45 protein-coding genes, 1 pseudogene and 1 riboswitch (2 of these 47 running past the window's edge) are annotated in these 57,671 nt (G+C 62.2%); of the genes and pseudogenes, 23 read left to right on the top strand and 23 right to left on the bottom strand.

Translation table 11 applies throughout. The features are described 5' to 3' along the window. The 6 genes from FHT70_RS21190 to FHT70_RS21165 all read right to left on the bottom strand — a co-directional run. Positions 1 to 360, bottom strand: the beginning of a protein-coding gene (locus FHT70_RS21190) for a serpin family protein (protein WP_183704628.1). 822 nt of this gene lie to the left of the window's left edge; the window shows 360 of its 1,182 coding nt (coding positions 1–360); its start codon is at positions 358 to 360; its stop codon lies beyond the left edge, outside the window. Positions 361 to 374: 14 nt separating this feature from the next. Continuing rightward, complete coding sequence (locus FHT70_RS21185; protein ID WP_183704626.1) at positions 375 to 2,921, bottom strand: trypsin-like serine protease; 2,547 nt, start codon at positions 2,919 to 2,921, stop codon at positions 375 to 377. Then, a complete protein-coding gene (locus tag FHT70_RS21180; protein ID WP_183704624.1) occupies positions 2,918 to 4,534 on the bottom strand; it encodes a caspase family protein in 1,617 nt (538 codons plus the stop codon). The genes FHT70_RS21185 and FHT70_RS21180 overlap by 4 nt, the downstream gene beginning before the upstream one ends. Before the next feature lie 22 nt (positions 4,535 to 4,556). Next, positions 4,557 to 6,518 carry a DUF4384 domain-containing protein gene (locus tag FHT70_RS21175; protein WP_183704622.1) on the bottom strand — a complete coding sequence of 654 codons (1,962 nt, stop codon included), beginning with the start codon at positions 6,516 to 6,518 and terminating at the stop codon, positions 4,557 to 4,559. 211 nt (positions 6,519 to 6,729) lie between these two features. Next, the gene (locus FHT70_RS21170) at positions 6,730 to 7,107 is read right to left on the bottom strand and encodes a hypothetical protein (RefSeq protein ID WP_183704620.1); all 378 of its coding nucleotides are present in this window, start codon (positions 7,105 to 7,107) and stop codon (positions 6,730 to 6,732) included. 123 nt (positions 7,108 to 7,230) lie between these two features. Beyond that, positions 7,231 to 7,821, bottom strand: a complete 591-nt coding sequence (locus FHT70_RS21165; protein ID WP_183704618.1) for a hypothetical protein — start codon at positions 7,819 to 7,821, stop codon at positions 7,231 to 7,233. A 248-nt stretch (positions 7,822 to 8,069) separates the two neighbouring features. On the opposite strand from FHT70_RS21165, the gene FHT70_RS21160 reads away from it, so the two are divergent. Next, positions 8,070 to 9,674 carry a hypothetical protein gene (locus FHT70_RS21160; protein ID WP_183704616.1) on the top strand — a complete coding sequence of 535 codons (1,605 nt, stop codon included), beginning with the start codon at positions 8,070 to 8,072 and terminating at the stop codon, positions 9,672 to 9,674. A 254-nt stretch (positions 9,675 to 9,928) separates the two neighbouring features. On the opposite strand, the gene FHT70_RS21155 is transcribed toward FHT70_RS21160, so the two are convergent. The 3 genes from FHT70_RS21155 to FHT70_RS21145 are packed head-to-tail and all read right to left on the bottom strand — an operon-like array spanning position 9,929 to position 14,466. Further along, positions 9,929 to 11,191 carry an isoprenylcysteine carboxylmethyltransferase family protein gene (locus tag FHT70_RS21155; protein WP_183704614.1) on the bottom strand — a complete coding sequence of 421 codons (1,263 nt, stop codon included), beginning with the start codon at positions 11,189 to 11,191 and terminating at the stop codon, positions 9,929 to 9,931. 17 nt (positions 11,192 to 11,208) lie between these two features. Next, on the bottom strand, positions 11,209 to 11,859 hold the full coding sequence (locus FHT70_RS21150) for a tail fiber domain-containing protein (RefSeq protein WP_183704612.1): 651 nt from the start codon (positions 11,857 to 11,859) through the stop codon (positions 11,209 to 11,211). Positions 11,860 to 11,883: 24 nt separating this feature from the next. After that, on the bottom strand, positions 11,884 to 14,466 hold the full coding sequence (locus FHT70_RS21145) for a caspase family protein (RefSeq protein WP_183704610.1): 2,583 nt from the start codon (positions 14,464 to 14,466) through the stop codon (positions 11,884 to 11,886). 320 nt (positions 14,467 to 14,786) lie between these two features. Next, a riboswitch (guanidine-I (ykkC/yxkD leader) is annotated at positions 14,787 to 14,898 on the top strand. 74 nt (positions 14,899 to 14,972) lie between these two features. Here FHT70_RS21145 and FHT70_RS21140 point away from each other — a divergent pair. Genes FHT70_RS21140 through atzF form a run of 7 tightly spaced genes read left to right on the top strand, consistent with a single transcriptional unit; the run spans position 14,973 to position 24,579 of the window. Then, positions 14,973 to 16,046 (top strand): putative urea ABC transporter substrate-binding protein, encoded by a 1,074-nt coding sequence (locus tag FHT70_RS21140; RefSeq protein ID WP_183704608.1) that lies wholly within the window; start codon positions 14,973 to 14,975, stop codon positions 16,044 to 16,046. Positions 16,047 to 16,103: 57 nt separating this feature from the next. Continuing rightward, positions 16,104 to 16,922 (top strand): ABC transporter permease subunit, encoded by an 819-nt coding sequence (locus FHT70_RS21135; RefSeq protein ID WP_183704607.1) that lies wholly within the window; start codon positions 16,104 to 16,106, stop codon positions 16,920 to 16,922. Continuing rightward, on the top strand, positions 16,919 to 17,743 hold the full coding sequence (locus tag FHT70_RS21130) for an ABC transporter ATP-binding protein (RefSeq protein ID WP_183704605.1): 825 nt from the start codon (positions 16,919 to 16,921) through the stop codon (positions 17,741 to 17,743). Before FHT70_RS21135 ends, FHT70_RS21130 begins: the two co-directional genes overlap by 4 nt. Beyond that, positions 17,740 to 18,561 carry an urea amidolyase associated protein UAAP1 gene (locus tag FHT70_RS21125; protein WP_183704603.1) on the top strand — a complete coding sequence of 274 codons (822 nt, stop codon included), beginning with the start codon at positions 17,740 to 17,742 and terminating at the stop codon, positions 18,559 to 18,561. The genes FHT70_RS21130 and FHT70_RS21125 overlap by 4 nt, the downstream gene beginning before the upstream one ends. Positions 18,562 to 18,571: 10 nt before the next feature. After that, the gene (locus tag FHT70_RS21120; protein ID WP_183704601.1) at positions 18,572 to 19,222 is read left to right on the top strand and encodes an urea amidolyase associated protein UAAP2; all 651 of its coding nucleotides are present in this window, start codon (positions 18,572 to 18,574) and stop codon (positions 19,220 to 19,222) included. A gap of 2 nt (positions 19,223 to 19,224) precedes the next feature. Then, positions 19,225 to 22,764 (top strand): urea carboxylase, encoded by a 3,540-nt coding sequence (gene uca / locus FHT70_RS21115; RefSeq protein WP_183704599.1) that lies wholly within the window; start codon positions 19,225 to 19,227, stop codon positions 22,762 to 22,764. Between the two features lie 3 nt (positions 22,765 to 22,767). After that, complete coding sequence (gene atzF, locus FHT70_RS21110) at positions 22,768 to 24,579, top strand: allophanate hydrolase (protein ID WP_183704597.1); 1,812 nt, start codon at positions 22,768 to 22,770, stop codon at positions 24,577 to 24,579. A 249-nt stretch (positions 24,580 to 24,828) separates the two neighbouring features. Here atzF and FHT70_RS21105 read toward each other — a convergent pair whose 3' ends face one another. Continuing rightward, positions 24,829 to 25,521, bottom strand: coding sequence for a GntR family transcriptional regulator (locus FHT70_RS21105; protein WP_183704595.1), 693 nt, complete (start codon positions 25,519 to 25,521; stop codon positions 24,829 to 24,831). A 338-nt stretch (positions 25,522 to 25,859) separates the two neighbouring features. Between FHT70_RS21105 and FHT70_RS21100 the strand changes: the two genes are divergently transcribed. The 7 genes from FHT70_RS21100 to FHT70_RS21070 all read left to right on the top strand — a co-directional run bounded on the left by FHT70_RS21100 (position 25,860) and on the right by FHT70_RS21070 (position 32,432). Next, positions 25,860 to 26,987, top strand: coding sequence for a BMP family ABC transporter substrate-binding protein (locus FHT70_RS21100; RefSeq protein ID WP_183704593.1), 1,128 nt, complete (start codon positions 25,860 to 25,862; stop codon positions 26,985 to 26,987). 21 nt (positions 26,988 to 27,008) lie between these two features. Then, positions 27,009 to 28,139: an ABC transporter permease gene (locus FHT70_RS21095; protein ID WP_183704591.1), complete on the top strand. Its 1,131-nt coding sequence runs from the start codon at positions 27,009 to 27,011 to the stop codon at positions 28,137 to 28,139. Continuing rightward, on the top strand, positions 28,139 to 29,065 hold the full coding sequence (locus FHT70_RS21090; RefSeq protein ID WP_097598876.1) for an ABC transporter permease: 927 nt from the start codon (positions 28,139 to 28,141) through the stop codon (positions 29,063 to 29,065). Before FHT70_RS21095 ends, FHT70_RS21090 begins: the two co-directional genes overlap by 1 nt. 104 nt (positions 29,066 to 29,169) lie before the next feature. Beyond that, on the top strand, positions 29,170 to 29,871 hold the full coding sequence (locus FHT70_RS21085; protein WP_088682443.1) for an isochorismatase family cysteine hydrolase: 702 nt from the start codon (positions 29,170 to 29,172) through the stop codon (positions 29,869 to 29,871). Next, entirely contained in the window at positions 29,868 to 31,418 is a 1,551-nt protein-coding gene (locus tag FHT70_RS21080; RefSeq protein WP_183704589.1) for an ABC transporter ATP-binding protein, read from the top strand. The genes FHT70_RS21085 and FHT70_RS21080 overlap by 4 nt, the downstream gene beginning before the upstream one ends. After that, on the top strand, positions 31,418 to 32,086 hold the full coding sequence (locus FHT70_RS21075) for a cysteine hydrolase (protein ID WP_183704587.1): 669 nt from the start codon (positions 31,418 to 31,420) through the stop codon (positions 32,084 to 32,086). The genes FHT70_RS21080 and FHT70_RS21075 overlap by 1 nt, the downstream gene beginning before the upstream one ends. Continuing rightward, positions 32,079 to 32,432: a cupin domain-containing protein gene (locus FHT70_RS21070; RefSeq protein ID WP_085780951.1), complete on the top strand. Its 354-nt coding sequence runs from the start codon at positions 32,079 to 32,081 to the stop codon at positions 32,430 to 32,432. Before FHT70_RS21075 ends, FHT70_RS21070 begins: the two co-directional genes overlap by 8 nt. A 185-nt stretch (positions 32,433 to 32,617) precedes the next feature. Here the strand turns inward: FHT70_RS21070 and FHT70_RS21065 are convergent, their stop codons facing one another. Next, positions 32,618 to 34,735: a carboxy terminal-processing peptidase gene (locus FHT70_RS21065; RefSeq protein ID WP_183704584.1), complete on the bottom strand. Its 2,118-nt coding sequence runs from the start codon at positions 34,733 to 34,735 to the stop codon at positions 32,618 to 32,620. A 232-nt stretch (positions 34,736 to 34,967) separates the two neighbouring features. Between FHT70_RS21065 and FHT70_RS21060 the strand changes: the two genes are divergently transcribed. Beyond that, the gene (locus FHT70_RS21060; RefSeq protein WP_183704582.1) at positions 34,968 to 35,267 is read left to right on the top strand and encodes a hypothetical protein; all 300 of its coding nucleotides are present in this window, start codon (positions 34,968 to 34,970) and stop codon (positions 35,265 to 35,267) included. Between the two features lie 141 nt (positions 35,268 to 35,408). Here the strand turns inward: FHT70_RS21060 and FHT70_RS21055 are convergent, their stop codons facing one another. From FHT70_RS21055 to FHT70_RS21025, 7 genes and pseudogenes are all read right to left on the bottom strand, one after another. After that, a complete protein-coding gene (locus FHT70_RS21055) occupies positions 35,409 to 36,731 on the bottom strand; it encodes a type II toxin-antitoxin system HipA family toxin (protein ID WP_183704580.1) in 1,323 nt (440 codons plus the stop codon). Then, on the bottom strand, positions 36,721 to 37,005 hold the full coding sequence (locus tag FHT70_RS21050) for a helix-turn-helix domain-containing protein (RefSeq protein WP_085781272.1): 285 nt from the start codon (positions 37,003 to 37,005) through the stop codon (positions 36,721 to 36,723). Before FHT70_RS21050 ends, FHT70_RS21055 begins: the two co-directional genes overlap by 11 nt. Positions 37,006 to 37,283: 278 nt before the next feature. Further along, positions 37,284 to 37,637 (bottom strand): annotated as a pseudogene (locus tag FHT70_RS21045) (alpha-glucosidase/alpha-galactosidase); the annotation flags it as partial. 35 nt (positions 37,638 to 37,672) lie between these two features. Continuing rightward, entirely contained in the window at positions 37,673 to 38,872 is a 1,200-nt protein-coding gene (locus FHT70_RS21040; RefSeq protein ID WP_183704578.1) for a mandelate racemase/muconate lactonizing enzyme family protein, read from the bottom strand. 15 nt (positions 38,873 to 38,887) lie between these two features. Beyond that, positions 38,888 to 40,249, bottom strand: a complete 1,362-nt coding sequence (locus FHT70_RS21035; RefSeq protein WP_183704576.1) for a mandelate racemase/muconate lactonizing enzyme family protein — start codon at positions 40,247 to 40,249, stop codon at positions 38,888 to 38,890. Between the two features lie 66 nt (positions 40,250 to 40,315). Then, the gene (locus tag FHT70_RS21030; RefSeq protein ID WP_183704574.1) at positions 40,316 to 41,482 is read right to left on the bottom strand and encodes a mandelate racemase/muconate lactonizing enzyme family protein; all 1,167 of its coding nucleotides are present in this window, start codon (positions 41,480 to 41,482) and stop codon (positions 40,316 to 40,318) included. A 38-nt stretch (positions 41,483 to 41,520) separates the two neighbouring features. Then, on the bottom strand, positions 41,521 to 42,231 hold the full coding sequence (locus FHT70_RS21025) for a GntR family transcriptional regulator (protein ID WP_097598867.1): 711 nt from the start codon (positions 42,229 to 42,231) through the stop codon (positions 41,521 to 41,523). Between the two features lie 206 nt (positions 42,232 to 42,437). Here FHT70_RS21025 and FHT70_RS21020 point away from each other — a divergent pair, with 206 nt between their 5' ends. The 7 genes from FHT70_RS21020 to FHT70_RS20990 all read left to right on the top strand — a co-directional run bounded on the left by FHT70_RS21020 (position 42,438) and on the right by FHT70_RS20990 (position 50,290). Then, complete coding sequence (locus FHT70_RS21020; RefSeq protein WP_183704572.1) at positions 42,438 to 43,916, top strand: sugar ABC transporter substrate-binding protein; 1,479 nt, start codon at positions 42,438 to 42,440, stop codon at positions 43,914 to 43,916. Between the two features lie 72 nt (positions 43,917 to 43,988). Next, the gene (locus FHT70_RS21015; RefSeq protein WP_183704570.1) at positions 43,989 to 44,948 is read left to right on the top strand and encodes a sugar ABC transporter permease; all 960 of its coding nucleotides are present in this window, start codon (positions 43,989 to 43,991) and stop codon (positions 44,946 to 44,948) included. Next, positions 44,945 to 45,835, top strand: coding sequence for a carbohydrate ABC transporter permease (locus FHT70_RS21010; protein ID WP_183704568.1), 891 nt, complete (start codon positions 44,945 to 44,947; stop codon positions 45,833 to 45,835). Before FHT70_RS21015 ends, FHT70_RS21010 begins: the two co-directional genes overlap by 4 nt. A 10-nt stretch (positions 45,836 to 45,845) precedes the next feature. Continuing rightward, entirely contained in the window at positions 45,846 to 46,943 is a 1,098-nt protein-coding gene (locus FHT70_RS21005) for an ABC transporter ATP-binding protein (protein WP_183704566.1), read from the top strand. A gap of 32 nt (positions 46,944 to 46,975) precedes the next feature. Then, positions 46,976 to 48,139: a mandelate racemase/muconate lactonizing enzyme family protein gene (locus tag FHT70_RS21000; protein WP_183704564.1), complete on the top strand. Its 1,164-nt coding sequence runs from the start codon at positions 46,976 to 46,978 to the stop codon at positions 48,137 to 48,139. A gap of 21 nt (positions 48,140 to 48,160) precedes the next feature. Continuing rightward, entirely contained in the window at positions 48,161 to 48,907 is a 747-nt protein-coding gene (locus tag FHT70_RS20995; protein WP_097598861.1) for a ribonuclease activity regulator RraA, read from the top strand. Between the two features lie 369 nt (positions 48,908 to 49,276). After that, positions 49,277 to 50,290 (top strand): methyltransferase, encoded by a 1,014-nt coding sequence (locus FHT70_RS20990; protein ID WP_183704562.1) that lies wholly within the window; start codon positions 49,277 to 49,279, stop codon positions 50,288 to 50,290. Between the two features lie 126 nt (positions 50,291 to 50,416). Here FHT70_RS20990 and FHT70_RS20985 read toward each other — a convergent pair whose 3' ends face one another. From FHT70_RS20985 to FHT70_RS20965, 5 genes are all read right to left on the bottom strand, one after another. Beyond that, positions 50,417 to 51,787: an alpha-glucosidase/alpha-galactosidase gene (locus FHT70_RS20985; protein WP_183704560.1), complete on the bottom strand. Its 1,371-nt coding sequence runs from the start codon at positions 51,785 to 51,787 to the stop codon at positions 50,417 to 50,419. A 22-nt stretch (positions 51,788 to 51,809) separates the two neighbouring features. Next, positions 51,810 to 53,477: an ABC transporter ATP-binding protein gene (locus FHT70_RS20980; protein ID WP_183704559.1), complete on the bottom strand. Its 1,668-nt coding sequence runs from the start codon at positions 53,475 to 53,477 to the stop codon at positions 51,810 to 51,812. A 10-nt stretch (positions 53,478 to 53,487) separates the two neighbouring features. Beyond that, the gene (locus FHT70_RS20975; RefSeq protein ID WP_183704557.1) at positions 53,488 to 54,624 is read right to left on the bottom strand and encodes an ABC transporter permease; all 1,137 of its coding nucleotides are present in this window, start codon (positions 54,622 to 54,624) and stop codon (positions 53,488 to 53,490) included. Position 54,625: 1 nt separating this feature from the next. Then, on the bottom strand, positions 54,626 to 55,633 hold the full coding sequence (locus FHT70_RS20970; protein ID WP_183704555.1) for an ABC transporter permease: 1,008 nt from the start codon (positions 55,631 to 55,633) through the stop codon (positions 54,626 to 54,628). Between the two features lie 158 nt (positions 55,634 to 55,791). After that, positions 55,792 to 57,671: the 3' portion of an ABC transporter substrate-binding protein gene (locus tag FHT70_RS20965; protein WP_183704553.1), read on the bottom strand. The gene runs 208 nt beyond the window's last position; the window shows 1,880 of its 2,088 coding nt (coding positions 209–2,088); the start codon falls outside the window, past its right edge; it ends in the stop codon at positions 55,792 to 55,794.

The raw sequence follows: 57,671 nt of genomic DNA, 5'->3' as shown, positions 1-57,671 counted from the left end.
GACGATCGCAACGCCTGAAGCCAACGGCGCATCGGCCGCCGGCGGCGTCTTCGGGTTCATCTCGTCGAGCACCTTCTCCGGCCCCTTTACCGCATCGCCGAAACCCAGGCCCCTGGCGATGGCCGCCTTGCCCGCGTCCGAGGCGCCGAGGCCTGCGAGACCGAGCGCGGCAGCAAGGCTTGCCGGCGACACCATGATGTTGGCCGCCCCTTCCTTGGCCAGCGTGCGGTCGATCAGATCGACGGCAAGCCCGGCCTGGGCGGCAAGCACCGCCCTGGTGTCAGTGGCGTCGCCCGCATGGGCGGGCGCCAGCGCCATCAGGGAAGCGGCAAGGCCGGCCAGCAGAATGGATTTCGACATCATTCGCTCCTCTTTCAGCGGATGCGATAGAATTTGGAATCGAACGACCATTTGCCCTGGACGCCGGTCTCGTCGTCGCCGACGATCCTGAGGCTGCGGGCAAGGTCGTAGACATAGTTGAAGGCAGCGCGCTGGCCGACGAGCGGTGTCGGCACGTCAGGCAGGTCGAGCACTTCGATCGGCTTGTCGCTGAGGATGGCGACGACCATGCCGACGCCGGCCGGCCCCTCCACCACATATTCAAAGCCGATATAGGGATTGCGGGCATCCGGCACGACCACCGGCCGTGCCGGATCGAGCCTGTTGTCGCCGCCCTTGGCCGTGGGTTTCAGGCCCATCGAGCGCTTGTTCGGATAGAGCTGCGTCAGCTTGCCGGCGGCGTCGATATCGACGAGGATCAGATAGCCTGATTTCTTGGTGGAGACGCGCATCGCCACCTTGTCGCCGATGCTGACCGAGGTGCCGGGCAGCACGTCGACGGCAACACCCGCCTCATTGTCGGTCTTCAACGTGTTTTCGACGGCGGCGACCGGCGTCTTTGCCTCCTCGCCGGTGATGACGTCGCGGCCAAGCGCATCCGGCAGGCCGTAGAATTGCGGCACCGGCGTGAAGCGGCAATCCTCGGAATGCGCCCGGCAATATTCGTCGGATTTGCGCCTGACATAATCGAGCAGGGCGGCGTTGCTGACGTCAGGCTTGTCGGAAGCGCGCGCCACCCCTTCCTGCACGCCTTCGATGAAGCGGCGGGTGAAGACCCCGAGCGGCGGGTTGGCCTCAGTATCGACCAGCGCCCATTGCCCTGCGTTGACGGCCGACCAGACCATCGCCGTTTCGCCGCCGAAGGAGAACTTGGCTTCCTTGCCGGAGCGGTTCGGCGGCTGCAGCGACGCCAAAGCCGGGCCGAGGCAGCGCACCGTGCCGCCGGCGGGTGCGGCCACCGCACTGCGGCTGCCGGGACCGACATGGCAGGCATCGATCAGCAGCGTGACACGGCGGTCCTTGAGGCTGTTCAGCCGGGCGGCGATTTCGGTCTCGCGGATCTGATTAGTGACGGTCACTTTGCCGCCGTCGCGCACCAGCTTGGCATCGGCGGCAACCAGCGTCGGGCTCGTCGTCGCCTCGGCGCCCATTTCCTCGGAGCCCTGGCCGCTGAAATAGAGGAAGACGCGGCTGCCGGCCTCAGACTGGCGCACCAGCCAGTCGTCGATTTCGGCAAGGATCGCCGCGCGGCTGGCCTTGCGGTTGGTGAGCGTATGGATCTGTTCGGGACGGTAGCCGACCGTCTTGACGAGGAAGAGCTGCATCGCCTTCACATCGTCGACCGAGCCCGTCAGCTTCGCCTCGCGCATTTCATAGTCGTCGATGCCGATCAGAAGCGCGCGGTCGCCGGGAGAACGCACGGCCATAGGCAGCTCGGCAGCCGGCGCTTGAACCTCTGGCTGGTTGCCCTCGGGCGAAGCGGCTGCCGGAGTCTCCGTCGTTACCGCAGGCGCCTTCGTGGCGTCGGGCGGCGTGGTGATCGTAAGGTTGGCCTCGATCTGTCCGGCCGGCGTCTTTTTCTGCGTCGTCCCGGCCGTCGGCTCGCTCGCTGCAGGCCGCCGCTTGATGTCGATCGCCGCCACCTGGTCGCCGGCGGAAGCGCCTGAGGCGTCGGGCGCATTCGGCACGTCGCCATCGGTCTTCTCGGCGATCCAGTCGCGGAAAGCGGCGACGCGGGTGTAGACGCCGTAATGTTCGGCCTCGGCGCAGCCTGCGCCCCAGCTGACGATCCCGAGCTGAATCCAGCGCTTGTCGGGGCGCTGCGCGACCAGCGGTCCGCCACTGTCACCCTGGCAGGCGTCCTTGCCGCCCTCGGCATAACCGGCGCAGACATTGCGCTCGTCGATCGGGTTCATGCGCATCGAGCTTTCGCGGTAGGCGGCGCGGCAATCCTCGCGCGAGACGAGCGGCAGCTCGACCTCCTGCAGTTCGGTCGGCAGGTATTTGTCATCCCAGCCGTGATCGGCCTTTGTGTACCCCCAGCCGGTGACGACGGCCGTGTGGCCGGGGGCTTCCACGGCCTCATCCGAAACCGAGGCAAGGATTGCCGGCTTCGAGACGGCAGGTTCGGCAAGCTTGATCAGGGCGATGTCGTTGGCGAAGACCTTGCGGTCGAAATCCTCGTGGATGATCACATCTGCGACGGACAGTCCCGGCTTATCAGGCCCGTCGACCGAGATCACCTTGTCGACCTTCTGCTTTCCCTCGACGATCAAGAGGTCGCGGGCGAAGAGATCCTGCTTGCCGGAACGGCCGCTGGTGACGCAATGGGCGGCGGTCAGGATCCAGCGCGAGGAGATCAGCGAGCCGCCGCAATGGCCGCCGAAGCGGCCGCGCTGCTCGGGATCGGGCGCCAGGATCTTCACCTGCCAGGGCCATTCGCCTTTCTTCGCCGCCTGGCCGCCGATCACCCGCCCGCCATCCTCGCCGGCGAAATCCGTGTCCTGCTGCGCCAGGGCGGGAGTGGTCAGAAGCAGAAGGACGGCCGCAATGTTGAGGACCCTGCTGATCGACGTGCTCATAGCCTGGCTCCGGCGGAGGTATAGAGGACCGTAAATCCGAGGCGCGCGCCCTCGGGCAGAAGCTCGCCGAGATGTCTGGCGATGTTGCCGGCGGTGCGGCGCCTGTCGTTCTGTTTCAGGAACTCGACCAAACCAGGCATCGGCTGATCGGCGGTGACGGCGACGAGCAGGTCGGTGCCGAAGGGGGCGACGACGGAAAGGTCGAGATCGAAGGTTGCGGACAAGTCGGCATCGGCTTCCCTGTCGCCGGGATAGAGGAACTGCACGGTGCCGTCGCCGGTGACGTCGAACAGCACAAGCTTGCGCCCGGCGAGATCGGAAACCGTGACGCCGACGCGCTCGCCGTCGCGATGGACCTTGTCGGAGGGTGTCACCCGCACGGTCTGCGGGTTGATCTCCGACAGCCGCTTCAGCGTGTCGAGCGCGGCCATCCGGTCGACGACGAAGGGCATGTCGCCGGCGCCGACTTCGGAGGCGACGACATCGCCGCCAGCGATCGCCTCATGCTTTTGCGAATCGAAGACGAGTTCGGCATGGGCGCTATCCGTCAAGTTGAACGGCGTGACGGCCGGATCGATACCCTGCAGTACCGGCTCGGAACCGAGGGCGCCGACGGTGATCGGGGCTGGCTCGGGCGGCGGTGGCGGCACGTTCAATGTCTGCGCTTCCGCCGGGCCTGCCGTGTCATAGGCATAGACGACGGCGTGGTCGAGATCCGCCCCGGGCGAGCTTTGCGTGAAGATGTTCTGCCGCTGGTCGGTGAACTGATAGACCGACTGGCGCACATATTCGAACAGCTCGCGGCGGGTCACGGCGCCATCGGCGTTGCGGTCGGCCGCCCCTTCGAAGGCGCGGGCGGTGGCATAGCTCAGCGCCCCGCGCTTCTCAGCAATACCGGGAATCGAGATCTCCGGCGATTTGGTGTTGTCGTCGACGGCGGCCAGGAAGGTCAGCCGCTTGTAATCGAAGCCGGTGGAGAGGGCATCTGATGTGGTCGAAATCGGCGCGAGGTCATCCTCCTCGATCGTATAGGACGGCGCCTGGCGCCAGGTGATCTCGGCGCCGCGCGGATCGACGTTGCGGGTCATGCCGCCGGCATGGCAGGTATCGGCGATGAACAGGACCTCGGCGCCTTTTTGCTCCAGCTTGTGGATCAGCACCTTGAATTCGTCGCCGAAGATGCGCTCGCGCGATCCGGGCAGCCTCGTATCGAAGCCGGCCAGCACATAGACCTCGTCGCGACCGCTCGGTTTCGAGCCTTTGACGCGCTCCGGCTCGCTCGATCCATGACCGGCAATGCCGAGCACGATGAGATCGCCCTCGCCTGCCCTTTCCGTGACGGCGCCGATCGCATCGAAGATGCCCTGGCGATCGGCGGCGCCGTTCTTCAAGAGCGTCACGTCATCAACGCCGAGCGAGCGCAGCGACAGGGAAAGATCCTCGGCATCGGCGACGGCGCCGTGCAGCGGCGGGACATTGCGATAGAGATCGATGCCGATCAGAACGGCTCTGACCGTGCCGCGCTCGGGAGCTTCGATCGTCCTGGCAAGGCCATCGGTGCCCGCCAGGGCAAGAAGGGCGAGTGCGGCGGCCATGGGAGCGAATGTGGACATGGCCGGTTCCCCCTCGCCCGCTCTATTCGCGGCGCCATTCGACGCGGCGGTTGAGCGCGTCGATGTCGTCTTCGGTGAGGTTGGCGGTGGCGGTCACGTCCACCGGCTCGGAGGCGCCGCGGCCTTCGGCATCGATCGTGGCGTCGATGCCGTGGTTTTTCAGGAAATCGGCAACGGCCTGGGCGCGGCGCTCGGAGAGCTTCTGATTATAATCGTCGCCGCCCTTGCGATCCGTATGGCCGATGAGGATGATGCGGCCGGGCTTCTGCTCCTTCAGCGCTTCCAGCAATTCCTCAGCGGCTTCGGTGCCTATCGAGGTGAAGGTCGACTTGTCGAAATCGAAGGTGATCGGCACCGGGATGGAGACCGGCACGATGCCGCGCACATTTTCCGAATAGATGCCGCCGAGCACGCCGCTGCGGTGATCCTTCTCGGCCGGCACGAAGCTGCCCTGCGGATTGTCACTGGTCGGGTTGGCGGCAAGAATCCGGGCCTGGGCGGCGCGCTGGATGAGATCGGAGATCGTATCGGCCGGCGGCGCCTTCGGCGTGCGGGTCTCGTTCTTGATGATTTCGATCGCCTGCTGGTAATCGGCGGCGGCATCGGCAAAGCGGCGGGCGGAGAAATAGATCTCGCCGAGCGTGGCGGAGGCCTGCCAGAGCACCTGCGGGCTGTCGGCGGCGACGAGCAGCGGCTCATATTCGGCGACCGGCTTGTCGGCCGCCATCATCTCCTGAGCGGCGGCAAGCCTCAGGGCTGCGACGCGGCGCTGGGCATTCACCTGAAACTGGCCGCATTCGGCGCTGACGGCGATGGCATCGGCCTCGGAAGCGGCAGCGGTGATGTCCTTGGCGGCAACGGCGGTGTTCAGCTTGTCGAGCAGGGCATTGCAGGCCGGCGTATCGGCATTGGCAACCTCGATCTCCTCTCCGGCCTGGCCGGGTTCGGCCGAACGGCCGAAGCTCAACGGCGGCATCTTGATGCTGAAACCGCCGGGAAGCTTGAATTGCGGCATCTTGATCTGCGGCATCGGCAGTTTCGGCATATTGGTCTGGGCAGACTGGGCCGGCTGCTTGTACGGCTGCTGATATTGGCTCGGTTGTTTATATTGGCTGGGGCGGGTGGAGGCGGTGGTGTCGGCGGGGCCGATCAGCTGCAGCTCGTCGGCGGCGAGCTCCTGGCCGGGCGCCAGATTGGTGACGATCTTGTATTTCTTCGGCGGCTGTGTGGTCGCCTGTTCGACGGGTTTGGGCGCCGGCTTCGGCTTTTCGATCACCTCAGGCTTTTTGGCGACATCGGGTTTGACGGCCGGTTTCGGTTTGGGAGCGGCCGGCGGTTTCGGTGCAACGGGCGGCTTTGCCGCCTGTTCGACCGGCGCGGGTTTTGCGGTGGGAACGGCGGCGACGGGGGGCACCGCGGAGGGCGGCAGGGCCGCCGTGCTGTCGACGGTGGTCAGCGTCAGCGTCTTGCTGCTGATCTTGGTGCCGAGGCTGCGGGCTTCTTCGAGGCTGCGGGAGACGGCATCCATGCCGCCGTCGATCGAGCGGAACATGCCGCTGCCGCTGCTGCCGAGATCGGCGAAGATCGTCAGCGGCTTGGAGGAATAGAAGACCTTGATCTGTTCCTGCCCGACCGGGCCGGACACCTGCAGCCTGGCGCCGCTTGCCGGATCCGGCACCTGCACGCGCTTGCCGGCGGCAACGAGGGCATCGGTCTGATACTTGTTCGGGAAGAGCTTGGTGACGGAGCCGTTCGGCGAGACGTTCAGCACCGTAACATAGGCGTTCTCAGTCGACTGGATGAAGAGGCCGACGACTTCGCCGATGGCATATTTCGCCTCGGCGCGGTCGAAGGTGATGCTGACGGGCCCGCTCTGAGCCGGCGCTTCCGTCAGCGTGCGTTCGTTCTGCGCCCCGACCTCGGCGATCGGCGAAAAAAGCGAAAGACACGTGGCTGCGGCTAGGATGGCTTTGCGGCTGAGCATCGGAACCTCCCCCTTCGAACAATCTCACACTGTGCTGAAGATGAGAATAGCACTGACCGGCGAAATTGGGATCGTTTTGGCTGTCTTGCTTCAGGGAGGGTTACAAATTATTTGGAGCCGCGAAGATTGCGCCAAGGCAGAGACGCGACAAGACTCGCGGCCGAAAATATCCGGCGTCCGTTTATAGTCGGACTGGACTGGAGGGAGGGCGTTAGTTCTTCGGCTTCTGGCCGGCGGATTTCAGAATCGAGATCAGGTCGCTCATTCCTTCCGGAGAGGAATTGTAGAGCCAGAGAATATCCGGATTGTCCGAAGTGAATTCCTTGCCGGAGCCCGAGCCCATGTCGCGGCCGGGCGAGGTCGTCTCCGGCAGCTTGCTCTGGCCGGGTGTGAGCCCCTCGGCGCGTTCATGGTCGGCGATGATAGCAACGGCGGAGGCAAAGGCCTTTTCATCGTGCTGGCGCAGCGCCGCAAGCGTCGGGTTTCGCGCCGCCAGCGCATCCTCGACCGGCCCGGCAAACCCGAGGCCTGGCGTCGCAAGCGTCAGAGCCATGCCGATCGACAAGCTTATGAGCCGGGATTTCTTCATCGTCGTCACATCCGTCCAAGGGGGCGCCATCGCGCGACTAAACAACAATAGGGAGAGGCCGGATGGAAGGCAACGGCGCTCGGCGCCAATCGATTGGGAGGGGTGAAATCGGCTGGAGAGAGGTCAGAGTATCTTCAGCTGCTGCAGGCTGAGCCGGAGATTGCGCAGCATCTCGCCGAAGATTTCCTCGATCCTGCCGGTCGACCAGACCACCATCGTGCCATAAGGCGAGCGCTTGCGCTGCATGAAGCCGGCTGTCTCGAAATCGATCAGCGTCTTGCGGCAGGTCTCGCTCGACATGACGGCGACCAGGAAACGGGCGAGATTGGACTGGTCGATGGCGCCTGATTTTTCCGCCCAGTTCTGGATCAGCCGCGGCTTGGTATCGGCGGTGAACATCGAGGCGAGCGCGCGCTCCTGCGAAAGGCCGAGGCGCTGCAGCTTGGCCGGATCGCGGGTGAGCGACACCACGTAATCATTGTGCAGATCGGCGAAGCGCTCGATATCGTCCGCCGTGTTGATGCCGAAGACCTTCATCGAATAGAGAAATTCGGCCATCAGATAGGTGGGCTCCGAGCGCAACTGCGCCAGATGTTTCTCATCCTTGCTGGCCGAGGCGGCGCAGACGCGATCGGAAAACCCGATCCTTGCCGCGCGCACCTGCTCCAGCAGGCTGACATCGAGCGCCAGTTCGTCACCGTTCCAGTCCAGCATAGGCTTCCCTGCCAGTAAAACTTCAAGACGATAAACTTGTACTATCGCCGACGCCGATCTCCAAATCGTTTGGAAAGCAACGCCTTGCTGATGAGCCGCTTCTATCCTAACATTTTAAGGACTTGGGGCATGATGCCGAAAGTTGTGAACGGTTTTCCGACGACATCATTCTCTCGCTCTCTAATTGTGAACAGGCTTCAGATTGAGGCCCCCATGGCTAAAATGATCCTGTTTCGGGGTTCACGGCAATGCGCAGTTTCAGCTCGCATATTCTGATGGCCGCAGCGGTCGCAATCGCCTGGCCTGTCCTCGCCAAAGACGCTGTGATGATCGAGCTTCCGGGCGGCGACGGCGCCCGTTCGGTCGGCATCATTTCCGCCAATGAGGAGGTCGAGGCGTCCGGACCGGCGGCGATCACCGTCGGGGACGACGGCACCGTCTACATCCTCGACCAGAACAATGGCCGCGTGCTCGCCGTCGACGGCGAACGCTCGCAGGCCGATCCCGAGATCCTGCCGCTGCCGGAGAATACGGCGCCGGAGGATCTCGCCGTCGTCCATAACGAACTCTACCTGTGGTCGGACGGTATCGTGCCGCTCGAGCGCGCCACCGGCGCCGATGGCCGCTCGCAGACCCTGCGCGCCATCGACGGCGGCGATGCCGACGACTACACCCGCTCGGTCTTCGCCTCGATGGGCTCGGTGCCGCCCGGGCCGCTCAACAGCATCATCGACGAGATCGGCCGCAGCACCAGCCGGCCGCCAGCCCGCCCGCCGGTGGTCCAATACGTGCCGAGCCGCGGGCTCGGCGATATCGTTGCAGAAGTCTCGGCGGCAAACGACAAGGCGGAGATCCTGCTGCGGCGCGCGAGCTCGGAGGAGAATTTCCTCTCGCTTCAGCTCACCGGGGAAAACCGCATCGGCACCGTCGAACTGCTCGACATCGACACCACGGGCAGACCCTATGCGCTGGTCGAGCTCGTGCCTGCCGACCGGCCGGAACGGACGGGCATGCTGGTGGTGCGCTTCACGCCGAACGGCGTGCTGGAGCGCGTCTACGATCTGCCGATCGAACCCGGCACGGTTTTTTCCAGGCGCTTCGTGGCGATCGGCCCGCGCGGCGACGTGCTGTTTCTGCGCTCTGGGGAAAGCCGGGCGCAGGTGCTGAAACTCGAGGGGCGCGAGCCGGGCCGCAAGCTTGCCGTCGCCAGGCCGGCCAAGCCGGCAATTGCGGCCAAACCCGGAAAGGGACCTAAGGTCGCCATCCTGCCGAAATCGCGCGGCGACGTCATCGAGCGGGCGATCGGCTTCGAGACGCTGAACTGGCTGGTGACGCCGGCGGCCTATGGCAAGGATCCGGGACCCGGTTGCGTCAACATGAACCGCCTGCGCCGGCCATTCTACCTGTTCGGCAAACGCGGCCAGACGGTGAAGGGCGTGCCCTATTGCTGGGGCTGCAAAACGCCGCTCGAGGATTTCACCAATGGTGTCATGGATGGCCAGACGGCCGGCAATGTCTGCACCAAGAGCGCGCCGCAAACCAATATTCTCGGCGTCGACTGCTCCGGCTTCGTCAGCGAAGCCTGGGGGCTGAAGATGCATGTCTCGACGCGGGCGATCCCGAGCATTACCAGGCGGCTTTCCGATCCCTGGTCGCTGCAGCCGGGCGACGCGCTGAACCGGCCGGGTTCGCATGTGATGCTGTTCATGCGCTTTACCGAGGACCGCAAGGTGGAGGTGATGGAGGCGACGCCGAATGCCTGCAAGGGCCGCGTCTGCCGCAACACCTATTCGCTGGGAATCCTGCTGCTGCGCGGCTACCAGCCGGTACGCTTCAAGGGGTTGGATGGCTGAACGCGGGAGCGTCACTGGCCGCACGTTACTATTTGATGGGGCGGACTTCATTCCTGACGCAGGTGTCCGCGCCGTGATTTGCCTCTTCCATCACTCCGTTCTCCGTCGTCCCAGGCCTTGAGCTGCCTTGAGCCGAGCATCCATACCGCACACCCCGGCAGCCGTGGCATGGGTCCTCGGCTCAAGGCCTGAGATGACGGAGATTAGGGATGCGTTCCGGTCGAATTCGCCTGGTCAAAGTCTTTGCGCGACTTTCAAACACGCGGCGCTGTCGGCGCCAGACGCCGCTTCGCCATCGCCAGAAGACCGTGCGCTGCGACGCGCTCGGCATAGTCCCGATAGGCTGGATCCAGGCTCAGCATGCGTTCTTCGGCGCGGGCGCGCATGATGTATATGAGAGTGACGATCGCCAGCATGCCGGCCCGGGCAAGTCCTTCCGCAAACCCGCTTGCGATAAAGCTCGGGGCCGCAAACAGCCACCAGGCGATGTTCTTCGAGATATAGGCCGGATGTTTGATGAAGCGATAGGGGCCTGAGGTGATGATGCCGCGATGGGTGAGGTTGGAGAAACGCGGCCCGAAGGCGATGGTCGCCCAGACATAGATCAGGGCGCAAAACAGCATCGCGGCACTCCAGAGGATGAAGACTGCCGACCCCTCCCGGATGGCGCTCTCCCAGCCCGGCCCGTCGCCATAAGGCACGAAGGCATGCGAGATCGCAGGAAAGAACGGCTCGTAACAGATGAGGCAGACGAGCCAGCCGAGTGCCGTCGTCTCCGTCGCCCTGACATGCCAGCCGAAAAGCTTGAAGGTGGCGATGTAGCCGCCGGCTGCAAGGATGACATCGAGGAGAAAGACAAGCCGCGTCCAGCCTTCGAACCAGCCCGCTGACAGTGGAGGAAAGGCCCAGGCCGGCTTGTCGGCCAGATCGGCAAGAGCGGCCATGCCGCTTGAAAACATCAGCACGAGAAAGAAGCATTTGATCGCGAGCAGGCGCAATGCGAAGAGCACGTCCTCTTCGCGAAAATCCTGCATCAGCACCGCCCTTCCGACCTGATGGAGATAATCATCGGGCTGCTTGGCGATCAGATCGGTGACCGCGACGTAGAGAATTGTGGCAATCGCCAGCACGATGGAAAGGGGAATGGTCGTATGGCTGGCTTCGACAACCCATCGGACCGCGGACGACTGCGTGAAAAACGGAAAGACCGAACAGGCAATGACGACCGCGCCGAGGAGCGCGGCGAGGCCGACGAGCTTGGTTCCGATGCGCCGCCAGAAGATGGCAGGAGCCTCGTTGCGTCTTTCCCGTGATGCCCAGGCTTGACGCGCGGCCGGTATGCCCTCGACAAGCACCCACGTCAGGAGAAGCCAGATGACGGCAAGCGCCATCGCCATGCCGGGCTCAAGCTGCAGATAGTCCGACAGCGCGATGCCGACGAGAACGCCGGCAAGGGTCGCAGCTTGGGTGACGAGAGGGCTGCCGGCCACGATATCCCTGTCCTGCGATATCGGCACGCGCTCAGCTTTCTCGATCAGATTGCAGGCTGAACGGAGACCGGAGAGCCTATCCGTGCCGCCCGCGCCGCAAGCGCCATTGCTGCTGCAGCCGTCAGGGACGGCATATCCTCCGGCAGCGAGATCATCGCAATATCGAGCTTGTCGTAGTCGACCATGTAGTGGCCCGACCTTGTCGCGGTCACAGCTTCAGGCCGGATCGCCAATAGATCCTGCGCCATCGTGCCGACGAAGAGCGGGCCGCCCCAGATATAGCGGAAGGCATAGATCGGGATGCCCTCAGCCGAAGTGCCGAGCCGACGGATATCGGTCTTCAGGCGGCGATCGGACCAGGAAGTGCCGCCGCTGGAGCTCGATGAACTGCTCGAACTGGACGAACTGGAAGAGCTGCTGGAACTGGAGCCGCCGCCCATGCCGCCACCGCCAGAGCTGGAATTGCCGCCGGAACGGTTCTCAGAGCGGGCGAAAGCCGATTGACTGGTATTTGCGACCACTCTTTTCTTAGCGGCGGGCGTGGTTTGCTTCGCAGGGGTGACGGCTCTCGCCGGCTCTTCACTGGCAAACAGCGTCCTGGCGCCAGGATCGAAGATACAGCTCTGCAGGATTGCGCCTGAACCGGCGAGGAAAGTCGAGCAAAGCAGAACACGGATGATGAGCTTTCTGGTCATGTGGGGCGCCCCCGGATCGCCGTTTCAGAAGAGATCGTACCTCGGATTTCGCTTGACCCATGTCGCCTTGGCGAGCTGAACGAGCCTGTCATCGAGCGACTTGGTTTTCGGAAGCGCCTTTTTCTCCTGAGCGGTCAGCTCGGCGGCAAGGGTCTCTTCCGCTTTCTTCTTTGCATCGTTGGGCAAGGTCTTGAGTGCCGCCTTTGCCTGGTTCTTCGGATCGCCGCTGCCCGGCATGTTGATGGCTGTGGCCAGCGCGAAATAACGCGCCGCAGTTTCAAGGCTGTCGTCGGTACCGTCTTCCCTGGCCAGTATCGCGCGGTCAAGCGCGCCCCAATAGTCGCCGCGTTCGGCGCCCATCTCCAGCCACTTCACCGCTTCGGTCTTGTCCGCGGCGACGCCGATGCCGTCCCGGTACATGCGCCCGAGATTGGTCGGAGCATAGGGCTGGCCGCCCTCCGACGCCCGGGTGAAAAGCTCGAGCGCTTTCGGCAGATCTTCCGGGGCGCCTTTTCCGAAACGGTAGACCAGCGCAAGATTGTTCAGCGAATAGATGTCGTTGCGCTGGACACCGGCCTCGTAGAAGCGGATGCCGCGCTCCGGATCGGCCGGAACGTTGACGCCGTTCAGAAAGATATAGCCGAGTTCATTCATTGCATAGGTATGGCCGAGATCGGCGGCCTGCAGCATCAGGCGCAAGCCAAGCTGCTGATCGGCCTTGGTGCCGCGGCCGTAGTAGAGCGCCTTGCCGTAGCTGTGCAGGGCAAAGGGATCGCCCTTGGCCGCTCCGTCCTTGGCGATCTGGCTTGCCTTGGCGGCGTCGCGCGGAACGGAGGCGCCGAACTCGTAAAGGCTCGACAGTTCGTAGATCGCCCGGATATGCCCGGCATCCATCGCCTTTTTGATCGTCGCGAAGGCCGTCTTGGTGTCGCGGTTGGCAAGCTGGGCGCGGCCGAGCTGGTAGACGAAACGCGCCACCTGAGGATAGGTCTTTATTGCGTCCGTGCAGGCAGGCAGCGCGACGGCGGGATCGATTTCATTCGGCAGCTTGCCCGCGGTCACGCCCTGCAGATCGAGGGGGGCGGCGGCTGCGCTGTCGCAGGCGTCTAGCGTCGGCTTGAAGGTGACGGTGGCGGCCGGCAGGTCGTCGTTGGCGGCCTGCAGCGTCAGGGCGAAGGGCTGGTTTTCGGTGCCGATCTGTGGCTCGTAGGAAAGTGCCGGAATATCGGCGGCTTCAAGCACGTGGCCGGGGCCGATCACCCGATCGCCGGCCCGCAGCGTGCCCTTGTCGGGCAGGGCCGCGACCTTGAAGGTCATTTCCGCAGCCGATGCCGGTACTTCAGGCAGGCGGGCTTCGACGGGACCGACCCCGATCGTCGTGTCGACGTCGCGCGGCAGCGATTTCAGATAGGCGCCGGCATCGGCAAGCCGCGCCTGCTTCTCCTGCTCGAGCTGGGCGAGCTTGGCGCCGGCATCGGCCGAGACGGTGATGGCGACGACGCCCTGCGTCGCCTGGCCATAGGGATCGCTCACCGTATAGCCGATCAGGCCGACCGTTCCGGCGGCAACGCCCGATGAATCATAGCTCAGCGCCGTCAGCGCCGCGGCCGGCAGCTTGGCACCCTGCTCCACCGGCTTGCCGTCGAAACTGAGCTTGCCGGTCTGGGGAAGCTGGTTGAGCGTGACAAGCAGCGCCGAGCCGGTTTCGTCATGCGGCGGGGTGATCGGCAGCCTGGTCGCGGCCGCCCCCTCCGGCACGCTCACCTGCTGCATCGGCTCGACGCTCGGCGGCGGCGGGGCCGGGATGAAATAAAAGCTGTCCATCAGCGAGGAATTTTCCCAGGGGACCTGCTTGCCATTGGTCATGGCGATCACGTCGCGGCGCACATCGGTCAGGACCTGGCGGATTTCCTTGTTCGGCTCGCTGGCGCGCTTGATGAAGGATTCGGAATAGGGGCTGAGTGCCCCCTCGCCGTCAAGAGCTACCTGGCCCGGCTCCGTCGAGAAGGCGATCAGGCTGCCGAGATCGCTGTCGATGCGCGCCAGCCCGCGCGTCGCGCCGACCGGTTCCAGCTTTTCCGCCATCCAGAATTTCTGCGTATTGAACGGGTTGTTGCGGCAGGCATCGAGAAAAATCAGCTGCACGCGCGAATTCTGCTTGAGATGGTTCAGGATGAGGTCGAGCGGCATGGTCTGCGTCTCGACGTCATAGGGCGTTTCCAGCGTGGCATCGACCGGCACGATGAAATTCTGGCCGCCGACCTGGATGCCGTGGCCGGAATAATAGATGAGACCGGCCTCGGCATTATGGGTCGAGCGCAGAAAACTGCGCACCGTATTCTCAAGTCCGATGCGGTCGACATTGATGCCGATCGTCACATCGAACCCGGCCCTGCGCAGCGTGTTTGCGACTTCCTGGACATCGTTTGCGGGATTGGGCAATGAGGGCAGCGTCTTATAAACGGAGTTGCCGACAATCAATGCAACCCGCCGGCCATCCTGATCACCTGCGGCGGCAGCGGGTTGTTCAAACCCGAGAAAGACCAATGCCGTCAGGAAGATCAGCAGCATAGCCGCGAAGCGGTTCTTTCCGTGAAACTCGGGCATAGCTCCACCGCAGATAGTACTGGTTGGATGATGTATTGACCGACCGAGTAAAAATATTCCTGCGACTGTAAAAAAGCAAGTTTGGTTACTTCCAAGGCGATTGGAGGGCTTCCAATTTATCGTCAAGGGTCCATAGCCACGGTGCGGGCGCACGGGATATGCCGGCCAATCGAAAGCACGAGGTCGATCGGATGCTTCGCTGATCACTGCTCAAAAATTTAGCAAATGCCGCGAAGTGTACACAGTAACATGCAACCAAGGAACGGGGGCTAGAAAAATCAAAGATTTATGAGCTGGCACACCTCTTGCAAGGAATGTGCTGAGTTGGTGGCTAGGGTTCCGGCGCTTTTCTGAAGCGCGGCTGGTCCGAGAGCCACCACCGGCGGAGGAGAAATCCCGCCGGGTGCACGGCGGGACAAAAGCCCGGGAGACCTCGTAAGCCAAGGGATTGGTGGCACGATGGTCTTTGCCGATCCCTTTTGAAGAAAAGCAGAAGGGGAATTTCAATGCAGACTTTTTCGAAGATTGTTTCGACCACAGCGCTGGCGCTATCGCTGATGCTTGGGCCTGCTTCCGTCGCAGAGGCGGAACAGAAGAGCGAATTCAAGGTGGCCTGGTCCATCTATGTCGGTTGGATGCCCTGGGGCTACGCGGCCGACCACGGCATCGTCAAGAAATGGGCGGACAAATACGACATCAAGATCGAGGTCACCCAGTTCAACGACTATGTGGAGTCGATGAACCAGTACACGGCCGGCGCCTTCGATGCGGTGACGCTGACCAACATGGATGGCCTGTCGATCCCGGCCGCCGGCGGCGTCGATACGACGGCCGTGATCGTCGGCGACTTTTCGAACGGCAATGACGCCGTGATCCTGAAGGACAAGGCAAGCCTTGCCGATATCAAGGGCCAGAACGTCAACCTCGTCGAGTTCTCCGTCTCGCACTATCTGCTCGCCCGCGCGCTCGAAAGCATCAAGCTGGCGGAGCGCGACGTGAAGGTGGTCAACACCTCCGATGCCGACATGGTCGCCGCCTACAAGACACCTGATGTCACAGCCGTCGTCACCTGGAATCCGCTGGTTTCCACCATCCTCGAAGATCCCTCGGCCAAGAAGGTTTTCGACAGCTCGCAAGTGCCGGGCGAAATCATCGATCTGATGGTCGCCAATAGCAGCGTGCTAAAAGACAATCCGAACTTCGGCAAGGCGCTTGCCGGCATCTGGTATGAGACGGCGGCTCTGCTGCGGGCAGACAGCGCCGAAGGCAAGGCTGCCCGCGAGGCTATGGGCTCGGCGTCGGGCACCGATCTCGCCGGCTTCGAAGCCCAGCTTGCCGCCACCAAGCTCTTCGACAAGCCGGCCGATGCCGTTGCCTTCACCGCTTCGCCGAATCTGCCGAAGACCATGGATCTGGTGCGCAACTTCCTCTTCGAGAAGGGACTGCTCGGCAATGGCGCGCCATCCGCCGACGTCATCGGCATCGAAATGCCTGATGGCAAGGTGCTGGGCGATACTGGCAACGTGAAGCTGCGCTTCACCGAGGCCTATATGAAGGCAGCCGCCGACGGTTCGCTCTGATCGCAACGGGGGCGCGGTCTGCCCGCGCTTCCTCCCTTCATCAGCGGAGCATTTCCCATGCGTTGGATCAACACGAGGCCGAGCCGGGGCGCCCAGTTCGCCTTGACGATGCTGCCCTTCGTGCTGCTCGCCCTTGCCTATGCCTTCGGCTCGGCCGCGCGACTGGCGGATAACGCCAATGACAAGCTTCTGCCGAGCCTTGCCGGCTTTGCCGACGCGATCAATCGTCTGGGCTTCGTCGCCGACCCGCGTACCGGTGAATTTCTGCTCTGGTCGGACACGGGCGCGAGCCTCATCCGCCTGCTCTCCGGCCTCGGCATTTCGACTGCGGTGGCGCTCGTTATCGGCATGCTGATCGGCATGCTGCCCTATCTCAGGGCGCTGCTCGCGCCTTTCATCGCCGTCATTTCCATGGTGCCGCCGCTGGCGCTGCTGCCGATCCTCTTCATCGTCATGGGACTTGGCGAGACGTCGAAGATCGCCCTCATCGTCATCGGCGTCGCGCCGACGATGATCCGCGATCTGGCGCTGAAGGCGCTGGAATTGCCGCGCGAACAGATCGTCAAGGCCGAGACGCTCGGCGGCTCCTCCTGGCAGGTCGGACTGCGCGTCGTGCTGCCGCAAATCCTGCCGCGGCTGATCACCTGCCTCAGACTGCAGCTCGGCCCGGCCTGGCTGTTCCTGATCGCAGCCGAAGCGATCTCGTCGGATTCGGGTCTCGGTTATCGCATCTTCCTCGTCCGCCGCTACCTGTCGATGGATGTCATCTTCCCCTATGTCGTCTGGATCACCCTGCTTGCCGTGGTCATGAACGCCCTGCTCGACCGCCTGCGCATCGCCGTCTTCCCCTGGTCGGAGCTGGAGAAGCAGGCATGAGCGAACTGAAGATCGAAAGGGTCTGGAAGGAATATGGCGACCAGATCGTGCTCGAAAACGTGTCCTTGACCGTCGCCTCGCGTGCCTTCGTCGCCCTTGTCGGACCCTCCGGCTGCGGCAAGACCACCTTCCTGCGGATGCTGCTCGGACAGGAGCAGCCGACAAAGGGCAAGATCCTGCTCGACGGCGAGCCTCTGCCGTCGGAGCCAGGCCCGGACCGCGGCGTCGTCTTCCAGCGCTATTCCGTCTTTCCGCACCTGACGGTGCTCGGCAACGTGCTGCTCGGCAAGGAATTTTCCGCGGCGCATTACAAGGCCAGGCTCTTCGGCGCCGCACGCCGCAATGCGATCGAAGAAGCGCGCCAGTTGATTGCCGAGGTCGGGCTCGCCGGTTCGGAGAACAAATATCCGGCCCAGCTTTCCGGCGGCATGCAACAGCGCCTGGCGCTCGCCCAGGCGCTCATCATGAAGCCGAAGGTGCTGCTGCTCGATGAACCCTTCGGCGCGCTCGATCCCGGTATTCGCGCCGAAATCCACACGCTGATGAAGCGACTCTGGCATGAAACGCAGATGACCGTCGTCATGGTTACCCATGACATGCGCGAGGCCTTCACGCTCGCAAGCCGCGTCGTCGCCTTCGAACGCCGCCGCGACCGGCCGGAAGAGAAGGAGCGTTACGGCGCCACCATCACCAACGATATTGCCATCTGGCCGCCGCGCCTTGCCGGGCAGCCATCGATCTTCAGCCCCGACCCGGACGGCCCGGTCGCTTCCCTGGGGCACAGCCGGGACGACCTGGCACCATCAGGAGAGACGCTATGATGCATGTGAGACGATCGCCCGAAGAAATTGCCGCCAATCGCGCGCGTTACGAGGAGCACCAGAAAAAGGGTCTGGAATTTGCGCCCAAGGCCCTGCCCGGTCCAAGCCCGCTGCCGGCGCCGGCCATCGAAGCCGCCGCGATCATCCATCAGGAGACCATCCCCGGAGGCTGGTACTGGTCGACAAAACTCTTGCGTGACGAGGCGATCCGCATCGACCAGGGCGAGGGCAATTCCACCGTGGCGCTCATCGCCTGGAATGCCGAGGATGCGAGCGAGCGGATCAATCTCGTCGACACCGCCAAGGTCCAGTGGACGACTGCGCTCGGCAAAGGGCGTGTGATCTTTTCCGACATGGGCCGCGTCATGTTCTCGATAATCGAGGACAGTTCCGGCGCCCATGACTGCCTGATGGGCGGCTCGACGGCGGCGTCGAACGCCGCGAAATATCCCGGCGAGAAGACGCGCAACACCCGCGACAACCTGATCCTCATCGCCGTCAAGCTCGGCCTCGACAGGCGCGATATACCCGGCATCCTCAATCTCTTTGCACCGGTCCGCCTGGCCGAGGCCGGTGGTTTCCGCTGGCAGGGCAAGCGCTCTAACAGCGGCGATTACGTCGAACTGCGCGCCGAGATGGACATGCTGGTCGGCTTTTCAACCTGTCCGCATCCGCTCGATCCCGATTCAACCTATCAGCCGAAGTCCGTCGTCATCACCCGCTACAAGGCGGCAGTCCCGGCTGCTGATGATCTTTGCCGCGCGGCAACGGCCGAAGCCGTGCGCGGTTTCGAGAACAACGCCCTGATGCAGGCCTGAGGAGAAGACGATGTCCGATTTCATCCAGACCTCCCCTGCCCGTACTGTTCAGAATGCTGTGCAGGATCATTTCATTCCGGCCGAAGCCCCATGGTCCGGCGTCGTGCGCAAGGGTCAGACGATCCGCATCGAAGACAGTTTTGGCCAGCAGGCGATCGACACGCTCTTCTATCGTGCCGACGATTTCGCCGAGCGCTATTCCAATCAGGATACGATGCGCATGCAGGGCGCCGCCTATATTGGCATCGGCACGAAGATCATGTCGAATGAAGGCAGTGTCATGCTGACCATGACGGCTGACAGCTGCGGCCGCCATGACACGTCTGCCGGCGCCTGCTCCTGCGAGAGCAATACGGTGCGCTTCGGCCATGGCACGAAATACCTGCATGCCTGCCGCGACAACTTCGTCCTCGAGGTCAGCAAACACGGCATGAGCAAGCGCGACATCGTGCCCAACATCAATTTCTTCATGAACGTGCCGATCAAGCCGAATGGCGAGATGACCATCGTCGACGGTATTTCGGCGCCTGGCGACTATGTCGAACTGGTCGCGGAAATGGACGTGCTCTGCGTCATCTCCAATTGCCCGCAGATCAACAACCCCTGTAACGGCTTCGATCCGACGCCGATCCGGGTGCTGATCTGGGACGGCGAGGCCTGAGCATGTTCAAGAAAGTCCTGATCGCCAACCGGGGCGAAATCGCCATGCGCGTCATCAAGACGCTGCGACGGATGGGCATTGCCTCCGTCGCGGTCTATTCCGATGCCGACCGCTTCGCCAAGCCCGCTATGATGGCGGATGAGGCGATCCGTCTCGGGCCGGCGCCGGCCAGCGAAAGCTATTTGAATGTCGACGCCGTCATTGCCGCCTGCAAGGCGACGGGGGCCGAGGCAGTGCATCCGGGCTACGGCTTCCTGTCGGAAAATATCGGTTTTGCCGAGCGCCTTGCCGCCGAAGGCATCACCTTCATCGGCCCCCGGCCCGAGCACCTCTCTGCCTTTGGCCTGAAGCATACGGCCCGCGAACTCGCAAAGGCGAGCGGCGTGCCGCTGTTGCCCGGCACGAGCCTGCTTTCGAGCGCCGATGAAGCGCTCGCTGCGGCCGAAGAAATCGGCTATCCCGTGATGCTGAAAAGCACGGCCGGCGGCGGCGGCATCGGCATGCAGCTCTGTGCCGATGCCGAAAGCCTGAAGGCGTCCTTCGAAAGCGTACAGCGTACGGCGCGGGCAAGCTTCGGCGATGCACGCGTCTATATCGAGCGTTTCGTGGCCGAGGCACGGCATGTCGAAGTGCAGATCTTCGGCAACGGCCAAGGCAAGGTCATCGCGCTCGGCGAGCGCGATTGCTCGCTGCAGCGGCGGAACCAGAAGGTGGTCGAGGAGACCCCGGCCCCCGGACTTTCGGCCGCGACCCGCGCCCGCCTGCATAAGTCGGCCGTCAATCTTGGTGCCGTGGTCTCCTACGAGTCCGCCGGCACCGTGGAATTCATCTACGATCCCCAGCGCGATGAATTCTACTTCCTTGAGGTCAACACCCGCCTGCAGGTCGAACATCCCGTCACCGAAGCTGTGTTCGGCATCGATCTCGTCGAATGGATGATCCGTCAGGCGGCCGGCGAGGACGTACTCTCGGGCGCCGAGGCCCTGCAGCCGAAGGGAGCGGCGATTGAAGTGCGTGTCTATGCCGAGATGCCGCATGCCGATTTCCGCCCGAGCGCCGGGCTGCTGACGGAGGTGTCCTTCCCGCAAGATGGGCGCATCGACGGTTGGATCGAGACCGGCACCGAGGTCACGCCCTTCTACGATCCGATGCTCGCCAAGGTGATCGTGTCAGCCGAGGACCGCCCGGCGGCGATCGAAAAACTGAAGGCGGCACTTGCCGAAACATCGATATCGGGCATCGAAACCAATCTCGACTATCTCAGGGCCATAGCCAGCTCCGAACTTCTGGCGAGCGGCAAGGTGGCGACAACGGCGCTGCGCGACTTTTCCTTCGTGCCTGATGTCATCGAGGTGATTGCGCCGGGCGCGCAATCGAGCATTCAGGAACTGCCGGGCCGGCTTGGCCTCTGGCATGTCGGCGTGCCGCCGAGCGGTCCGATGGATGAGCGCTCGTTCCGCCACGCCAACCGTCTCGTCGGCAATGGCGACAAGGTCGCAGCCCTGGAGCTGACGGTTTCCGGCCCGATGCTGAAATTCCATACCGATACGACGGTTGCCCTTGCCGGCGCCAGGATGGCGATGAGCATCGACGGCGTGAATCTGCCGCATGGCAAGGCGGTGACCATCCGCGCCGGCCAGGTCCTCGTCATCGGCAGCATCGATGGACCGGGGCAGCGGGCTTACCTTGCCGTGGCCGGCGGCTTTGCCGCCCCCGTCGTGCTCGGCTCGCGCGCCACTTTCGGTCTCGGCCAGTTCGGCGGCAATGCCACCGGCACGCTGAAAACGGGGCATGTGCTACATCTTGCCCGCCAGGCGGCGGCCGAAGTGCCGAAGCCGGCGACGGAGCCGGCAGAGCTGACGCGCGAATGGCAGGTTGGCGTCGTCTACGGCCCGCATGGCGCGCCTGATTTCTTTCAGGACGGCGATATCGAGATGTTGTTTTCGACCAGCTACGAGGTGCATTTCAATAGCGCCCGGACCGGCGTTCGGCTGATCGGTCCCGCGCCGAAATGGGCGCGCAGCGATGGCGGCGAGGCTGGCCTTCATCCCTCCAACCTGCATGACAATGCCTATGCGATCGGTGCGATCGATTTCACCGGCGACATGCCGATCATTCTTGGGCCTGACGGCCCGAGCCTCGGCGGCTTCGTCTGCCCGGCGGTGATCGCCCGAGACGAACAATGGAAGATGGGCCAGTTCAAGCCGGCTGATCGCATCCGCTTTCATCCCGTCGCTCGGTCCGAAGATCCCATCGCCAGTCCGGCGGTGCATCGGGCGAAACAGGATGCCGGCTCGCCTATCGTCGGTAAACGTGACAACGGGCCTGTCTCCGTCGTTTATCGCCGCCAGGGCGATGACAACCTGTTGGTCGAATACGGGCCGATGACGCTCGATATCGCCCTGCGGCTGAGGGTGCATCTGCTCATGAAGGCCGTCTCGCAGGCCCGTCTGCCCGGCATCATCGATCTCACGCCCGGCATCCGCTCGCTGCAGATCCATTATGACGGCACGACGGTAACCCGCAAGCGCCTGCTCGGCCTGCTGGCCGAAATCGAAGCGAGCCTGCCGGCGGCCCAGGACGTCACCGTGCCGAGCCGCATCGTGCATCTGCCGCTTTCCTGGAACGACCCGGACGCGGAACTTGCGATGCGCAAATATCAGGAACTCGTGCGGCCGAATGCGCCTTGGTGCCCTGACAACATCGAGTTCATCCGCCGCATCAACGGGCTGGCAGACGAACAGGCCGTGCGCGACGTCGTCTTCGATGCGAGCTACCTCGTGCTCGGCCTCGGCGACGTCTATCTCGGCGCACCGGTGGCGACCCCGGTCGATCCGCGCCATCGGCTGGTAACGACGAAGTACAATCCCGCCCGCACCTGGACGCCTGAAAATGCCGTCGGCATCGGCGGGGCCTATATGTGCATCTACGGCATGGAAGGACCCGGCGGCTACCAGCTCTTCGGGCGCACCATCCAAGTCTGGAATACCTGGCGCCAGACGCCGGTCTTTGCCAAGGGCAAGCCGTGGCTGCTCGACTTTTTCGATCAGATCCGCTTCTTCCCGGTCAGCCATCAGGAATTGGCGGAAGCCCGCAGCGCCTTTCCGCATGGCGGTTATCCCGTAAAGATCGAGGAGACGGAATTTTCCTACGCCGCCTATGAGCAGGAATTGCAGGCGAATGCCGCCTCGATCGCGACCTTCAAGGCACGCCAGCAGGCCGCCTTCGACGCCGAACGCCAGCGGTGGAAGGAGGCGGGTCTCGACAGCTTCGTTACCGACGAAGGCACCGGCGAAAGCCCGGATGGGGACATTCCCCAAGGCTGCTTCGGCGTTGCAAGCACCGTGCCCGGCAATATCTGGAAACTGCTGGTCGAGCCGGGCGCACCGGTTGCGGCCGGCGACACGCTTGCCATCATCGAATCCATGAAAATGGAAATCAACGTCACCGCACATGCGCCAGGCCGTGTCCGCGATCTGCGCGCCGGGCCCGGACGAAACGTCAAAGCGGGCGATATCATTGTTGTTCTGGAGGAGTGCTGACCCATGCTGCCGACCATTCTTGATCTGACCAGCCTTCGCGCAGCCTATGAGGCAGGCAAAAGCCCGCTCGATATTATCGAGATCGTCATTGCCCGTCGCAATGACGCGACGGATCTCGCTATCTTCATCACGCCGGCGCCTGATGAAGCCTTGCGGGCCGAGGCACGAGATCTGATGGAACGGGCGCCTGATCCCAACAGCCTGCCGCTTTGGGGCATTCCCTTCGCGGTGAAAGACAATATCGACGTGGCGGGACTGCCGACGACAGCCGCCTGCCCTGCCTTTTCCTACCGGCCGGAGACGGACGCAACCGTCGTTGCGAGGCTGCGGGCTGCAGGCGCGATCGTCATCGGCAAGACCAATCTCGACCAGTTCGCCACCGGTCTTAACGGCACGCGCTCGCCCTACGGAGCCCCACGCTCGGTCTTCGACAAGAACTATGTGTCGGGCGGCTCGAGTTCCGGCTCGGCGGTTGCCGTCGCCTCGGGCCTGGCAAGCTTCGCGCTTGGCACTGACACGGCCGGCTCCGGTCGCGTGCCGGCGGCTTTCAACAATCTCGTCGGCATCAAACCGACTCCGGGGCTGGTGCCAAATGTCGGGGTCGTGCCGGCCTGCCGCAGCGTCGATGTCGTCACCATCTTTGCCCCGACGGTCGGCGACGGCGTCGCGATCCGCAAGGTGATGGAAGGTTACGATGCCGCCGATCCCTTCTCGCGCAAGGCGGTTCCGGCCAGCCTGCCAGCCTCCGGTCTGCGGATCGGTGTGCTCGACGGAGCCGAGCGGGAATTCTTCGGCAACAGGCAAGTCGAAGCTCTCTATGACGCCGCGATCGAAAGGGCGCGCGCACTCGGTGCCACCATCGTTCCCTTCGACTATGCACCATTTCGGCAGGCAGCAGAGCTGCTCTACAACGGTCCCTGGGTCGCCGAGCGGCTGGCGGCGGTGAAGGATTTTCTGGCCACGAATGGCCCCGACTTCGATCCGACGGTTCGCACCATTATCGAGGGCGCGAAAGCCTATGACGCCGTCGCCGCTTTCGAAGGCAGATACAAGCTCGAGGCGCTGCGTCAGAAGACCGTGAAGGAATGGGAAAAGGCTGATATCCTGATGCTGCCGACCTCGCCGACCACCTACACGGTCGACGAGATGATGGCGGATCCGATTGTGAAAAACGGCCATTTCGGCCGGTACACCAACTTCGCCAATCTTCTCGGCTGCGCCGCGATCGCCGTTCCAGTCGGCTTCGACGCCGACGGTCATCTCCCGGCCGGCGTGACTCTGATTGGTCCGGCCTTTACCGATGACGCTCTTGGCCCCTTCGCCGATGCCATGCACCGTGCCGCGAACGCCGGCATGGGCAAGGACCGCCTCTCGGCAATCCCCGAGGCGATCCGCGTGCCGTCGGAAGATGACGGCTTGGTGCCAATTGTCGTCGTCGGGGCGCATCTAAGCGGCATGCCTCTCAACCACGAACTGACGCGACCGGGCGGCAGGCGCATCAAATCCTGCCGTACTGCACCGGATTACCGCCTCTTCGTTCTGCCGGGCACCGTCCCGCCGAAGCCAGGCCTGATCCGTGAACCCGGTTTTGACGGCAAGGGTCTCGAAGTCGAGGTGTGGAAAGTCACTCCGGAGGCTTTCGGGCGCTTTGTCCAGAACATCCCGGCCCCGCTCGGCATCGGCAAGGTCACGCTCGATGACGGTTCCCAGATTCCCGGTTTTCTCTGCGAGGCTCATGCCATCGAAGGCGCGCGCGAAATCACGGAATTGGGGGGCTGGCGCGCCTACGTCTCAGATCAAATGAAAAGAGCATGAAACATCGTCTCAAAAAAATCCTGCTGGCGATACTTGCGGGCCTTGAGGCACGAAGTGCTTCAAGGCGGTTCGGCCACCGCAGGATTTCATGACAAGGCGGGGCCGAGACGATATCGCATTTGCTATAATTTTTGCTTCGACGCCTGAGGGCGATCGCGGACAAGAAGTTCGCTGCGTTATGGACAAAGGCCAGCCCCTGCAGTTGCGGCGGCCATCGCTGTCCGCTTGTCGCAGATGACCTGCAAGATTTCAGGTGCCTCGCGCGCTCGGCTCTCCGGTTGTTGCAAACACCGCGCTCGCATCGCTGACCATCACAACGTGGGAATAAGCTGCCTGTGCGGCAGCGATGCCATCCGCTCGCATGACGGCCATCACGATCCGACCGTGTTCCTCGTAGGACCTTGCCAAGCGACCGGGCAGCCGAAACTGCGCCCGCCGAAATGGGGCGAGCCGTGCCCGTGTCTGCGTCACCATCTCAAAGATGTGATCATTATGCGCCCCGCGATAAAGGCGGGTGTGGAACTCCGTGTTATGCGCCGAATACTCCTCTTCCGCGCCGGCATGCACGAGCCTCATTGTGGCCTTATGCTCCAACTCCAACGTGCGCCGCTCGTCGACTGTCATACGCTCGGCCGAGAGCCTCGCGCAGATCGCTTCGAGTTCCGCCATCGCCTCGAACATCGAATGAAGATAGGTTTCGGTCACGGTGGTGACGACGGCGCTGCGGTTCGGCTTCCGGTCGACAAGCCCCATCGCCCCGAGTTCACGGAGCGCCTCGCGCACCGGTGTGCGCGACACTTCGAAACGAGCAGCCAGCGAGACCTCATCAAGCTTCTCGCCCGGCAGCATCTGTCCGGTCACGATCATGTCCGCGATCGCCCGCACCATCTGCTCGACGGTCGTCCCCGCTCTGATGATTTCTCTGCGCCTGATTTGCTTCAAGGAATGATTCTACATTTTTATGATTGCATACACATGCCCGCTCAAGCTGGCAAAGTCAAACATCAGTATATATGATTGATGTATCTAGCAAAAATGTATTCTGCACCATCGGATTCCCAACACTTCCAACCCAGCGACCGAGATGTCGGACGATTTTATCGGCTATGCATATTTTTTCATCTAATCTCAAGATGAAATTGCATGCACTTCTTGGATATCGGCCGCAGGCGTGACAATTTCACTCGTGAAATCAATATAATAAAATCTGGCATGACCATTGCATACACTTTTCTGTAACCAATCGAAAACGGCAAAACTGCCGTCAGGGGAGCATTCCGATGACCAGACTCCTTTCCATGAAACGACGTCATTTTCTTCAGGCTTCCGCCGCCGCCACTCTCGTCGGCGCGGCGCCCGGTCTCCTCTCCTCCCGCGCACTCGCGCAGACGGCCCTGACCGTCGGCTTCGTCTATGTCGGTCCCAAGGATGACTATGGCTACAACCAGGCGCATGCAGAGGGTGCTGCCGCCGTCAAGGCGGTGCCCGGCGTCACCGTCGTCGAGGAAGAGAACGTGCCCGAGACGGTGGACGTTCAGAAGACGATGGAATCGATGATCAATCTCGATGGCGCCACCCTGCTCTTCCCGACCTCCTTCGGCTATTTCGATCCGCATATGCTGGCCATGGCCGCCAAACATCCGGACATCCAGTTCCGCCATTGCGGCGGGCTATGGCAGGAGGGCAAGCACCCCGCCAATACCGGCTCCTATTTCGGTTATATTTTCCAGGGCCAGTATCTGAACGGCATCGCTGCCGGCCATGCGACGAAGAGCAAAAAGATCGGCTTCGTCGCGGCCAAGCCGATCCCACAGGTGCTGCAGAACATCAATGCCTTCCTGCTCGGCGCACGCGCAGTCGATCCGACCATTACCTGCCAGGTGATTTTCACCGGCGAATGGTCGCTTGCGGTCAAGGAGGCGGAAGCCACCAACGCGCTGGTCGATCAGGGCGCGGACGTCATCACCTGCCATGTCGACAGTCCAAAGGTGGTCGTGGAAACCGCCGCCGGCCGCGGCGCCTTCGTCTGCGGCTACCACGCCAATCAGAGCCCGCTTGCGCCGGAGAAATACCTCACGGGCGCTGAATGGGCCTGGGGCAATGTCTATGGCGACTTCGTCAAGAAGGCGCAGGCCGGCGAAAAGCTCGGCAATTTCGTGCGTGGCGGCCTGAAGGACGGTTTCGTCAAGATGAGCGCGCTCGGCCCCGGCGTTTCCGAAGCGGGCCGCAAGGCATTCGAGGCGACGCATGCCGAAATGATGAAGGGCGGCTTCTCGGTCTTCAAGGGGCCGCTGAAGGATAACAAGGGCAACACCGTCGTCGCGGCCGACAAGAGCTACGCCGAAGACGCGATCGAGCTCGAAAGCATGAACTATCTGGTCGAGGGCGTCGTCGGATCCACGGCGTAAACCGCGTGAGGGAGAAGCGCCATGACCGTTCAGGCCAATGATCCCGCAATATCAGTCGCTTCCGACAACCCAGCCGCGCTGCGCCCCGTGCTCGAATGGATCGCACGCAGGGCCGAACCGGTGGTCATCGGCCTTGCGGCCATCCTCATCGGGCTCGGGCTCTTCTCCCTCTTCATCCTGGCGATCGGCAAATCGCCGGCCATGCTCTTCCAGCTCATGTATACCGGCGGCTTCGGCAGCTGGTTTTCGGTGCAGAACAGCTTAAGCCGTGCCGCACCCCTTCTCCTGACGGCACTCTGCGTCGCCCTGCCCGCCCGCCTCGGCCTCGTCATCATCGGCGGGGAAGGAGCGGTCGTGCTGGGCGGCGTTGCCGCCGCAGCCATGGCCATGCCGCTCGTCGGCGCGGCCCCCGCGTTTCCCGCTCTTGTTCTGATGGCGATTGCCGCCATGGTCGTCGGCGGCATCTGGATCGGCCTTGCCGGCTTCCTGCGCCATTACCGCGGCGTCAACGAAACCATTTCTTCGCTGCTGCTCTCCTATATCGCCATTGCCCTGATGAACCAGTTCGTCGAGGGGCCGCTACGCGATCCGGCCAGTCTCAACAAGCCCTCGACCAAGCCGCTGCCGCCCGAATACATGCTCGGCAACATTCCCGGCATGGATGTGCATTGGGGCCTCGTGATCGGCATGCTCGCCTGCATCCTCTCCTGGATATTGATCGAGGTGACGAGCTTCGGTTTTGCGGCACGCATCGCCGGAGGCAATGTGCGCGCCGCCCAGATCCAAGGTCTGCCGGTCGGCAGGCTGATCGCAGGCTTTTCCGCGATCGCCGGCAGCTTCGCAGGTCTTGCCGGCATGATCGAGGTCGTGGCCGTCCAGGGGAGCGCCAATGCCTCGCTCGCCGCGGGTTATGGCTATACCGGCATCCTCGTCGCCTTCCTCGCCCGCCACAATCCGCTGGCGATCATCCCGGTCGCCATCCTGCTCGGGGGCATCGATGCTTCTGGCGGCCTCATCCAGCGCCGCATGGGCCTCCCCGATGCCACGGTGCTGGTGCTGCAGGGTACGCTCTTCATCATCATCCTCTTCTGCGAGACCTTCTACGGGCGCTTCAAGATCTTCAATCCCGACATCTGGAAAAGGAGCCTCTGATGGAAGAGACGGGCATCGGCATCTGGGGCGTGCCGCTCGCGATCCTGGCGGGCGCCATCCGCGTATCCACCCCCTTCATCTTCGTCAGCCTCGGCGAGACGATCACCGAGCGCTCCGGCCGCATCAATCTCGGCCTGGAAGGGACGCTCGTCTTCGGTGCGATGACGGCCTACGCCGTAGCCGTCATGACCAACTCGCCCTGGCTCGGCGTGCTCGCCGCGATGGCGACCGGCGCCATCTTCGGTCTCGTTCACGGCTGGATCTGCAAATGGCCGAAGGTGAACGACATCGCGATCGGCATCGCCATGATGCAGTTCGGCTTGGGCCTCGCCTTCTTCCTCGGCAAGTCCTTCATTCAGCCTGCAGCGCCGCATCTGCCGTCGATTCCCTTCGGTTTCTGGTCGAGCCTGCCGCAGATCCAGGCAGCGCTGAACATCAATGTTCTCTTCATCCTGGGGGCCTTGCTGGCCTTCACCCTCTGGTGGGCCTTCCGGAATACGCGGCTGGGCCTCATCCTGCGCGTCGTCGGTGACAGCACGGATGCGGCGCGCGCCATGGGCATCAATCCGGATCGGGTGCGCCTGCTGGCCACTGCCGTCGGCGGGTCGCTGGCGGCGATCGGCGGCGCCTACCTATCGCTCTATTATCCCGGATCGTGGAACGAGGGCATTTCTTCAGGCCAAGGCCTGATGGCCGTCGCACTCGTCATCTTCGCCCGCTGGAACCCAATCGGCTGCTTCCTCGCCGCGCTGCTATTCGGCGGCGCCGGTGCGCTCGGGCCGGCGTTGCAATCGATCGGCGTCACCCAGGGCTATTATCTCTTCTATGCCGCGCCCTACGTGCTCACCCTCGCCATCATGATCGCGACCTCCTCACCGACACGTTCGCTTGCCGGTGCGCCGGGGGCGCTCTCGCTGACGAAGTGAGGCGGGAGCAACTGATGTCCAACCGCGGCGCATTGAACGGATCGAAACGGTCGAACCGCGGCAGCAAAACATTCAAACTTCCGGGTGAATAGGAGAAGAAGACGATGGACGCCATGGTTGAGACCAAAGGACATTATATCGACGCCGATCCCTATCCCTGGCCCTATAACGGCGCACTGCGCCCGGACAATACGGCCCTCATCATCATCGACATGCAGACCGATTTCTGCGGCAAGGGCGGTTATGTCGATCACATGGGTTACGATCTGTCGCTGGTTCAGGCGCCGATCGAACCGATCAAGCGCGTGCTGGCCGCCATGCGCGCCAAGGGCTACCACATCATCCACACCCGCGAGGGTCATCGCCCCGATCTCGCCGACCTGCCGGCCAACAAGCGCTGGCGTTCACAGCGCATTGGCGCAGGCATCGGCGATCCTGGCCCGTGCGGACGCATCCTCACACGCGGCGAACCCGGCTGGGACATCATTCCTGAACTCTACCCGATCGAAGGCGAGACGATCATCGATAAGCCCGGCAAGGGCTCGTTTTGCGCCACCGACCTGGAGCTGATCCTCAACCAGAAGCGCATCGAGAACATCATCCTCACCGGGATCACCACCGACGTCTGCGTTTCAACCACGATGCGCGAGGCGAACGACCGCGGCTTCGAATGCCTGCTGCTGGAAGACTGCTGCGGCGCGACCGATTACGGCAATCATCTCGCTGCCATCAAGATGGTGAAGATGCAGGGCGGCGTCTTCGGCTCCGTCTCCAATTCCGCAACGCTCGTGAGCCAGCTGCCATGAGCACGATCCGCGACACGCCACTCCCGCAGGCCGGCAAGGCCGTCGGCATCGATACGATAGACATGACAATGCGCTTCGGCAGCTTCACCGCGCTTGACCATGTCTCGATCAAGGTGCCAGCCGGTAGTTTCCATGCGCTGCTCGGCGAGAACGGCGCCGGCAAGTCGACGCTCGTCAAATGCATCATGGGTTTCTATCACGCGACAGCGGGCTCGCTCTCCATCGATGGTCGCGAAGTGGCGATCGCATCGCCAAGGGAAGCGGCGACCTATGGCCTCGGCATGGTCTATCAGCACTTCACGCTGGTCCCGTCGCTGACGGGTGCCGAAAACCTCGTCATCAGCCGCGCCGAAGTCCCTGCTGTCATCAACTGGGCGAAGGAGCGGAAGGATCTTGCCGCCTTCATGGAGCGCATGCCCTTTCAGATTCCGCTGGATCGCCCGGTCAGCGAACTGGCCGCCGGCGAGAAACAGAAGCTCGAGATCGTCAAGCAGCTCTATCTCGGCCGCTCCTTTCTGGTCCTCGACGAGCCGACCTCGGTGCTGACGCCCGCAGAAGCCGACGAGATGCTCGGCCTCGTGCGCGGGATGACGCAGCGCGGCGAACTGACCGTGCTGATGATCTCCCACAAGTTCCATGAGGTGACGAAGTTTGCCAATGCTGTATCGATTCTGCGGCGCGGCAAGCTTGTCGGCTCTGGAAAAGTCGGGGAAGTCTCCACGGCCGAGATGGCGACGATGATGATCGGCGACGTCAAGCTCGCCGAGCTCGACAGCCGCGTTCCCACCCCGCAGAGCGTCAAGCCGGTCCTCAAGGTCGAGCAGGTCAAGGCGCCTGACCGCTCGGGTCTCAAGACCATCGAAATCGACGAGCTCATGGTTCACGCCGGCGAGATCGTCGGCATCGCCGGGATATCAGGAAATGGCCAGAAGGAATTGACCGAGATCCTCGCCGGCCAGCGCCCAACGGAGACCGGCCGCGTTATCGTCAACGGCGACGCCTACCGCGCGACACGGCCCGAGACGCGCAAGAACAATGTCCGTTTTATTCCCGAGGAGCCGCTGCAGAATGCCTGTGCGCCGCGCATGACGGTCAGCGAAAATCTCGCCTTTCGAACGTTTGACCTCAAGGCAGATGGCAAGGACGCGATCTGGCTGAACAAGGGCAAGATGAGGAAGCGCGCCGCGGCGCTGATTTTCGATTTCAAGGTGAAGACAGCCTCGTCTGCCTCGCCGATCGCGGCACTTTCCGGCGGCAATGTGCAGCGCGCCGTGCTTGCCCGTGAACTCACCGGCAAGGTGGATCTGCTCATCGTCTCGAACCCGTGCTTCGGCCTCGATTTCTCGGCCGTCGCCGAAATCCGCGCCCGCATCATGAAAGCGCGCAATGCTGGCGCTGCCGTGTTGCTGCTCTCCGAGGACCTCGACGAGCTGCTGGAGATGTCCGATCGTATCATGGTGATTTCCGAAGGTAGGCTGGTCTACGAAACGCCGGCCCGCTCAGCCGACATCGGCGTGATCGGCGCCCATATGGCGGGGCATCACTGATGGCGGAGATCAAGGCAGAACCCTTCGCCTTTCCGGTGAAGCACGACCAGCTCGCCCTGATCGTCATCGACATGCAGCGTGATTTCGCCGAGCCCGGCGGCTTCGGCGCCAGCCTTGGCAATGATGTCAGCCGCATCACCAGGATCGTGCCCGATGTCAAACGACTCATCCAGGGCTTTCGTTATGCCGGGCTGCCGGTCATTCACACGATGGAATGCCATCGGCCCGATCTTTCGGATCTGCCGCCGGCGAAACGCGACCGCGGCAATCCGACACTCAGGATCGGCGACGAAGGCCCCATGGGCCGCATCCTGATCTCCGGCGAGCCAGGCACAGCAATTCTGCCGGAGCTTGCTCCGGTCAAAGGCGAGGTCGTCATCGAAAAACCGGGCAAGGGCGCCTTCTATGCGACCGAGCTCGGCGAAGTGCTGCAGCAGAAAGGTATCAAACAGCTGGTTTTCGCAGGCGTGACGACCGAAGTCTGCGTGCAGACCACTATGCGTGAGGCCAACGACCGCGGCTATGAATGCCTGCTCGCCGAGGAGGCCACGGAAAGCTATTTTCCGGAGTTCAAGGCCGCAGCCATCGCCATGATCCGCGCCCAGGGTGCAATCGTCGGCTGGACGGCTCATGTCGACGCCATATTGGAAAGCATCGCCCATGCCTGAAACAACCCGCGAATTGCTGACCTCGGGTGGCTGGAAGGATCTCGAGTTCGGTCCCTTCCGCGATCAGGTGACGATCCACTGGATCCGACCCTTTGAGGGTGATCAGCCAGGAGTAGCGCTGCTGAAATATGAAGCCGGCGCCGGCGTTCCCCGCCACCGGCATGAGGGGCTCGAAACCATTCTCGTGCTCGACGGAGTGCAATCGGATGAAGCGGGCGATTACGGCCGCGGCAGCTACATTGTCAACGGGCCCGGCACCGAGCACTCGGTCTGGAGCGAAACCGGCTGCGTCGTCCTCATCCAGTGGGACCGGCCCGTCAGAATACTGGAAGAGAAAACAGTATGAAGCAAACGATACCACCGCGCGGCCGGGATTGGCAGATCGATGGAGTTGATAAAACTTCCGCTTCCGGTTCCAGCCCCCTTAGAATGACTTGCAGTTGAGCAGATTCGAACTGTCGTTAAACGGACATCTCGCATCATCACCGGTTAGCGCATTCCAAACGACATAGTGCAGTTTATCGGCGCCGCCTATTTCTGCTCCGCCTTTCCCGACGGCTTCGTGGCTGCCTCTACAGCGCCGCCCTGCAAATCCGCCTCGTCCCCGACAATGGCGGCGGCCTCGTAGAGCAGGACGTCCTTCGCCTTCTTGCGGGCATTTTCCATGGCGATATCGGCGCTCAGGCTGCGCTCATCCGCCTGCAGGCCGTCGTCGCCGGCAAGATCGTCGCCATCGCCGGCTTCGGCGCGCGCCTTGAACCGTGCTTCCCGGGCGGCCGCTTCCTTGCGGCGTTCGGCTTCGTTCAGGGAAACGACGCCCTTCTCGCGCTGCGCCTTCAGATCGGCGATGTCCTGAAGCAGACGCTGGAAATCCTGATCGCCCTTGACCCGCGCATCATGGCGGCTCTGCAAAGCCGGCAGCAATGCCGTAACATCACCTTCCGGCGCATATTTCGCCGGCTTGATCTCCGCCCATGGCAGGGCATTGTCATAACTGGTCTCGCCGAAGTTCGCCAGATCCGACAGTCCCGGCAGGCTGATATCGGGGGTAACGCCGCGCAGCTGCGTCGTGCCGCCGTTGATCCGGAAAAACTGGGCGATCGTCACCTTCAGCTCGCCGAATTCGGGTTTGCTGTTGTGCACCACCTGGTCGAGATCGACGACCGTCTGAACCGTGCCCTTGCCGAAACTCGGCTCGCCAATGATCACGCCGCGGCCATAATCCTGGATCGCCGCGGCAAAGATCTCCGAAGCCGAGGCCGAGCCGCGGTTGATCAGGACGCCCAACGGGCCTGTCCAGGCAGGCATTGTCAGGTCGGCGCTCTTGATCTCGATCTTGCCGTTGCCGGCGCGCTGCTGAACGACCGGGCCCTTGCCGATGAAGAGGCCGGTGAGATCGATCGCCTCATCAAGCGAACCGCCGCCATTGTTGCGAAGATCGATGAGAACGCCGTCGACCTTTTCCTCGCTCAGTTCGCCGAGAAGCTTGGCGACATCGCGGCTGGCGCTCTTGTAATCCTTGTCGCCCTTGTTCTTGGCTTCAAAATCCTCATAAAAGACCGGCAGGGTGATGATGCCGATCTTGCGGGTGGTCTCGCCCGCCTTCACCGACAGCACGGTCTTCCTGGCGGCCTGCTTGTCGAGGCTGATCTTGTCGCGCACCAGGCTGACGACGCGATGCACGCCGTCGGCGCCGGCATCGGCCGGCAGGATGTCGAGCCGCACCACCGAGCCTTTCTTGCCGCGGATCATCTGCACGACCTCATCGAGACGGGTGCCCACCACTTCCTTGATCGGCCCGTCCTTGCCCTGGCCGACGCCAGTGATGCGGTCGCCGACGGCGAGCTTGCCGGAGAGCTGCGCCGGCCCGCCAGGCACGAGTTCGCGGATCGTCGTATAATCGTCCCGCTCCTGCAGAACCGCGCCGATGCCGAACAGCGACAGCTTCATCGAGACGTTGAAATCGGCCGAAGCAGTCGCACCGAAATAATCCGTGTGCGGGTCGATCGAATTCGAATAGGCGTCCATGAAGGACTGGAAGACGTCGTCGCTCTTGAACTTGTAAGCGCGCTCGAGCGTGTTCTCATAGCGTTTGTCGAGCGTCTCGCGAATGGCCGCATCGTCCTTGCCGCCGAGCTTCAACCGCAGCCAGTCGTTTTTGACGCGCTTGCGCCAGAGATCGTTGCGTTCGGCTTCCGACTGCGGCCAGGGCGCCTTGTCGCGCAGCACTGCATAATCTTCCTTGCCGCTGAAGTCGAAGCCCTGCTTGAGCAGGCTGCGCGCATAGGTCATGCGGTCGACGACGCGCCGTTCATAGGCGTTGAAAATGGCAAAGGGGATCTTCAGGTCCTGCCGCTCGATGGCGTCGTCGATCTCGTTGCGGTCAGCCATGAACTTGTCGATGTCGGCCTGCAGGAAGAGCATGCGGTCGGGATCAAGCGACTTGATGAACTGATCCATCACCCTCGCCGAGAGAGCATCGTCGAGCGGAACCGGCTTGTAGCTGTATCGCGACAGAAATTGCGCGCTCAATTCAGCCGCCTGGGCCTGCCGCGTCAGCGGCTTCAAGACGGGTGGCGCTGCGACCTCGGCATAGGCGGACGGGGCGAGTGCAAGAAATGCACCGAGAAAAACATAGGCTATGCGCATTCAGTCTTGATCCAATTCTTAAGGCCGAGGGTGGATGTATGAACTAAGTGAGGCAATTGTGGTTTTTTGGCAAGCAGGTGAGAATTGTTGGCCGGCGAAGCCAAAAAAAACGATCCGACAATGAATATTGCGACGGCGGGCAAGCCCGCACCCCCCTGCGCTCGCAAAGTTTGGGTTGACCGCTTTCGGCGGCGAGGCGACAGTTGAGCAGCAGCAAGGCAGGAGGAACATGATGGACGAGCAAGACCGCTGGCGCCAGATGGCAAGCGCACCGAGAGACGGCAGCCGCATCCTGGTGACGATCCGAGCATCCGAACAGGGGCCGGCGGAAGTCGACCTCGCCTACTGGTCGCATGGCGATCAGTTCGGCGGAGAAGGCTGGCGCGCCTCGGATTCTTCGCCCGGGCACATCATCGAATATGCCGAGCCGGAGTTGAAATGCTGGATGCCGATGCCCTCTGCCAATCGCGCCTCGATGCCCTCGCCCTGGGAAGGCGACGACGACGAGCAGCTCGACGGGTCGGGGATTTAAGGAGCCAGACAGTTATCCCAACGAACACAGCAGCTACAACAGCACCGCAGTCCAGAGGCGGTCTGCTCCGCAGTCCATGACACGGCCGAGGGAGCGAAGGAAGGCTTCAGGCCATGCGCCTCTTTTGAGCCGCGGTCAGCGTCAGGCGCCTCCGCTGGCGATCAGGGATTCGCGCGCGGTGCGGAATGCGTCCTGCAGTGCCTTGTGGTTTTCGAGGCCTTCGAGGGCATAGCTGTTGAGAAACTGACGCGCGGCGAACAGTTTGCGGTCGACGGGGCTTAGTTCGGCCTCGTCGCAGACCTCTTGCCAGTGTTCGGCGATGGTCGTGATCTGGTGTTCGATCAGCGCGCCGGCTTCCGCCTCTTTCAGGTGATAGTCGGGCGCGGCAGCGAGCAAGGTGGAGAGCGTGCTGGCGCGGCTCTCGCCCTTGATCAGCATCGCCTGCGTGGCTTCGTTGCCTGTGCGGCCTTGCGGGCAGATGTCATAAGCGGGGGTCAGGGTCAGCCCTTTGCCCTCCCAGAACGCCGCATGGTTGCGAGCATGGTCGTCGGTGTTCCCGCACAACACGTTGAAGCATATCCGCCCGTAGAGCTCCTTGAGCGTGTCCTTCGGATCGGTGAAGCGGTGGCGGATCAGTTCGGCGAGGTCTTCGTAGGAGGCATAGCGGGCCATCATCTCATCAAGGCCCAGCATGGTCAGTGCCGAGACCATGGCGTGGCGCGTCCAACCGTTTTTGGTGTGGCTGCGGTCGAAGCGCTCGATCAGCAGCACGTCCTTTTGCGCGGCACGGGTCATGGAGACTGAAGCGGCGTTGAGACCGCACGCAGTCGCCAGCTTCATCGCGATGAACTCGGCCTTCACAACGCTGTAGGTGTCGTTGGTCGCCGAGAATTTCGCGATGAACTTCTTCGTGTCGTCGTCGATTAGCGCCTTTGGACGCGCGCCACCGATCGAGGTGCCGTGATTAAGGGCCTGGTCGAGTGCCGAAGTAAGAGGGACGCCTTTTTCGATGAGTTCGGCCGCTTCGAGGAGTTCGTCGAGCGAAGCTTGCGCGGTAAGGCGGGGGACGTACTCCGTGGCCGATGCCTGAAAGTCGAGGGCGCCAATCCGGTCGGAGCCTGACTGGAGCAGGAAGGTCAACTCGCTGATCTCCGGCACGCCGGCAGCGTCGGGTTTCTTACCCGTCAGCCTGTTGATGATGACACGGCGGCCCCAGGCGTCCGGCGAGCCGTCGCGAATGCAGCTTGCCATTTGCAGGCCGTTGATAGGCGCAATGACGCCTTCCTGAAGCGGCAGTTCCGGTTCATAGATGGAAATAGCGTTGTTCCGGCGGCGGTAGCTGGCGCCGTAGGTATAGAGCAGGCGCTCGCCATCCTGGTCGAGGCGGCCGGCCACGACTGGTTCCGTCGCCCCCGGCAGCCACATCCAGACAAAGGCTTTGGTAGCGTCCGCCTTAGAAGTCATCATCGACCTCCTTCACACTGTGGCGGACGCTCTTCGGCATCAGGGTCAGTTTTTCGTCAAGGCGGGCGTTGTGCAGGTGGAGAGTGCGTTCGTCATAGTCGAACAGGCGCACACCGACGATTGAGGCGACTTCGAATACGATGCCGATCTCCGGGCCCGGCGCGCCTTTTTCGATGCTGGACAGGGTCGTGCGGCTGATGCCGGCGCGGTTGGCTAGTTCCTGTGCGGTCAGGCCGCGCTCGGCGCGCCCGACGCGGATCAGCTTGCCGAGCATGGTGAGCGCCTGGTGCGTGACTCTGGAGTAGCTTCTCTGACGGGGCACGATTATACCGCTTTGTTCATTTGACTGGACGTGAGGTCATGTCATGTCTAGAATTTTGTACATTTTGCTATGCGGGTGGCGTCTTGTCAAGATTGTTCATTTGATTGGTCACAAAGGTAGCTCGCGGCCATAATTTTGAACATCAGGTGCCGGGCCGCGGCGGAGCGATAGAGTGGAGGGGCGGTTTGGGACGGTGGTGCCCGGCCAATGGGGCGAAATCTGCGGGGCGGCTGCGTGGACGGCGTCACCTCGATCTCAGCGCTAAGATACGCCTCGGCCTGACCCTTCCAGCGTTCGATCTGCACGATGCAGCGCTTCGGATAGTCATCGAGCGGAATGCCGAATTTCTCGATCAGGTCCTCGCGGCCGGCGTGTGTTCGGCGAAGTGCTCCGAGCTCTCGGTGACGAAATAGCCGAGCCGCGTCAGCATCTCGTAGCGCACCTTGTTCGGGCAGCGCGGATTCCAGCCGGGCTTCGGCACCCTGCCCTCACGATAGGCGCGCAAGATAGAGGTTGCGGTAGGAGCCGTCGGCCTGGCGATGCTCGAACTTGAGATAGAAGGCCATGTGGTTGATGCCGGCGGCGCCCGACAGCATAGACACGGCAGGTGGATGGTGGTTCAGTCGAAAAAGCCCGCGTCCTCTTCCCTGAGGTATTTCTTTGCCGCCTCAGCATCGATATCGAGACCCAGCCCAGGCGCTTCCAGTAGGTCCACCATGCTGTCCTTCACGATCTGCGGCGGCAAGCCGATGACAAGGTCCTCCCACCAGGGGTCCGAAGCAGTCGGATATTCGAAAGCGACGTAATTCGCCGGCAATGTTGCGCAGACATTGATCAACGCCCCGAGGCCGAGCAGGCCGTTAGCGGTGCCGTGCGGTGCCATCAGGATCGAGTGCATGTAGGCGTGCTCGGCGACCCATTTGAGCTCGGCAATGCCGCCAATATCGGCTGGATCGGGGCCGATGACGCGGACTGCCTGCGTCTCGATCAGTTCCTTGAAATTGTGCCTGAGGTAGATCTGCTCACCAGTGTGGATTGGCGTCGAGGTGGAGGTCGTCAGCTCCCGATAGGCCTGCGGATTGACCCACGGCACGTAATCGCCGGTCAGCATGTCCTCGAGCCACATCAAATTGTACTTTTCGACGGCGCGAGCGAACCTGATCGCATCCGGCAGCATCCAGCCCGGACCGCAGTCGAGCGCCAGGCTGACCTTGTCGCCCAGCACTTCTTTCATTGCTATCACGCAGTCGAGCATGTGGTTGAAACCCCGCTCGCTGATCACGCCCTGATCCATGGCGCCGTGATAGCCGGCCTTCTTCTGGGTCACGCCGTAATGGAAACCCTCGATGGTGTCCTTCATGTTGGAATGGAAGGAGATTCCCTGCTTGATCATGAAGAAGTTCTGCGGCTGCTCCAACATCCATCTGACGTCGGCGGCGTAATCCTCCGGCCGATCGCCGGTGCGAACCTGGCGGACCGAGCCGTTGTAAACGCGCACCTTGTCACGCACCTTGCCTCCGAGCAGTTTATAGACGGGCACGCCCGCGGCCTTGCCAGCAATATCCCACAGCGCGTGCTCGATGGCGCTCACCGCCGCGCCGTACGGCTTGAAAGAGCCGCGTTGACGGATCTTCAGCATCACTCTCTCGACATCGGTCGGATCCTCGCCGATCAGCGCCTCGCGGAAATGCAGTACAAAGGGATTGAGGTATGACTTGGTGAATTCGACTTCGCCCAGGCCATAAAGGCCCTCGTCGGTAACGATGCGGACGATCGGGTGTCTGCCGATAACGGCACAGCGCAGGTCGGTGATCTTCATCTCAGGTCCGTCCGTTCAACTCCAGGTGCGATCCCAGGAATACTCATCGTCCCAATGATCGGTAGGCTCCCAGATGCCGGTGACCCCCGGCTGCAGATGCTGCGAGATCACCTCGTCGACCACGTCGTCAATCCCGAGGCCGGGCTTGTCCGAAACAGTGATAAAGCCGTCCTTTACCAGCGGCTTGGGAAGGCCAGTGACGATATCGTCCCACCAGTCCACGTCGGCGGAGTGGTATTCGAGCGCCATGAAGTTTTCGGTCGCCGTCGCGACGTGTGCGGCGGCCATCGCGGCGATTGGACTTTCTGCCATGTGTATGGCCATGGCGACACCATGGTCCTGCGCCATGTCGCCGATCTTCTTTGTCTCGAGGATGCCCCCGGTGGTGAGCAGGTCCGGGTGGATCACGGAGACGCCGCCGCTCTTGAGCAGAGGCTCGAAGCCTTCCTTGAGGTATATATCCTCGCCGGTGCAGATCGGCACCGTGGTGGCGTCCTGGAGTTGTCGGTATTGCTCGGTATACTGCCATGGGATCACATCCTCGAGCCAGGCCGGCACATATTTTTCGATCCGCCTGGCAAGGCGGATGCCATTCTGCATCGAAATATGGCCGATATGGTCGATCGCCAGCGGTACATCCATGCCGATGACCTCACGCACCTCGGCGATGTATTGCTCGAGCAGATCGAGGCCCTTGTCCGAAAAGTGCAGACCGGTAAACGGGTGCGGGACGTTATGCAGATCGTACGAAGCATTGCGGATCCGCCGCTCTTCTATGGTCTTCAGCGGCCCCCGAACGGGGCTGGTTCGGTACCCTTCCAGTGAACCGGCAGGAAAGACGACCGCACCGGGCACATCAGCGATCTGCATCAGACCCAGATCCATCTTGAGGAAGGTGAAGCCGAGTTCCATGCGCTGCTTGAGGCGCTTGCCGGTTGCGGTGCCGCTCGCCACAGCGGCGTCGGTATCGCAATAGAGGCGCACTTTCTCCCGGAAACGCCCGCCAAGCATCTGGTAGATCGGGACGCCATAGGCTTTTCCGGCAAGATCCCACAAGGCGATTTCAACCGCCGATACGCCGCCACCTTGCCGGCCGTGGCCACCGAACTGCTTGATCCGGCGAAACAGGCGGTCGATGTCGCAAGGATTTTCGCCAAGCAACCGGCTCTTCAGCATCAGTGCGTAGGTGGCGCTTGCACCGTCGCGCACTTCGCCCAGCCCGACGATGCCCTGGTTCGTGTGAATCTTGAGCAGCACCGAGGCGAAAGGCGCTCCGGTAATTTCGGCTACCCGCATGTCGGTGATGCGAAGGTCTGACGGCCTTGAATGCGTGTTCACCCGATTGAGCGCCTCGTCGGCCGAATATGCCTCTGGCATGACTTTTCCTCGTTCTGGTGGGGAGCTCATCGCCGCGGACGCTGGGGCGGCTGAGAGCGTTGCTGGCTAGTCGAGCTCTATCTCATGGTTTTGGAGGTATTCGCGGTTCATTTCAACGCCGAGACCCGGCTTGGGCGTAAGAGTGAGGCTGCCGTTAGAAACATCGAGCGGTGTGTCGATGAGGTGATCGTATTTGCCGAGGTTCCACTCCGACGTTTCGAGTTTGTAGAAGTTGGGAACGGTCATCATCACCTGCGCTCCGGCAACCACGTTGATCGGCCCTGCGGCGTCATGCGGTGAGACGGGGATGTAGTAGGCTTCGCACAGGGCAGAAATCTTCTTGAGTTCGGTAATGCCGCCGGTCCAGGTGACATCGGGCATGATGTAGTCGGCGAGCCTGTTTTCGAGCACCGGCACGAAATCCCATTTCGTGTGGCCGCGCTCGCCCCAGGATATAGCGGCGCTGACCTTCTCACGAACCTGCCTGAGGGCATTGAGGCTCTCCGGTGGACAGGGTTCCTCGAACCAGTCGATCTGACCGGCTTCCTCGAGACTGCGGCAAAGGCGAATGGCAGTGGGAACGTCGAACCGGCCATGCGCATCGATGAGGATGTCGACATCAGCGCCCGCCGTTTCGCGGATGAGGGCGGTGAGTTCGGCGGCCTCACGCTCATCCTTGCGCGTCATGCTGCCATCGAGGTAGCCGTTTCGTTGTTCGCGAGCCAGTCCACCAGAGGCGATGCCCTGGTATGGGAAAGGATCGAACTTGAGCGCGGTGTGACCGGATTCGACGATATCTCGAATTTCCCTGACCACCGCCTCCTTGCTCGTAAACTTGGCCTGGTTGGGATGGGTGTAGAGCGCAATTCGGTCGCGTACCGGTCCGCCCAGGAGCTCGTATATCGGCTTGCCAAGGACTTTGCCCCGGATGTCCCAGAGGGCTATGTCGATGGCGCTGACGCATTCGACGGCGGCGCCGCGACTGCCCATGTAGGTGAAGCTGCGGAATATCTTGTGCCACAGATACTCGATGCGCGCCGAATCCTCACCCGTCAAAGCGGCGCCGATCTGCCGCAAGATCGTGCACAGGGCCCGATTGGCGAGCCTTGTCGTGGTGGTGATCTCTCCCCAGCCGCTCACTCCCTCGTCGGTCGTCACTTCGACAAATAGAAACTCTCCCCAGTAAGAAGCATCCGATCTGATGAGCCACGGCCGAACGCTGGTGATTTTCATCTCAACTGCCTCTACCTGAAGTGTTCCGGGTATGCACTCTATCCTGCGCGAGCGGCGTTACGCGCACGCATGTGTTCGAGGATGTGCCGCCCCGAGCCTTCGACATGGCGTGCGATAAGTTCGGCTGCCTCGTTCGCCCTTCCGGCTTTGACATGCGCGATCAGCTCGCGATGCTCGCTCAGGATCGCTGCACGCCGGGCAAGCGTAAAATCGAAGCGGCGGCTCACGGCTCGAAGCACTTCGCGATGCTTCCACCAAAGCTCGGCGGCATGGCGATTGTAGTGCTTCCGGTACATGACGGTATGAAAGGCGGTGTCGAGTTCGCTATGCCTTAGCGTGTCGGCAAAGTTGTTCTCTTCAATGAGGCTTTGGATGCGTTCGAGTTCAGCAATGTCCTCCACCGTCGCCATATTCACGAACCAGCGCGTCAGTGAGGGCTCGATTAAGACGCCTATCTCGTAGATATCCCGAACAAAGTCCTGATCGATGGGCCGGACGCGCGCTCCGCGGTTGGGAACGAAGGTGACAAAGCCCTCGCCGCGCAGCAGTTGCAAAGCCTCCCGCACGGGGTTGGTCGAAGTGCCGTGGCGCCGGGCGAGATCGGTGATGACGAGCCGCTCGTTGGCCGCGAGCCGCCCTTCGATGATGTCGTCCCTGATCAGCTGGTAAACAGACGCGCCCTCGCTCGAGGCTCCAGTAGCGTCGATTCCCTCGGGCGGCTGTGCTTTAAATTCGCTTGTCTCGGCCAAGACTGTCCCCAATCCATACACACATTTCCGAGATATCACGCAAAATCTTCTAAAACAATGTACGATTTTCTTCAGTTGACAGATAATCTATGGCATGAAAACGTATTATAAGGTCGAAGGGATACATTAAGTGGGAGAATCCCACGACCTGGGAGCAAGACCGCTCGCCTGAAGAGCGGCTTGGGAGAAAACCTGGGAGAATATCTATGACGAGTCTTTCGCTCGGCCGTGTCGTGGTACGCGGCACTGTATCCACTGCTTTGATGGTATCGTTGATGTCCGTGCCTGCGCTCAGTGCGCCGGTCGACTTGAGCCAGTGGTCACCGCAATATGTGCGCTCGATTGCCGGCACGCAGGAGTTCGACACGGCGGCCGGTTGCGCCAAGGTCACCCCCCTCGACTATAAGGGGCGGCTGACATTCTGGTATCAGGGCGTGTTCGAGGGCGACCCCGACCTCCTGCGCCAGTATTACAAGGACTTCTTCGAGACCTTCCGCAAAACCTATCCAAACATCCAGCTTGAGGAACAAGCCCTTACCTATAACGACCTTCTGGACAAGTTCCGGACCGCACTTTTGGGCAATGCGGCGCCCATGGCGGTCCGCCTACAAATCCTCGGCGGGACCGAGTTCGCCTCAAAGGGTTATTTGCAACCGCTCAAGCCCGAGGATGTAGGCTATTCGACCGAGGATTTCTGGCCAGGCGCCATGAAGGCGGTGACGTGGGAGGGAGTGACCTACGGCATCCCAACCAACAACGAAACGATGGCATTCATCTGGAACGCCGATGTCTTCAAGCGTGCAGGTCTCGATCCCGACAAGGCTCCTGTAACCTGGGACGACGTCGTCAAGTATTCCAAGCAGATCCACGACAAGCTTGGTATTGCCGGTTACGGCCTCGTGGCTCGAAAGAATGCGGGTAATACGCCATACCGCTTCATGCCGCAGCTATGGGCCTATGGCGGCGGCGTCTTCGACGAGGCGACCGCCAACCCGACCTACAAGGAGGTCCAGCTCAATAGCCCGCAGAGCAAGGCGGCCTTGCAAGCCTCCTACGACATGTATGTTCGCGACAAGTCGGTTCCGGTTTCGGCGCTCACCAACCAGCAGGCCGACAATCAGCCCCTGTTCCTCGCTGGCCAGCTCGGCATGATGATCTCGCACCCGTCCGACTACAACGTCATGCTCGACCTGCAGAAGAAGACGACGGGCAGCGACAAGGAAAAAGCCCAGACCGTCATCGACAACATGCGCTACGGCCTCATTCCGACCGGCCCCGACGGCAAGCGTGCCGTCGTGTTTGGCGGCTCCAACATTCACATCCTGAAGCCCGAATATGTCGAGGGCGGCAAGGTAGACGAGCCGGCTGCAAAGGCCATCATCTGCATGTGGACGAGCCCGGAATGGTCGCTGAAGATGGCCTATGCCGGTTCGAACCCCGGCAACCTGAACGGCTTCAAGACCAAGTGGATGAAGGAGCGTCTCGATAACATCAAGTTTCTTGATGTCACGACTTCGATGCTGCCCTACGGCATCCCGTTCCCGGCACTGCCACAGTCGCCCGAGATCATGAACATCATCATCCCGGACATGCTGCAGAATGCCCTGACCGGGGCCATGACGGTCGACCAAGCAGCGGACGACGCAGCCAAGAAGGTCAAAGACCTGATGGACGGCGGACTCTAGTCAATCCTGACGATCTGACCGGCTGCACCTCGATTGCAGCCGGTTTGTTCCGAAGAATAGGGGCACCGCACAGTGACGATCTTGACTGGCAAGGCCGAGGCTCACCGCAGACTGCAATCCGATCGGCTCGGCGTGCTGCGAAACATCTTGGAGCATCGCGCTGACTATGCATACGTGCTTCCCGCGATCGCCGTGATGCTCATCGTCATCGCCTACCCGATCTACTACACAATCGAACTGTCGTTCTTCAACACACCGCCTGGCCTGCAGCTCCGGGACAAGATCTTCGTCGGTTTCGACAACTACACCGCCATCCTCACAAGTGCGGTGTTCTGGAAGGTCACCTCGAACACTCTCATCTGGACCCTGGGATCCACTCTCATTTCATTTGTCCTGGGATTTGCCTGCGCCCTGGCGCTCCATCGCGACTTTGTCGGCCGCGGCATTCTGCGCGCCATCCTGATCATCCCCTGGGTCATCAGCGCTGTGGCCGCGTCCTATATCTGGAAGTGGATCTACCATTCGGACTTCGGGATAATCGGCGCGGTGCTGGTCGGCCTCGGATGGGCCGATCGGCCGCCAAACTTCATCGACAGCGTCAGCACAGTGCTGCCCTCCTTGATCGTCGTCAACATCTGGCGCGAGTTTCCGTTTGCCATGATCATGATGATGGCTGGCCTGCAGACCGTTCCCGAGCAGTTGCTGCGCGCCGCCAAAGTCGACGGAGCCAATGCTTGGCAGCGGTTCTGGCACGTCACCTTTCCGCATTTGAGAAACGTCTCGACGGTGACTATCCTTCTGCTCGCAGTGGCCAACTTCAATTCTTTCATCATCCCCTGGATCATGACCGGCGGCGGACCCTCGAACGCATCGCATATCTGGATCACCCACATCTATGAGCTTGCCTTCGGCCGCCAGCGCTGGGGGGTGGCATCGGCCTATTCGGTGCTGCTGTTCCTGATCCTGATGGCGCTCGGCTACTTCTACGTCCGTGCTCTGAGCGGTAACGAACAGAGGGGTGGAAGCGAATGAGCGCGATTGCCGAGACTGCTCATCGAAGGCAGGCGCGTCGCCGTGCGCGCATCGATGGATGGCGGTGGGGCGGACGCATCTTCCTTGTGTTCATGTTGCTTTACACGGCATTACCGATGGTGTGGATGCTGATCACCTCGATCAAGTCCGGCTTCGCGGCCATGCAATTTCCGCCGCAATGGTGGCCGGACCAACCCACCCTCGCCAGCTACCAGAAGCTGCTCGATCAGCAAAACAGCGTCGGCCAGGACTTCCTGCGCTTCTTCTGGAACAGCCTTTTCGTCTCTATCACCACGACGATCCTTTCGGTGATCGTGGCAGTTCCTGCGGCCTACGCGTTTTCGCGCTTCACCTTCCCGGGCCGGAACTTTCTGTTCTTCGCCGTCCTGCTTCGCAACATGTTCCCGGCAGTGATCTTTCTCGTGCCGCTCTTCATCCTGATGCGCGCCATCGGGCTGGTGAACACGCATGGGTCGCTCGTCCTCACTTACCTCACCTTCGGTCTGCCGCTGGCAATCTGGCTCCTCAAGGGCTTCTACGACAACATCCCGGTGCAACTCGAGCAGGCCGCGCGCATCGACGGTGCAACGCGGTTCCAGGCCTTTCTCCTGATCGTCATGCCGCTCTCGGCTCCGGGCATCATCGCCACGGCGATCTATTCCTTCATCGGCGCGTGGAACGAGTACATCTACGCCTACACCTTTCTCTCCAAGAACGAGCAATTGACGCTGCCGGTCGGCATCCAGCGCTTCTTCTCGGAAAACACGACGGACTTTCCGGGCCTGATGGCGGCAAGCTTCATGATGAGCGTGCCCGTCGTCGTCCTGTTCCTTGTCCTTCAACGATACTTCGTACGCGCCCTCACCGAAGGCGCAGTCAAGCACTAGGGAGTTGCCGGTGGCCCACGTGGTCCTCAAAGATCTGGTCAAGACCTATGGCGCCTTCAAAGCTGTCAACGATGTTTCGTTGACGGTCAATGACGGTGAATTCGTTGCGCTCGTCGGCCCTTCAGGCTGCGGCAAGACAACCACGCTCAATCTTGTGGCGGGGCTTATCCCCATCACTTCCGGCGACATCGTCATCGGCGACCGGGTGGTCAACGACCTCGACCCCAAGGACCGGGACATTGCAATGGTGTTCCAGAACTACGCGCTCTATCCGCAGAAATCTGTCTACAAGAATCTGGCGTTTCCGCTGCAGATGCGCAAACTGCCAAAGGACGAGATCGACAAGAAGGTCAGGGAAGCAGCGCGCGTGCTCGACATGACGCAGCTGCTCGAGCGCAAGCCACGCGAACTTTCGGGCGGCCAACAGCAGCGCGTGGCGCTCGGCCGTGCGCTCGTTCGCGATCCGGCAGTATTCCTGATGGATGAACCGCTTTCCAACCTCGACGCAAAACTGCGCGTGCAGATGCGGTCAGAGATCAAACGTTTCCACCAGGACCTCAAGGCGACGATCATCTATGTGACGCACGATCAGCTCGAAGCGGTGACCATGGCCGACAGGATGGCTGTGATGAACGGCGGCTATCTGCAGCAATACGATACTCCGGCGCAGGTCTTTGCCCATCCGGTGAACATGTTCGTCGCCAGCTTCGTCGGCAGCCCGGCGATGAGCCTTATCCCACTGGAGGCGTCCACGGCAGGCGGCGAGACCGTGTTGACCAGCGCGGAGGGCTGGCGCCTCGAGCTTTCGCCGCAAAACGCCCAGAAAGTTGCAAGGTCATCCACGAGGAAGATCGTGCTCGGCGCACGCCACTCGACGGTCAAGCTGCACAAGAGCGTGGTTCCTGGAAGCATCCCTGCCAAGGCCTATACGGTGGAGCCGACCGGAGACGTCACCTTCGTACAGGCGTTCCTGTCCGGCGCCGTCGTCAATGTCAGCGTGCCGCCGACCGTTGCGGTCACGCCCGACGAACAGATCTGGCTCGAATTCGATCAGGAGCGGATGCATCTGTTTGACGGCGAAACGGAAATGGCGCTGAAGGCCAACTGACTCATGGCGGATGCGTGTGAAACGAGGCGTGGATGACTGCGAAGCTTAAAATCACGGAAATCAAGCCCTATCCTGCATGGGTCGGAACACGCAACCAGATGCTGGTCAAGGTGGAGACCGATAGCGGTATCTTCGGTTGGGGCGAGAGCGGCTTGAGCGGCCGCGAGAAGGCCGTGGCCGGCGCGATCGAGCACTATCGCGAATTTCTCATCGGCCGCGACCCGATGCAGATTGGTCGGATCTGGCAGGAAATTTATCGCAGCCAATATTTCGAAGGCGGGCGCGTTCTGCAGGCGGCGATTTCCGCGATCGACATTGCCCTTCACGACATCAAGGGCAAGGCGCTGGGGGTTCCAGCCTACGAACTGCTCGGCGGCAAGCAGCGCGACCGCATTCCGACCTTCGCCTCGACCGGCGACGAGGCCGAGGGCGATGTCGCCATCGACCGCGCCCGCGAACTGCGCGCACAGGGTTGGCAGGCGATCCGTTTCTTCCCCATCGGGCAAAGCAGCAAGGACATCTTCGAGCCGCGGGAGTCGATCGGGCCTACCGCACGGATGCTGAACAGCGCGCGCGAGGCGCTCGGCGATGACGTCGTTCTCGGCATCGACTACCATCATCGGCTGTCGGTGGCAGAGGCGGCGAGCTTCTGCAACAAGCTCGGCCGTGGTGTGCTTGATTTCCTCGAGGAGCCGATCCGAGACGAAACACCTGGGGCTTACGAATCCCTACGCATGATGACCGACATCCCCTTCGCCATCGGCGAGGAATTTGCCAGCAAGTGGCAGTTCCTGCCATATATCGAGCGCGGCATCCATCAGTTCAACCGGCTCGATGTCTGCAATGTTGGCGGGCTTACCGAAGCGATGAAGGTCGCTGGCTGGAGCGAGGCGCACTATGTGGACCTGATGCCGCACAATCCCCTTGGTCCAGTCTGCACGGCCGCGACCATCCATCTCGCCGCTGCGGTGCCGAATTTCGCCTGGCTGGAGACCAGGGCGCCCGAAGCCAAGCTCGGCTTCGACAATTCCGACTTCTTCCCCGTGCAACCGCGGCTCGACGGCACGGACTATCCGGTCAGCGATCTGCCGGGTCTCGGCGTCGAGGTCAACGAAGAGGCGGTCAAGGCGGAGAGCTTTCGTTTCTGGGAGGCGCCCCACCTGAAGCGCCGCGACGGTTCTGTCACCAACTGGTAGTTTCATCCACCGGAGCCTAAAATGACGCATACGCCCGATATCACGCGACCGTCCAAAGACTTGATCGACGCGCTGAAGGAGATCGGCGCCGCGACCATTGCCGGTACGCTCGGCCACATGGGCTTCCGCAATCCGCATATGGTCGGCCCGGTATCGCAGAGCCGCGGCAAGTCGATCGTCGGCCCGGCGCTGACGCTCCAGTTCCTGCCTCAGCGTCCGGACCTTTTCAACGAGGGAGAATATGCAGATCCGGAGACGCAGCTGCACCGGCACGTGCTCTATCACGTGCAGGAGGGCGATGTGGTCGTGGTCGACGCGCGCGGCGACATGAGCTCGGGCGTCTTCGGCGATATGATGTCGACCTATTTCAAAGGCAGAGGCGGCGCTGGCATCGTCATCGATGGCTGCATGCGCGACCGGCCCAATGTCGAGAAGCTCGATCTCGCCCTCTGGCTGCGCGGCTGGACGCCCAACTACCATGTACAGACGAGCATCTACCCCAACGCCGTCAACGTCCCGATTGCCTGCGGCGATGTCACGGTAATCCCCGGAGACATCATCGTCGCGGACGATGACGGGGTGGTGGTGCTACCAGTCGCAATGGCCCCGAAGGTCATCGAAGAATCGCAAAAGCACCACGATTGGGAGGAGTTCTCGCGAGCGAAGCTGATGGAGGGCGGGTCGCTGCAGCGCTACTATCCGCTGCACGACGATGCCCGCACAGAGTACGAAGAGTGGCGCAAAAGAAACCGCGCGGGAACAATCTAGACAGCGGATTGCTCCAGAAGGCGACGAACTTTGTGAGGCGTCGCAGGCGTCTGCGGAATAGGCACGGCGCAGCATTCGCCCTCGGCGCCGGGCTGATGCGGTTTAGGTGTTCGCAACCGCACCAATTTGAATTCGTACATTGCGACTCAACTTCGCTGTGAAAGTCAGCTGTCGGTATCGCCGCTCAGCCGTTGGGCTCTTGGCTAGTGAATCTTGATTAATTGCCCCCCATCATAAAACGCTTTAGTTTTACTTGGAGGGTGCCTCGACGAGACGGAACGTCCTCGGCTTCGCAGCGCCGTCGGCCACTTCGGTTATCGCGGCAATTCCAGGTGCCGTTCGACGACACGACCTACGAGGAGACGAGCGATGGGCGCAACGACGCCGGACAACATCATGCAGCTTGGCATGGGGTTCTGGGCCTCCAAAGCCCTGCTCAGCGCGGTCGAGCTCGGCGTCTTCACCGAGCTCGCAGCCGGCCCGGCCGACCTGACCGACCTTGAGGCCAGGCTGAAACTGCATCCCCGTTCGGCCCGCGACTTCCTCGACGCCCTGGTGGCCCTGAAGCTGCTCGAACGCGAGGACGGCAGCTATCGCAATGCCACCGATGCGGACCTCTTCCTCGACAAGGCGAAGCCATCCTATATCGGCGGCATCCTCGAAATGGCCAATGCCCGGCTATACGGTTTCTGGGGCTCGCTTACCGAAGCCCTGCAGACCGGAGAGCCGCAGAACGAAGCCAAGTACAGCGAGGACCTCTTTGCTGCGATATACGCGGATCCGGCACGGCTGCGCGGGTTCCTCGAGGCGATGAGCGGGATCAGCGCCGGTCCGGCGCAGGCGATCGCCGCCAAGTTCGACTGGTCGAAATACACGAGCTTCGCCGACGTGGGCGCGGCGCAAGGCATGGTACCGGTGGTGATCGCCAAAGCCCATCCGCATCTCCAGGCCCTCGGCTTCGACCTACCCGCCGTGCAGCCGATATTTGACGAGTTCGTCGCCCGGCACGGCCTTGCCGACCGCATTCGCTTCCAACAGGGCAACTTCTTCGACAGCCCGCTGCCACGTGCGGATGTGATCGTGATGGGGCATATCCTCCACGACTGGGATCTTGCCGAGAAGAGGATGCTGCTGGAAAAAACCTTTGCCGCGCTGCCGAACGGCGGGGCCCTGATCGTCTACGACGCCGTGATCGACGATGACCGCCGCAGCAACGCCTTTGGCCTGCTGATGAGCTTGAACATGCTGATCGAGACCCGCGGAGGATTCGACTACTCCGGCGCCGACTGCCAAGCCTGGATGCGCGACGCCGGTTTCGTATCCACGCGCGTCGAGCCGTTGCTGGGGCCGGACTCGATGGTGATCGGATTCAAACCAGACTGAGCGGCCCAACGCTCGATCAACCTTGTTTTTCCCGCGGCGACTCACGTCCGCAACAGGTTTTTCTCGCAAAAGCCCCGCGGTTGTTGCGACCGCGGGGCTTCTCGACGCCTCACCCGGGAGAGGGGATCAGGCGGCCTGGACTTTTCGGTTGGTACGGGCCCATTCGGGCAGCCAGTCCCCGTGAGCGGCGAGCAGGTCGTCGACCAGCGACCAGATCTGGTCGAGGTCGAGTTCGGCCGCCGTATGGGGGTCCATCATCGCGGCGTGATAGATGTGCTCGCGATTTTCCGTCATCAGCGCCTGCACCGTCAGTTCCTGGACGTTGATGTTGGTGCGGATCAGCGCCGTCAGCTGCGGCGGCAGGTCGCCGATGAAGGTCGGCTGGATGCCGGAGGCGTCGACGAGGCAGGGCACTTCGGCGGCGCAGTTTTCCGGCAGCGAGGTGATGCAGCCATTGTTGCGGACATTGCCGTAGATCACCGAGGGCTCACCGGTCCAGACCGAGTTGATGATCGAGGAGGCATATTCCTTCGACGGCTTCACCTCGATCTTGTCGGCGCTGCGATAGGCCTCGGCCTGGCCCTTCCAGCGCTCGATCTGCTCGATGCAGCGCTTCGGATATTCATCGAGCGGAATGCCGAATTTCTCGATCAGGTCCTCGCGGCCCTCCTTGATGAAATAGGGCGTGTATTCGGCGAAATGCTCGGAGCTTTCGGTGACGAAATAGCCGAGCCGCGTCAGCATCTCGTAGCGCACCTTGTTCGGGCAGCGCGGGTTCCAGCCGGGCTTCGGCGCCCTGCCCTCGCGATAGGCGCGCAGGAGATCGGGATAGAGGTTGCGGTACGAGCCATCGGCCTGGCGATGCTCGAATTTGAGATAGAAGGCCATGTGGTTGATGCCGGCGGCGCGATAGCGGATTTCCTCGTAGGGAATATCGAGATCGTGCGCGAGCTCCATCGCCGTGCCCTGCACCGAGTGGCAGAGGCCGACCTGGCGAATGGTCGGGTATTTCTCCGATATCGCCCAGGTGTTGATCGCCATCGGGTTGACATATTGCAGCATGATCGCCTCGGGGCAGACGGCGAGCATGTCCTCGCAGACCTTCCAGAGATGCGGCACGGTGCGCAAGCCCCGCATGATGCCGCCGACGCCGAGCGTATCGGCGATCGTCTGGCGCAGCCCGTATTTCTTCGGCACCTCGAAATCGGTGACGGTGCAGGGCTCGTAGCCGCCGATCTGGAAGGCGACGACGACGAAATCGGCGCCTGAAAGCGCCTTGCGCTGGTCGGAATAGGTCTCGGCCTTGGCCTTGACGCCGAGCGTCGAGATCAGCTTGTTGACGACGATGGCGCTTTCTTCCAGCCGCTGCGGATTGAGGTCCATCAGGGCGATGGTCGCGCCCGACAGAGCGGGACGCTGAAGCACGTCGCCGATGATGTTCTTCATGAAGACGGTGGAGCCTGCTCCGATGAAAGTGATCTTGGGATTTCCTGCCATTATAGCCTCCGGCATTCGATAATCATGCTACCTCGAAAGCGGCCTTGACGAGCCGTTCGGTGTAAGCGGTCTTGGGATTGGTGAGAACTTCGTCGACGGGCCCCTCTTCCATGATCTTGCCATGCTGCATCACGATGACGCGATGGCAGAGAGCGCGGACGACCTTGAGGTCGTGGGAGATAAAGAGGTAACTCAAGCCCCGCTCGTCCTGCAGCTTGCGCAGGAGCTCGATGATCTGCGCCTGGACCGAAAGGTCGAGCGCCGATGTCGGCTCGTCGAGCAGGATGAATTCCGGCTCCAGCGCTATGGCGCGGGCGATCGCGATGCGCTGTCGCTGGCCGCCGGAAAATTCATGCGGGAAACGCGACAGGATATTGCCGGGCATGCCGGCGGCAACAAGCGCCTCGCGCACTCGGTCCTGCCGTTCGGCCCGCGTCGCGCCGAGCCGGTTTACGACAAGGCCTTCCTCGATGATCTGGCCGATCGTCATGCGCGGATTGAGCGAGGAGAATGGGTCCTGGAACACCACCTGCATGCGGGCGCGCAGGGGCCGCATCTCGGCCCTGGAAAGCCCGTGGATCGGCTGGCGGTCGAAATGGATCTCGCCCGCCTGCGGCGTGTTCAGCCGCAAGATCGCCTGGCCGAAGGTGGTCTTGCCGGAGCCGGATTCGCCGACGAGGCCGAGCGTCTCGTGACGGCGCAGCGTCAGGCTTAGGCTGTCGACGGCGACAAGCTCGCGCATCTCGGGCTTGAGGAAGGTGCCGTGACGCAGCATGAAGCCGACCCGCACGCCCTTGGCATCGAGGATGATGTCGGAGCCCTCCGGCAGCGGATTGGCTTGTCCACGAGGCTCGGAGGCGAGCAGATGCCGGGTGTAGGGGTGCTGCGGATTGGCAAAGAGCGCCTCGGTGACATTGTGCTCTCGCACCTCGCCATGCTGCATCACATAGACGTAATCGGAGAACTGCCGCACCACCGTGAGATCATGGGTGATGAGGATGACCGCCATTCCCAGCTCTTTCTGCAGGTTGCGGATGAGGTTCAGGATCTGCGCCTGCACGGTGACGTCGAGCGCCGTCGTCGGCTCATCGGCGATCAAGACGTCGGGATCGTTGGCGAGCGCCATGGCGATCATCACACGCTGGCGCTGGCCGCCGGAAAGCTGATGCGGATATTGCCGGAGTCTCGCCGCCGGATCGGGGATCTGCACATGTTCGAGCAGCTCGAGCGCCCGCCTTTCCGCATCTTTCCGGCTCATCCGACGATGGGCGCGGATCGCCTCGACGATCTGGCTGCCGATCGTATAGATCGGGTTCAGCGAACTCATCGGCTCCTGGAAGATCATCGAGATGCGATCGCCGCGCAGCTTGCGGCGCGCCCGCTCGGAAAACTTCAGGATGTTGCTGCCGTCATAGGAAACCGTCGATTTATCGGAGACGACGGCACGCTTCGACAGGAGCCCCATCACCGTGCGCGCCGTCACCGATTTGCCGGAGCCGGATTCGCCGACGATGGCGATCGTCTCGCCGCGATAGAGCTGGAAGGAGACATCCTTGACGGCTTCGACCATGCCGTCCTCGACCTTGAAATTCACCGCGACGTTGCGGGCGTCGATAATCGGCGTTTCCGAGCGGCCGTCATGATCATGACGGACGGGCGGGGCGAAGGAGCTGACCAGTGCAAGAGCCATATCAATCACCTCAATAAGGGTCGACCGCGTCGCGCAGTCCGTCGCCGAGCGCATTGAAGGCGAAGACGGTGACGAGCACGAAGCCGACGGGAGAGAGAATCCAGGGATAGGAGCCGATGACCGAATAGGTCGCCGTATCCTGCAACATCAGCCCCCAGGAGATCAGCGGCGGTTTAACGGCAAAGCCCAGGAAACCGAGGAAGGATTCCAACAGGACGACGCTTGGTATGTGCAGCGTCACCGCGACGATGACGTGGCTCATCACGTTGGGCAGGATATGCTGGATGATGATGCGCCGGTCGGTCGCGCCGACGGCCATCGCCGCCCGGACATAATCGATACGGGCAAGGGCCAGGGTCTTGCCGCGCACCTCGCGCGACATCTGCGCCCAGCCGAGCGCCGACATCACGACGATCACGAAGGCGAGGAAGACATTGGTCGGCGCCGTCACCGGAATCAGCGAGGTCAATGCGAGATAGAGCGGCAGCTGTGGGAAGGCGAGCACCAGTTCGACGAAGCGCTGCAGCCAGATATCGAAGGTGCCGCCGAAATAACCCGAGACCATGCCCACCGTCGTGCCGATGAGTGTGACGATGAAGACAACTGTCAGCGCGATCATCAGCGAAATCCGCGAGCCGATGATGGCGCGCGACAGCACGTCGCGGCCGAACTTGTCGGTGCCGAGGAAATGCACCGGCTGGCCATCGGTCGAACCGAAGAAGTGCCGGTTCGCTGGAATGAGGCCGAACAGCTTGTACTCCGCGCCTTCGACGAAGAAGCCGAGCAGCCGCGGATTGTCGTAATCCATGCCGACGATCGGCTGAAAGGTGACCGGATCGAGCTCCTCGGAATCCGACAGCGCGTAGACGCGCGGCCGGAAGACGAAGTTTCCGTCCTTGTCGTGGAAGCTCATCACCTGCGGCGGCGCGAAGCCGACATCGGTCGCCTTCGGATCCATCGGCGCGAAAAAATCGGCAAAGACCGCCATGATGATCAAAAGCCCGACGAGCACCAACCCTGCCATGCCGGTCCAGGAGCGCCGCAACCGGCGCCAGACGAGCGCAAGGTAACTTTCGTTGCCGTGTGACGGCTTCCTGATCGCAGGTTCGGTTGTCGGTGGCGTGTCGGAAGAATCGAAAGCAAGCATCTCAGGCTCCTCCGAACTGGCGTACGCGCGGATCGAGCAGAGCGAGCAGCATGTCGGCGATGATGTTGCCGACGATCAGCGTTGCCGACAGAACCATCATGAAGGTGGCCGTGACATAGACGTCGCCGATCGCCATCGAGCCGACGATCGCCGGGCCGACGGTCGGCAGCGCGAAGATGATCGCGGTTTCGATCTCGCCGGTCAGCATGTAAGGCAGCACCACCCCTTGATACATGACGAGAGGATGCAGCGCGTTCGGCACTGCATGGCGCATCACCACCGCGCCGCCGGAAAGACCCTTGGCCTTTGCCGTCTCGACATATTGCGCATTCAGCGTGTCGAGCAGATTGCCGCGCATGACGCGCATGTTATAGGCGAGCCCGCCGAAAGTGGCGATCGCGACAACCGGCCAGACATGGCTGACGAGATCGACGAATTTCGCCCAGGACCACGGCGCCCCTCCATATTGCGGCGAGAAGAAGCTGCCGATCTCGGTCACGTTGAACTGAAAAACCAGGAGATAGACGATGATCAGCGCCATCAGGAAACGCGGCACCGTCATGCCGAGGAAGGATATCGCCGACAGCGTGCTGTCGATCCAGCTATATTGCCGCGTCGCCGCCCAGATTCCGAAGCCGATGCCGAGCACCGAGGCGAAGATGTGGCAGACGAGCGCCAGCAGCAAAGTGCGCGGCAGGCGCTCGCCGACGACGTCGGCGACCGGCTTGTTGTAGAACATGCTGTAGCCGAAATCGCCGCGTGTGACGATGCCGCCGATCCAGTTGACGTATTGGATGACCATCGGCTTGTCGAGGCCGTGCTCGACGCGGTAGGCCTGCGCCTGCGCTTCGGCCTGGGCATAGGATGCGCCGCCCTGATTGATCAGCTGCGATCTTATGTAATCGGCATAGTCGCCGGGCGGCGCCTGGATGATCGCGAAGGTCACCACGCTCAGGATGAAGAGAACGGGGATCGCGGAGGCTATGCGCACGAGCAGGAATCGTAACATCGAACGGTTCGCTTCTCTCTGCCGCCAGTCGCTCCTTGTCAGCGCGGCCGGCTCGTTGGTCATATCAGGCCGCGCGTCACGCGCGGCCTGGATCTCGTTTCAGCTGGGAGGGAACTCTCCAGCGCGTCGCACGATCTGCGACGCGCTTTTGTTTCACATCAGTTGATCGGGCCCTTGTCACCGGGCTTGCCGGGCAGCTGCTCGGGGAACAGCTCGTATTTGCCCTGCTTGTCGGCAGCCACCCAGAGGCGTTCGCGGATCACCGAATCTTCAGCCCAGTTGAACATCATGATCGGCGTCCCCTGCGGCACGTTCGAGAAGCGCTTGTTGATGATCAGGGCGCCCGGATATTCCGTCAGGCCGACCGTGTTGACGTGTTCCGTCGAGATCTTCTGATACTGCTTCATCAGGCCGACGCGCTCGTCGTTGTCCTGGCTCGTCCTGAACTTGTTGACGACGTCGACGAGCTGCGTTTCGAAGGGCATCAGATCGAGCTGGTCATCCTTGCCGGCGCGATGGTGCCAGCTGGTGCGCGGACCGACGGGGGCAAGCTGCTCGGTATTCTGCACCACCGAAGACAGCTCCGTCGTGTTGCGCTGGATTAACCAGTCGAAGCGGCCGGCATAATGGGCGTCATCGCGCTTGGCGCCATCGAGCGCATTGAGGACGATCTTCAGCCCGAGCTTCTCCATCTGGCCGACGACACCTTCGGCAAGGCTCTTGTCGGTCGTGTACTGATTGTTGATCAGCATGACGATTTCGACATCCTTGCCGCCCGCCGTACCAGCGGGGAAGTTGACGATGCCATTGCCATCGGTGTCCTTGAGGCCGGCTTTGGCGAGTTCCGCCTTGGCGCCTTTCAGGTCATAGGGATAGTAGACGGTGGAGTTGCGGTCGTAGAAGCTGGTGCCGGAGGAAAGTCCGCCCGGATAGATCGCCGTAAACGGCCCCTTGACCAGCGAGTCGCCGATCGCCTTGCGATCCAGCGCCATGGTGACGGCCTTGCGGAAATCCTCATTGCGGTTGAGCTCGCGGATCGCCTGGCCACGCTCGTCCGGGTTGCCCCAGCCATTGGCGGAGAAGTTCATGCGCAAGTTATAGCCGATCAGGCGCGGTCCGAAGGCCAAGCGGGCGGGCGCGGTTTTTTCGGCGGCGCGCTTCAGCGAAGCGACGAAGTTTTCCGGCTGCTCGAGGTTGGAGAAATCGGCGGATCCGGCCACCGCCTGAACGTCGCGGTCGGCCCAGGTCGAGAGCTTGTAGTGCAGCTCGTTGAGATAAGGCAGCTGGTTGCCCTTCTCGTCGGTCTTCCAGTAGTAGGGGTTGCGGCGCAGGACGATGATGTCGTCGGGGCGATATTCCACAGGCACCCAGGCGCCCATCACGGGCATGTTCATGAACTCCGGCGGGAAGGCGTTCTTGAACTGGTCGTAGGTGTTCTTCGAATATTTCGGATGCTGGGGCTTCAGGATATGCGACGGACCCGGGCAGAAGTTCGGGTAGGACATGGTGTAGAGATATTGCTTCGGGAAGGCTTCCTTGAAGGTCCATTCGACGGTGTAATCGTCGATCTTCTTCAGCGTCGTGCCGACACCGAAGGCCTCAGGCGAAGCGCCGCCGCCAAGCGGCGAGACGTTGGGATCGATGACCTCGTCGTCCCAGTAGAACATGATGTCGTCGGCGTTGAACGGCGCGCCGTCGGACCACTTGGCGCCTTCGATCAGGTGCATGGTCAGCTTATGGCCGTCCTCCGACCAGTCCCAGCTCTTGGCAAGGTTCGGCAGCGGCTCCGTATCCTTGGCTTCCACCTGGAAGAGCGGTGCGGTGCGCGTCAGGCATTCGGAGAGACCGATATCGATGCCGCCCCAGCCCTGCGTCTGGCCGGCGCCATAGTTCCAGCCCTCAGGCCGGCCGCCGATGACGTGACGCATCGTATCGCCGTAAACGCCGATGCCGTCGGGCATATTGCCTGTTTTGAAGACCAGCGGTTCCTTCGGCAGCCGGTCCTTGACGGGCGGTAGCTTGCCGGTGGAGACGAAAT

It is taken from the genome of Rhizobium sp. BK049 (assembly GCF_014193135.1).
Taxonomy (GTDB): domain Bacteria; phylum Pseudomonadota; class Alphaproteobacteria; order Rhizobiales; family Rhizobiaceae; genus Rhizobium.
The sequence above is the reverse complement of the archived record's forward strand: the minus strand, read 5'-3'. Positions and strand labels throughout refer to the sequence as shown.

Bases quoted from the DNA above. Each gene is read 5' to 3' on its own strand.
- FHT70_RS21185 (WP_183704626.1), bottom strand. From the start codon at position 2,921: ATGAGCACGTCGATCAGCAGGGTCCTCAACATTGCGGCCGTCCTTCTG.
- FHT70_RS21180 (WP_183704624.1), bottom strand. From the start codon at position 4,534: ATGTCCACATTCGCTCCCATGGCCGCCGCACTCGCCCTTCTTGCCCTG.
- FHT70_RS21175 (WP_183704622.1), bottom strand. From the start codon at position 6,518: ATGCTCAGCCGCAAAGCCATCCTAGCCGCAGCCACGTGTCTTTCGCTT.
- FHT70_RS21170 (WP_183704620.1), bottom strand. From the start codon at position 7,107: ATGAAGAAATCCCGGCTCATAAGCTTGTCGATCGGCATGGCTCTGACG.
- FHT70_RS21165 (WP_183704618.1), bottom strand. From the start codon at position 7,821: ATGCTGGACTGGAACGGTGACGAACTGGCGCTCGATGTCAGCCTGCTG.
- FHT70_RS21160 (WP_183704616.1), top strand. From the start codon at position 8,070: ATGCGCAGTTTCAGCTCGCATATTCTGATGGCCGCAGCGGTCGCAATC.
- FHT70_RS21150 (WP_183704612.1), bottom strand. From the start codon at position 11,859: ATGACCAGAAAGCTCATCATCCGTGTTCTGCTTTGCTCGACTTTCCTC.
- FHT70_RS21145 (WP_183704610.1), bottom strand. From the start codon at position 14,466: ATGCCCGAGTTTCACGGAAAGAACCGCTTCGCGGCTATGCTGCTGATC.
- FHT70_RS21140 (WP_183704608.1), top strand. From the start codon at position 14,973: ATGCAGACTTTTTCGAAGATTGTTTCGACCACAGCGCTGGCGCTATCG.
- FHT70_RS21135 (WP_183704607.1), top strand. From the start codon at position 16,104: ATGCGTTGGATCAACACGAGGCCGAGCCGGGGCGCCCAGTTCGCCTTG.
- FHT70_RS21130 (WP_183704605.1), top strand. From the start codon at position 16,919: ATGAGCGAACTGAAGATCGAAAGGGTCTGGAAGGAATATGGCGACCAG.
- FHT70_RS21125 (WP_183704603.1), top strand. From the start codon at position 17,740: ATGATGCATGTGAGACGATCGCCCGAAGAAATTGCCGCCAATCGCGCG.
- FHT70_RS21120 (WP_183704601.1), top strand. From the start codon at position 18,572: ATGTCCGATTTCATCCAGACCTCCCCTGCCCGTACTGTTCAGAATGCT.
- uca (WP_183704599.1), top strand. From the start codon at position 19,225: ATGTTCAAGAAAGTCCTGATCGCCAACCGGGGCGAAATCGCCATGCGC.
- atzF (WP_183704597.1), top strand. From the start codon at position 22,768: ATGCTGCCGACCATTCTTGATCTGACCAGCCTTCGCGCAGCCTATGAG.
- FHT70_RS21100 (WP_183704593.1), top strand. From the start codon at position 25,860: ATGACCAGACTCCTTTCCATGAAACGACGTCATTTTCTTCAGGCTTCC.
- FHT70_RS21095 (WP_183704591.1), top strand. From the start codon at position 27,009: ATGACCGTTCAGGCCAATGATCCCGCAATATCAGTCGCTTCCGACAAC.
- FHT70_RS21090 (WP_097598876.1), top strand. From the start codon at position 28,139: ATGGAAGAGACGGGCATCGGCATCTGGGGCGTGCCGCTCGCGATCCTG.
- FHT70_RS21085 (WP_088682443.1), top strand. From the start codon at position 29,170: ATGGACGCCATGGTTGAGACCAAAGGACATTATATCGACGCCGATCCC.
- FHT70_RS21080 (WP_183704589.1), top strand. From the start codon at position 29,868: ATGAGCACGATCCGCGACACGCCACTCCCGCAGGCCGGCAAGGCCGTC.
- FHT70_RS21075 (WP_183704587.1), top strand. From the start codon at position 31,418: ATGGCGGAGATCAAGGCAGAACCCTTCGCCTTTCCGGTGAAGCACGAC.
- FHT70_RS21070 (WP_085780951.1), top strand. From the start codon at position 32,079: ATGCCTGAAACAACCCGCGAATTGCTGACCTCGGGTGGCTGGAAGGAT.
- FHT70_RS21065 (WP_183704584.1), bottom strand. From the start codon at position 34,735: ATGCGCATAGCCTATGTTTTTCTCGGTGCATTTCTTGCACTCGCCCCG.
- FHT70_RS21060 (WP_183704582.1), top strand. From the start codon at position 34,968: ATGGACGAGCAAGACCGCTGGCGCCAGATGGCAAGCGCACCGAGAGAC.
- FHT70_RS21055 (WP_183704580.1), bottom strand. From the start codon at position 36,731: ATGACTTCTAAGGCGGACGCTACCAAAGCCTTTGTCTGGATGTGGCTG.
- FHT70_RS21050 (WP_085781272.1), bottom strand. From the start codon at position 37,005: ATGCTCGGCAAGCTGATCCGCGTCGGGCGCGCCGAGCGCGGCCTGACC.
- FHT70_RS21040 (WP_183704578.1), bottom strand. From the start codon at position 38,872: ATGAAGATCACCGACCTGCGCTGTGCCGTTATCGGCAGACACCCGATC.
- FHT70_RS21035 (WP_183704576.1), bottom strand. From the start codon at position 40,249: ATGCCAGAGGCATATTCGGCCGACGAGGCGCTCAATCGGGTGAACACG.
- FHT70_RS21030 (WP_183704574.1), bottom strand. From the start codon at position 41,482: ATGAAAATCACCAGCGTTCGGCCGTGGCTCATCAGATCGGATGCTTCT.
- FHT70_RS21020 (WP_183704572.1), top strand. From the start codon at position 42,438: ATGACGAGTCTTTCGCTCGGCCGTGTCGTGGTACGCGGCACTGTATCC.
- FHT70_RS21010 (WP_183704568.1), top strand. From the start codon at position 44,945: ATGAGCGCGATTGCCGAGACTGCTCATCGAAGGCAGGCGCGTCGCCGT.
- FHT70_RS21000 (WP_183704564.1), top strand. From the start codon at position 46,976: ATGACTGCGAAGCTTAAAATCACGGAAATCAAGCCCTATCCTGCATGG.
- FHT70_RS20995 (WP_097598861.1), top strand. From the start codon at position 48,161: ATGACGCATACGCCCGATATCACGCGACCGTCCAAAGACTTGATCGAC.
- FHT70_RS20990 (WP_183704562.1), top strand. From the start codon at position 49,277: ATGGGCGCAACGACGCCGGACAACATCATGCAGCTTGGCATGGGGTTC.
- FHT70_RS20985 (WP_183704560.1), bottom strand. From the start codon at position 51,787: ATGGCAGGAAATCCCAAGATCACTTTCATCGGAGCAGGCTCCACCGTC.
- FHT70_RS20980 (WP_183704559.1), bottom strand. From the start codon at position 53,477: ATGGCTCTTGCACTGGTCAGCTCCTTCGCCCCGCCCGTCCGTCATGAT.
- FHT70_RS20975 (WP_183704557.1), bottom strand. From the start codon at position 54,624: ATGCTTGCTTTCGATTCTTCCGACACGCCACCGACAACCGAACCTGCG.
- FHT70_RS20970 (WP_183704555.1), bottom strand. From the start codon at position 55,633: ATGTTACGATTCCTGCTCGTGCGCATAGCCTCCGCGATCCCCGTTCTC.